Annotated in this window: 43 protein-coding genes, 1 tRNA gene and 1 pseudogene; 13 read left to right on the top strand and 32 right to left on the bottom strand. The window is 62.9% G+C overall.

Going from position 1 to position 45,395, the window contains the following annotated elements; translation table 11 throughout:
• From AADJ04_RS07355 to AADJ04_RS07365, 3 genes are all read left to right on the top strand, one after another.
• Positions 1–352 (top strand): CbiX/SirB N-terminal domain-containing protein (locus AADJ04_RS07355; protein ID WP_341239216.1); only part of this gene is annotated, 352 nt, incomplete at its 5' end.
• Between the two features lie 103 nt (positions 353–455).
• Positions 456–1,397, top strand: coding sequence for a CysB family HTH-type transcriptional regulator (locus AADJ04_RS07360; RefSeq protein ID WP_067512837.1), 942 nt, complete (start codon positions 456–458; stop codon positions 1,395–1,397).
• A gap of 11 nt (positions 1,398–1,408) precedes the next feature.
• A complete protein-coding gene (locus AADJ04_RS07365; RefSeq protein ID WP_142084149.1) occupies positions 1,409–2,581 on the top strand; it encodes a pyridoxal phosphate-dependent aminotransferase in 1,173 nt (390 codons plus the stop codon).
• Between the two features lie 138 nt (positions 2,582–2,719).
• On the opposite strand, the gene rng is transcribed toward AADJ04_RS07365, so the two are convergent.
• The 7 genes from rng to AADJ04_RS07400 all read right to left on the bottom strand — a co-directional run bounded on the left by rng (position 2,720) and on the right by AADJ04_RS07400 (position 9,640).
• Positions 2,720–4,210 (bottom strand): ribonuclease G, encoded by a 1,491-nt coding sequence (gene rng / locus AADJ04_RS07370; RefSeq protein WP_341239237.1) that lies wholly within the window; start codon positions 4,208–4,210, stop codon positions 2,720–2,722.
• Positions 4,211–4,238: 28 nt separating this feature from the next.
• A complete protein-coding gene (locus AADJ04_RS07375; RefSeq protein WP_341239217.1) occupies positions 4,239–4,865 on the bottom strand; it encodes a Maf family protein in 627 nt (208 codons plus the stop codon).
• A gap of 100 nt (positions 4,866–4,965) precedes the next feature.
• Positions 4,966–5,433 (bottom strand): 23S rRNA (pseudouridine(1915)-N(3))-methyltransferase RlmH, encoded by a 468-nt coding sequence (rlmH, locus tag AADJ04_RS07380; protein WP_007858784.1) that lies wholly within the window; start codon positions 5,431–5,433, stop codon positions 4,966–4,968.
• A 70-nt stretch (positions 5,434–5,503) separates the two neighbouring features.
• Positions 5,504–6,349 carry a ribosome silencing factor gene (gene rsfS, locus AADJ04_RS07385; RefSeq protein WP_341239218.1) on the bottom strand — a complete coding sequence of 282 codons (846 nt, stop codon included), beginning with the start codon at positions 6,347–6,349 and terminating at the stop codon, positions 5,504–5,506.
• A gap of 239 nt (positions 6,350–6,588) precedes the next feature.
• The gene (hemF, locus tag AADJ04_RS07390) at positions 6,589–7,536 is read right to left on the bottom strand and encodes an oxygen-dependent coproporphyrinogen oxidase (RefSeq protein ID WP_341239219.1); all 948 of its coding nucleotides are present in this window, start codon (positions 7,534–7,536) and stop codon (positions 6,589–6,591) included.
• On the bottom strand, positions 7,536–8,816 hold the full coding sequence (purD, locus tag AADJ04_RS07395) for a phosphoribosylamine--glycine ligase (RefSeq protein WP_341239220.1): 1,281 nt from the start codon (positions 8,814–8,816) through the stop codon (positions 7,536–7,538). Before purD ends, hemF begins: the two co-directional genes overlap by 1 nt.
• 104 nt (positions 8,817–8,920) lie before the next feature.
• On the bottom strand, positions 8,921–9,640 hold the full coding sequence (locus AADJ04_RS07400; RefSeq protein ID WP_066690248.1) for a YebC/PmpR family DNA-binding transcriptional regulator: 720 nt from the start codon (positions 9,638–9,640) through the stop codon (positions 8,921–8,923).
• Between the two features lie 78 nt (positions 9,641–9,718).
• Here AADJ04_RS07400 and AADJ04_RS07405 point away from each other — a divergent pair, with 78 nt between their 5' ends.
• The 5 genes from AADJ04_RS07405 (at position 9,719) to upp (ending at position 15,076) form a co-directional block, all read left to right on the top strand.
• Positions 9,719–11,251, top strand: a complete 1,533-nt coding sequence (locus AADJ04_RS07405) for a helicase HerA-like domain-containing protein (RefSeq protein WP_341239221.1) — start codon at positions 9,719–9,721, stop codon at positions 11,249–11,251.
• Between the two features lie 179 nt (positions 11,252–11,430).
• Complete coding sequence (locus AADJ04_RS07410; RefSeq protein WP_341239222.1) at positions 11,431–12,240, top strand: hypothetical protein; 810 nt, start codon at positions 11,431–11,433, stop codon at positions 12,238–12,240.
• A 169-nt stretch (positions 12,241–12,409) separates the two neighbouring features.
• Positions 12,410–13,264, top strand: coding sequence for an enoyl-CoA hydratase-related protein (locus AADJ04_RS07415; protein ID WP_341239223.1), 855 nt, complete (start codon positions 12,410–12,412; stop codon positions 13,262–13,264).
• Positions 13,265–13,383: 119 nt separating this feature from the next.
• Positions 13,384–14,358, top strand: a complete 975-nt coding sequence (locus AADJ04_RS07420) for a threo-3-hydroxy-L-aspartate ammonia-lyase (protein WP_341239224.1) — start codon at positions 13,384–13,386, stop codon at positions 14,356–14,358.
• Between the two features lie 88 nt (positions 14,359–14,446).
• Positions 14,447–15,076 carry a uracil phosphoribosyltransferase gene (gene upp / locus AADJ04_RS07425; RefSeq protein ID WP_066694515.1) on the top strand — a complete coding sequence of 210 codons (630 nt, stop codon included), beginning with the start codon at positions 14,447–14,449 and terminating at the stop codon, positions 15,074–15,076.
• A gap of 158 nt (positions 15,077–15,234) precedes the next feature.
• Here upp and AADJ04_RS07430 read toward each other — a convergent pair whose 3' ends face one another.
• A complete protein-coding gene (locus AADJ04_RS07430; protein ID WP_341239225.1) occupies positions 15,235–16,953 on the bottom strand; it encodes a cytochrome D1 domain-containing protein in 1,719 nt (572 codons plus the stop codon).
• Between the two features lie 342 nt (positions 16,954–17,295).
• Between AADJ04_RS07430 and AADJ04_RS07435 the strand changes: the two genes are divergently transcribed.
• The gene (locus AADJ04_RS07435) at positions 17,296–18,564 is read left to right on the top strand and encodes an amidohydrolase family protein (RefSeq protein ID WP_341239226.1); all 1,269 of its coding nucleotides are present in this window, start codon (positions 17,296–17,298) and stop codon (positions 18,562–18,564) included.
• An 80-nt stretch (positions 18,565–18,644) separates the two neighbouring features.
• Here the strand turns inward: AADJ04_RS07435 and AADJ04_RS07440 are convergent, their stop codons facing one another.
• From AADJ04_RS07440 to AADJ04_RS07485, 10 genes are all read right to left on the bottom strand, one after another.
• Entirely contained in the window at positions 18,645–19,826 is a 1,182-nt protein-coding gene (locus AADJ04_RS07440; protein ID WP_198845674.1) for an ABC transporter permease, read from the bottom strand.
• Between the two features lies 1 nt (position 19,827).
• Positions 19,828–22,590, bottom strand: a complete 2,763-nt coding sequence (gene rbbA / locus AADJ04_RS07445) for a ribosome-associated ATPase/putative transporter RbbA (RefSeq protein ID WP_341239227.1) — start codon at positions 22,588–22,590, stop codon at positions 19,828–19,830.
• Positions 22,587–23,684, bottom strand: coding sequence for an HlyD family efflux transporter periplasmic adaptor subunit (locus tag AADJ04_RS07450; RefSeq protein ID WP_066694503.1), 1,098 nt, complete (start codon positions 23,682–23,684; stop codon positions 22,587–22,589). Before AADJ04_RS07450 ends, rbbA begins: the two co-directional genes overlap by 4 nt.
• Before the next feature lie 316 nt (positions 23,685–24,000).
• Positions 24,001–24,351, bottom strand: a complete 351-nt coding sequence (locus AADJ04_RS07455; RefSeq protein WP_341239228.1) for a GGDEF domain-containing protein — start codon at positions 24,349–24,351, stop codon at positions 24,001–24,003.
• Positions 24,260–25,042, bottom strand: coding sequence for a diguanylate cyclase (locus AADJ04_RS07460; RefSeq protein WP_244938947.1), 783 nt, complete (start codon positions 25,040–25,042; stop codon positions 24,260–24,262). The genes AADJ04_RS07455 and AADJ04_RS07460 overlap by 92 nt, the downstream gene beginning before the upstream one ends.
• A 386-nt stretch (positions 25,043–25,428) precedes the next feature.
• Entirely contained in the window at positions 25,429–26,709 is a 1,281-nt protein-coding gene (locus tag AADJ04_RS07465) for a hypothetical protein (protein ID WP_198845677.1), read from the bottom strand.
• A gap of 20 nt (positions 26,710–26,729) precedes the next feature.
• Complete coding sequence (locus AADJ04_RS07470) at positions 26,730–27,482, bottom strand: hypothetical protein (RefSeq protein WP_066786092.1); 753 nt, start codon at positions 27,480–27,482, stop codon at positions 26,730–26,732.
• A gap of 29 nt (positions 27,483–27,511) precedes the next feature.
• On the bottom strand, positions 27,512–28,087 hold the full coding sequence (locus tag AADJ04_RS07475; RefSeq protein ID WP_066786090.1) for a hypothetical protein: 576 nt from the start codon (positions 28,085–28,087) through the stop codon (positions 27,512–27,514).
• Positions 28,084–28,365, bottom strand: coding sequence for a DnaJ domain-containing protein (locus AADJ04_RS07480; RefSeq protein WP_044394862.1), 282 nt, complete (start codon positions 28,363–28,365; stop codon positions 28,084–28,086). Before AADJ04_RS07480 ends, AADJ04_RS07475 begins: the two co-directional genes overlap by 4 nt.
• A gap of 168 nt (positions 28,366–28,533) precedes the next feature.
• On the bottom strand, positions 28,534–29,247 hold the full coding sequence (locus AADJ04_RS07485; protein ID WP_044394863.1) for a YebC/PmpR family DNA-binding transcriptional regulator: 714 nt from the start codon (positions 29,245–29,247) through the stop codon (positions 28,534–28,536).
• A 279-nt stretch (positions 29,248–29,526) separates the two neighbouring features.
• Between AADJ04_RS07485 and AADJ04_RS07490 the strand changes: the two genes are divergently transcribed.
• Positions 29,527–29,733: a hypothetical protein gene (locus tag AADJ04_RS07490; protein WP_341239229.1), complete on the top strand. Its 207-nt coding sequence runs from the start codon at positions 29,527–29,529 to the stop codon at positions 29,731–29,733.
• 141 nt (positions 29,734–29,874) lie between these two features.
• Here AADJ04_RS07490 and AADJ04_RS07495 read toward each other — a convergent pair.
• The 5 genes and pseudogenes from AADJ04_RS07495 to tolB form a co-directional block, all read right to left on the bottom strand.
• A tRNA-Lys gene (locus tag AADJ04_RS07495) sits at positions 29,875–29,950 on the bottom strand.
• 48 nt (positions 29,951–29,998) lie between these two features.
• Positions 29,999–30,808 (bottom strand): tRNA threonylcarbamoyladenosine dehydratase, encoded by an 810-nt coding sequence (locus AADJ04_RS07500; protein WP_341239238.1) that lies wholly within the window; start codon positions 30,806–30,808, stop codon positions 29,999–30,001.
• Positions 30,809–30,819: 11 nt separating this feature from the next.
• Positions 30,820–31,602, bottom strand: a pseudogene (gene ybgF, locus AADJ04_RS07505) (tol-pal system protein YbgF).
• Positions 31,602–32,141 (bottom strand): peptidoglycan-associated lipoprotein Pal, encoded by a 540-nt coding sequence (gene pal, locus AADJ04_RS07510; protein WP_207374644.1) that lies wholly within the window; start codon positions 32,139–32,141, stop codon positions 31,602–31,604. The pseudogene ybgF and the gene pal overlap by 1 nt, the downstream one beginning before the upstream one ends.
• Before the next feature lie 45 nt (positions 32,142–32,186).
• Positions 32,187–33,506, bottom strand: a complete 1,320-nt coding sequence (gene tolB, locus AADJ04_RS07515; RefSeq protein WP_341239230.1) for a Tol-Pal system beta propeller repeat protein TolB — start codon at positions 33,504–33,506, stop codon at positions 32,187–32,189.
• A gap of 292 nt (positions 33,507–33,798) precedes the next feature.
• Between tolB and msbA the strand changes: the two genes are divergently transcribed.
• Complete coding sequence (gene msbA / locus AADJ04_RS07520) at positions 33,799–35,586, top strand: lipid A export permease/ATP-binding protein MsbA (RefSeq protein WP_341239231.1); 1,788 nt, start codon at positions 33,799–33,801, stop codon at positions 35,584–35,586.
• A gap of 33 nt (positions 35,587–35,619) precedes the next feature.
• Here msbA and AADJ04_RS07525 read toward each other — a convergent pair whose 3' ends face one another.
• The 6 genes from AADJ04_RS07525 to mltG form a co-directional block, all read right to left on the bottom strand.
• Positions 35,620–36,291, bottom strand: a complete 672-nt coding sequence (locus AADJ04_RS07525) for an ankyrin repeat domain-containing protein (protein WP_066697015.1) — start codon at positions 36,289–36,291, stop codon at positions 35,620–35,622.
• Positions 36,288–37,094, bottom strand: coding sequence for a TatD family hydrolase (locus AADJ04_RS07530; RefSeq protein ID WP_066783053.1), 807 nt, complete (start codon positions 37,092–37,094; stop codon positions 36,288–36,290). The genes AADJ04_RS07525 and AADJ04_RS07530 overlap by 4 nt, the downstream gene beginning before the upstream one ends.
• A 62-nt stretch (positions 37,095–37,156) precedes the next feature.
• Positions 37,157–37,516: a PilZ domain-containing protein gene (locus tag AADJ04_RS07535; protein ID WP_044394620.1), complete on the bottom strand. Its 360-nt coding sequence runs from the start codon at positions 37,514–37,516 to the stop codon at positions 37,157–37,159.
• A gap of 2 nt (positions 37,517–37,518) precedes the next feature.
• Positions 37,519–38,550 (bottom strand): DNA polymerase III subunit delta', encoded by a 1,032-nt coding sequence (locus tag AADJ04_RS07540; RefSeq protein ID WP_341239232.1) that lies wholly within the window; start codon positions 38,548–38,550, stop codon positions 37,519–37,521.
• Positions 38,547–39,224, bottom strand: coding sequence for a dTMP kinase (gene tmk / locus AADJ04_RS07545; RefSeq protein ID WP_207374648.1), 678 nt, complete (start codon positions 39,222–39,224; stop codon positions 38,547–38,549). The genes AADJ04_RS07540 and tmk overlap by 4 nt, the downstream gene beginning before the upstream one ends.
• Before the next feature lie 68 nt (positions 39,225–39,292).
• Positions 39,293–40,282: an endolytic transglycosylase MltG gene (gene mltG / locus AADJ04_RS07550; RefSeq protein ID WP_341239233.1), complete on the bottom strand. Its 990-nt coding sequence runs from the start codon at positions 40,280–40,282 to the stop codon at positions 39,293–39,295.
• A gap of 45 nt (positions 40,283–40,327) precedes the next feature.
• Here mltG and AADJ04_RS07555 point away from each other — a divergent pair, with 45 nt between their 5' ends.
• Entirely contained in the window at positions 40,328–41,242 is a 915-nt protein-coding gene (locus AADJ04_RS07555) for a folate-binding protein (RefSeq protein ID WP_341239234.1), read from the top strand.
• 46 nt (positions 41,243–41,288) lie between these two features.
• Here the strand turns inward: AADJ04_RS07555 and AADJ04_RS07560 are convergent, their stop codons facing one another.
• From AADJ04_RS07560 to AADJ04_RS07570, 3 genes are all read right to left on the bottom strand, one after another.
• Positions 41,289–42,146 carry a YbgC/FadM family acyl-CoA thioesterase gene (locus tag AADJ04_RS07560; RefSeq protein WP_341239235.1) on the bottom strand — a complete coding sequence of 286 codons (858 nt, stop codon included), beginning with the start codon at positions 42,144–42,146 and terminating at the stop codon, positions 41,289–41,291.
• Between the two features lie 6 nt (positions 42,147–42,152).
• Positions 42,153–43,079 (bottom strand): alpha/beta hydrolase, encoded by a 927-nt coding sequence (locus tag AADJ04_RS07565; protein ID WP_341239239.1) that lies wholly within the window; start codon positions 43,077–43,079, stop codon positions 42,153–42,155.
• A gap of 86 nt (positions 43,080–43,165) precedes the next feature.
• Complete coding sequence (locus tag AADJ04_RS07570) at positions 43,166–44,035, bottom strand: fumarylacetoacetate hydrolase (protein ID WP_288482695.1); 870 nt, start codon at positions 44,033–44,035, stop codon at positions 43,166–43,168.
• 85 nt (positions 44,036–44,120) lie between these two features.
• Here AADJ04_RS07570 and AADJ04_RS07575 point away from each other — a divergent pair, with 85 nt between their 5' ends.
• The gene (locus AADJ04_RS07575) at positions 44,121–45,257 is read left to right on the top strand and encodes an iron-containing alcohol dehydrogenase (RefSeq protein WP_341239236.1); all 1,137 of its coding nucleotides are present in this window, start codon (positions 44,121–44,123) and stop codon (positions 45,255–45,257) included.
• The last annotated feature ends 138 nt before the right edge of the window (positions 45,258–45,395 follow it).

Raw genomic sequence — 45,395 nt, forward strand, 5'->3', positions numbered from 1 at the left:
TTTTTCGCACGGCTCTCGCGACCCTCTCTGGCGCGCCCCCATTGAAGCAGTGGCTGCGCGCATCAAGGCAGACCACCCCCAGCGCCCGGTGGTTTGCGCCTATCTGGAACTGAGCGAACCTCCATTGGCGCAAGCGGTGGCAGGCCTGGTGGCGGCAGGCGCAACCCATGTCACCGTGGTGCCCATGTTCCTGGGCACCGGCAAGCACGCCCGAGAAGACCTGCCTGTGTTGGTGCAGCAACTGCGGGACAACCACCCTCAGGTGGCCATTCATGTGCAACCCGCTATTGGCGAAGATCCACGCATGACGGCCTTGATGGCCGACATTGCCTGCGAACGCCCCGCTGCCTGAAACGCAATACGGCAAGCGCCACAGGTTGCGCTCTTGGGCGAATCCGCGCCAGTTCTTTAGATGAATGAAGCATAATGATGCAAATCTTTAGCCTTCATCAGATATGAACCTGCATCAATTCCGCTTCGTGCAAGAAGCCGCCCGCCGCAATCTCAATCTGACCGAAGCTGCCAAGGCCCTGCACACCTCCCAGCCGGGCGTGTCCAAAGCCATCATCGAACTGGAAGAAGAGCTGGGCGTGGACATCTTTGCCCGCCACGGCAAGCGCCTCAAGCGCATCACCGAGCCCGGCCAGCATGTGCTGCAGAGCATCGAAATCATCATGCGCGAGGTGGGCAACCTCAAGCGCATCGGTGAGCAGTTCAGCGCCCAGGACAGCGGTACCCTGAGCATTGCCACCACCCACACCCAGGCCCGCTACGTGCTGCCCGTGCCCGTGGCCCGCCTGCGCGAGTCCTACCCCAAGGTCAATATCAGCCTGCACCAGGCCACACCGCACGAAGTAGCCCGCATGATCATTGACGAGGTGGCCGAGATCGGCATGGCCACCGAATCCCTGGCCGACTACCCCGAGCTCGTCACCCTGCCCTGCTATGAATGGCAGCACGTGCTGGTGGTCCCCAACGGCCACCCGCTGGCACAGAAAGAACGCATCGGCCTGGACGACCTGGCGCACGAGGCCCTCATCACCTACCACCCCTCCTTCACCGGGCGCGGCAAGATCGACCATGCCTTTGCCGCGCGCAAGCTCACGCCCCGCATCGTGCTTGAAGCGATTGACTCCGACGTGATCAAGACCTACGTGCGCCTGGGCCTGGGCATTGGCATCGTGGCCGAGATGGCCATGCGCGACGACCCGCTGGGCGACCTGGTGGTGCGCCCCGTGGGCCATCTGTTTGGGCAAAGCGTGGCCCGCGTGGCCTTCAAGCGCGGCGCGTACCTGCGCAATTTCGTCTATAAATTTGCCGAACTGCTCAGCGACCGCCTGAGCCGTGAACTGATCGCCCGGGCCATGACCGGCCATGTGAACGACTACGAATTCTGACCCGCCCCACCATGACCAACGCCACTTCTGCCGCACGCACGCCCGCCTTTCCCAGCAAGCTGCCCAACGTGGGCACCACCATCTTCACGGTGATGTCCGCCCTGGCCACCGAGCACAACGCCGTCAACCTGGGGCAAGGCTTTCCAGACTTTGAATGCGCCCCTGAACTGGTGGACGCCGTCACCCAGGCCATGAAGGCCGGTCACAACCAATACCCGCCCATGCCCGGCGTGCCCGCACTGCGCGAAGCCGTGGCACGCAAGATCGAGGCGTTGCACGGCCGCGCCTACCACCCCGGCACAGAAATCACCATCACCGCCGGGGCCACACAGGCCATCATCACCGCCATCCTTGCCATCGTGCACGCGGGTGACGAGGTAATCGTGCTCGACCCCTGCTACGACAGCTACGTGCCCAACATCGAGCTGGCAGGCGGCAAGGCCGTGCGCGTGCCCCTCACGCCCGGCACCTTCCGCCCCGACTTTGCCAAGATCAGCGCTGCCATCACGCCGCGCACCCGGGCCATCATCATCAACAGCCCGCACAACCCCAGCGCCACCATCTGGACGGCCGACGAGATGCGCCAGCTCGAAGCCCTGCTCGCGCCCACCGACATCCTACTGATCAGCGACGAGGTGTACGAACACATGGTGTTTGACGGTGCCGAACACCAAAGCGCCGCGCGTTTTGCCGGCCTGGCGGCACGCGCGTTCATCGTGTCCAGCTTTGGCAAGACCTTCCACGTCACAGGCTGGAAAGTGGGCACCGTGGCAGCGCCTGCAGCACTGACGGCCGAATTCCGCAAGGTGCACCAGTTCAACGTGTTCACCGTCAACACTCCCATGCAGCATGGCCTGGCCGCCTACCTGCAAGACCCTACGCCCTATCTGCAACTGCCCGCTTTCTACCAGGCCAAGCGCGACCTGTTCCGCCAGGGCCTGGAAGGCTCGCGCCTGAAGCTGCTGCCCAGCACCGGCAGCTACTTCCAGTGCGTGGACATTTCGGCCGTGAGCGACCTGAACGAATCAGATTTTTGCCAGTGGCTCACGCGTGAAGTGGGCGTGGCGGCCATTCCGCTGTCGGCCTTTTATGGCGACGGCTTTGACCAGCGCGTGGTGCGTTTTTGCTTTGCGAAGAAGGATGAAACCCTGCGCGCAGCGCTGGAGCGCCTGCGCAAGCTTTGAAGGCACTGCCAGGGCAATTTGATGCCTTTTAGTGCTCTGACGCTTATCCGACAAGCGCCACCAGCTACGTTTTTCATAGCAAATAGCCAGCAAGCAGGGTGAAGCCTGGGTCACGGGCCACCCGCCCGGGCCCGTTGGCTACAGCAGAACAATGTCGTACTGCTCTTGCCCCATGGCGCTTTCCGCCTGCAGGGAAATGGGTTTGCCGATGAAGTCCGACAGGCCCGCCAAGTGCTGGCTTTCTTCGTCCAGAAACAGCTCCACCACCCGCGGTGAGGCCACGACGCGGAACTCGCGCGGGTTGAACTGGCGGGCCTCGCGCAAGATTTCGCGCAGGATGTCGTAGCACACGCTGCGCGCCGTCTTCACGCTGCCCTTGCCCTGGCAGGCTTCGCAGGGTTCGCACAGCATGTGGGCCAGGGATTCGCGGGTGCGCTTGCGCGTCATCTCTACCAGGCCCAGTTGCGAGAAGGTGCCGGACGACATGGTCTTGACCCGGTCGCGCGCAAGCTGCTTCTTGAACTCGGACAGCACGGCCTGCTGGTGGTCGTCCCGCACCATGTCGATAAAGTCCACGATGATGATGCCGCCCAGATTGCGCAGGCGCAGCTGGCGGGCAATGGCCTGGGCGGCTTCCAGGTTGGTCTTGAAGATCGTGTCGTCAAAATTGCGCGCACCCACGTAGCCGCCGGTGTTCACGTCGATGGTGGTGAGCGCCTCGGTCTGGTCCACGATGAGGTAGCCGCCCGATTTCAGCTCCACCCGCCGCCCCAGCGCCTTGGCCACTTCTTCGTCAATCGAATACAGGTCAAAGATCGGGCGCTCGCCTTTGTAGTGCTGCAGCTTGCCCGCAGCCGCCGGCATGAACTCCTGCCCAAAGGCACGCAGCCGGTGAAACTGCTCCATCGAATCGAGCCGGATGGTCTGCGTATGGTCGCTCACCAGGTCGCGCAACACGCGCTGCAGCAAGTCCAGGTCCTGGTGCAGCAATGACCCTGCTGGCAGCTTGACGGACGCTTCCTTGATTCGGGCCCAGGTCTTGCGCAGGTAGGCAATGTCTTCAGCCAGCTCGGCATCGGTCGAGTCTTCTCCGTTGGTGCGCAAAATGAAGCCACCACCACCGCCTGTGGACTTGTCGCCCACCAGCGCCTGTAGCCGTGCCCGCAGCGCATCACGCTCGGCCGGGGGAATCTTCTGCGACACGCCCACATGATCGTCCTGGGGCAAAAACACCAGCAGGCGGCCTGCGATGCTGATCTGCGTGGACAGGCGCGCGCCCTTGGTGCCAATGGGGTCCTTGATGACCTGCACCATGAGCGACTGGCCTTCAAACACCTGTTTTTCAATGGGCAACTGCGGCTCGGTCTTGCGGGCGAAGGCGGGTGGCTCGCCATCAGGCTGGCGGTGCCACACATCGGCCACATGCAAAAACGCCGCACGCTCCAGCCCGATGTCGATGAACGCCGACTGCATGCCCGGCAGCACGCGCGAAACCTTGCCCAGGTACACGTTGCCCACCAGCCCACGCTCCAGCGTGCGCTCGATGTGCAGCTCTTGCACCGCCCCGTGTTCCACGACGGCCACGCGGGTTTCTTGGGGCGACCAGTTGATCAGAATGTCTTGTTGGATAGCGGCCATGGCAGATATGCGTTGAATCTCACACAGAGAAGCCGATGGCACGCAGCAACTGGGCTGTCTCGTACATCGGCAGGCCCATGATGCCCGAATAGCTGCCATGCAGCACCGGAATAAACGCGGCCGCGCGCCCCTGAATGCCGTACGCCCCCGCCTTGCCCATGGGCTCGCCAGTGGCCACATAGGCGGCGATCTGATCAGCCGTGAGCGGCGCAAATGTGACTTCTGACACCGAAAGCGCCTGCAGCCGCTGTGCACCTGCGCCATCACCCACCTGCACAGCCACCGCCGTCAGCACCCGGTGGGTTTGGCCCGCTAGCTCGGCCAGCATGCGCTGGGCGTGCGGGGCGTCGTCGGGCTTACCATAAATGGTGCTTCCGAGAGCGACCGTAGTGTCTGAGCACAGGATGGGCGCCATAGGCAGCCCGCGCCGAGCACACCGGGCCACAGCGGCGTCGAGCTTCAGGCCAGTGACACGCGCTACGTAGTCGTCCGGGCTTTCGCCGGGCAGCACAGCTTCGATGCCTTCGGCGTCTTCGGCCACATCCCCATCCACATTGGGCAGCAGCAGTTCGTTGCGCACGCCCAGCTGCTCCAGCAACTGGCGGCGGCGCGGGCTTTGGGAGGCAAGGTAGATGAAATCAGGCATGAAGGGATTTTGAAGAAAATCGGCTCCAGCGCTTATCCATCAAGCGCTAGCAGCTATCAATAGTAGAGCAAATGACGGGCCACCGCAGTGCATGGGCGAGTCACTCGCGGTGATAGGGGTGCCCTGCGTTCACCGACCAGGCTCGGTACAGCTGTTCAATCAGCAGCACGCGCACCATGGCATGGGGCAGTGTCAGGTCTGACAGGCGAATGCGCTCGTGCGCCGCCTGGCGAAAGGCCGGGTCCAGGCCATCAGGCCCGCCGATGACCAGGGCCACATCATCACCGCCCAGTTGCCAGCCTTTGAGCCGCTCTGCCAGGGCCTTGGTGGTGAGGTTGGTACCGCGCTCGTCCAGCGCGACCACGCGGGTGCCGCGGGGAATGGCGGCCTCGATGCGCTCACGCTCGGCGGCGTACAGCGTCTCCAGCGTCTTGGAGCCACGCGGCTCGGTCTTCACAGCCTTGAGCTCGACCTTGAGTTCTGGTGGAAAACGCTTGGCGTAGTCGTCGTAGGCAGTTTGCGCCCAATCGGGCACCCGCTGCCCCACGGCAACAATCAGCAGCTTCATGGGTCAACCTGAATGTGTGAGATGCCAACGCACTGCGCACCCACGCGGTGGGTACGCAGCGGCAGTGCCATCAGCCCTTGCGGGCCGGTGCCTTCTTGGCAGCGGGCTTGGCCGCAGCCTTGGGGGCTACTTTGGCAGCAGGCTTGGCAGCTGCGCGTGCAGGGGCCTTGACGGCAGGAGACTTCTTGGCTGCAGGCTTCTTGGCGCCGGCCGGCTTGACGACCACGGTCTTCACGGGCGTCTTGGCAGCTGCGGGCTTCTTGGCGGCGGCCGTGCCAGCGGTTTTGCTGGCAGGTTTGGCAGCGGTGGTTTTCGCAGCCGGTTTGGCCGCCGCAGTTTTTGCGGGTGCTGCTTTGGCAGCAGTCTTTGCCACAGCCTTCACCGTGGCCTTGCCAGAGCGGGCGGGTGCTGAAGGGGCAGCGGCCGCCTTTTTGGCCGGAGCCTTCTTGGCTGCAGTCTTCGCATCCGACTTGGCGGCCTTCTGGGCAGACTTTTTGTCAGCCAGATCGGCGGCAGCCGTCGAAGACGGCTTGGCGGCACCCAGCTTCAAGCGCACTGGCGTGTCACCCCACAGCTCTTCCAGGCGGTAGTACTGGCGAATGGCGGGCTGCATGATGTGCGCCACGGCCGAGCCGCAGTCCACAATGATCCACTCGCCGTTGTCTTCGCCTTCGATGCGCGGCTTGGGAAAGCCTGCTTCCTTGACGGCATCGCGCACGCTGGAAGCCAGCGCTTTGGTCTGGCGGTTGGAGGTGCCCGATGCCACGATCACCCGTTCAAACAGCGGCGACAGATGCTCGGTGTTGAAGACCTGGATGTCTTGCGCCTTCACGTCTTCCAGGCCATCAACGATGGCTCGCTGGAGTTTGGCAACGTCTTTTTTGGCCGCGGTTTCCGATTTGGTGGATGTGGTCATCAGGCAGTGAAATAGATAGGAATGGAATCAATATAGCGCGCAACGCGGCGCACAGCCAGAGGGGCTACGCCTTGGGTGTTGCGCACGGGCGCAGAGGCGTTTTACGGTGTTTTTGGCCTCTTGCGCTCATGAATCAAGCGCTGCCAGCTATTGAAATTATAGCTTTTGGGCCTTTGGGGGTGGCAAGGGCTGGCTGGCAACTGCCCCCAGCCCTTGTGTTTAGTGGTGTCGCGCGGCGTTCACAGCCACTCGCGCCGCACCAGAAACTGCTGCATCAGTGCGTCCTCGGGCGAGCCTGGCTCGGTAGAGCGCTGATACGACCAGGCCACCAGCGGCGGCATGGACAGCAGGATCGATTCGGTGCGCCCACCCGACTGCAGGCCGAAGTGCGTGCCCCGGTCCCACACCAGATTGAACTCGACATAGCGGCCCCGGCGGTAGAGCTGGAAGTCGCGTTCGCGTTCGCCGTAGGGCGTGGCCTGGCGGCGCTCAACGATGGGCAGGTATGCGCTCAAAAAGGCATCGCCCACCGATTGCATCATGGTCAGGCTTTGCTCAAAGCCCAGTTCTGAAAAATCGTCGAAGAACACACCACCCACGCCGCGCTGCTCGTTGCGGTGTTTCAGGAAGAAATATTCGTCGCACCATTGTTTGAAGCGCGGGTACTTGTCTTCGCCAAAGGGCGCCAGCGCATCGCGGCAAGTGCGGTGGAAATGCACTGCGTCTTCCTCAAAGCCGTAATACGGCGTGAGGTCCATGCCGCCCCCAAACCAGCAGGTAGGTACCTGACCAGGGTGCCCGGCGGCAATCATGCGCACGTTCATGTGCACCGTGGGCACATACGGGTTGCGCGGGTGGAACACCAGCGACACGCCCATGGCCTCAAACGGCGCGCCCGCCAATTCGGGCCGGTGCTGCGTGGCCGAAGGCGGCAGCTGTGGGCCACGCACATGGCTGAAGCCACAGCCCGCGCGCTCAAACACTCGGCCACCTTCCATGATTTTGGTGATGCCATCGCCCTGCAGCGGCTCGCCGGGCGGTTTGCTCCAGGCATCGGCCAGGAAGCGGGCACCGCCCTCGCCTTCCACAGCCTCCAGCGCGTCGGTGATACGGGCCTGCAGGCCTACCAGGTAGCCGCGCACGCGGGCCACGGTGTCTGCCGTGTTCAGAACTTGTGCTTCAGCCATCAGTTTTTGATGGCCCGGAAGCCAATGTCACGGCGGTACTGCGCACCTTCGAAGTGAATGCCGCGCGCCACGTCGTAAGCACGCTGCTGCGCTTGCTTGACGCTGTCGGCCAGCACGGTCACGCACAGCACACGGCCCCCCGTCACGCTGACCACGCCGTCTTTCAACTGCGTGCCGGCGTGGAACACCACCGCATCGTCCGCCTCGGCGGGCAAGCCGGTGATGGGGTCGCCCTTGCGGGGGCTTTCGGGGTAGCCGTCGGCGGCCATCACCACGCCCAGCGCGGTGCGGCGGTCCCACTGCACCTCGATCTGGTCGAGCTTGCCATCCACCGCCGCGCTCAGCACATCCACCAGGTCGCTCTTGAGGCGCATGAGGATGGGCTGCGTTTCGGGGTCGCCCATGCGGCAGTTGAATTCGAGCGTCTTGGGATGGCCCTTGGCGTCGATCATCAGGCCGGCGTACAGGAAGCCGGTGTAGGGAATACCGTCTTTTTCCATGCCGCGAATGGTGGGCAGGATGATCTCGCGCATGGCGCGAGCGTGCACATCGGCAGTGACCACGGGCGCGGGCGAATACGCGCCCATGCCGCCGGTGTTGGGGCCTTCGTCGCCATCCTTCAGGCGCTTGTGGTCCTGGCTGGTGGCCAGTGCGAGTACGTTCTTGCCGTCGCACAGCACGATGAAGCTGGCTTCTTCGCCTTCCAGGAACTGCTCGATCACCACGCGCGCACCACCTTCGTTGTGCGTCACGCCGTATTTGTTATCCACCAGCATGAAGTCCACGGCATCGTGGGCTTCCTGCAGCGTCATCGCCACGACCACACCCTTGCCAGCAGCCAGGCCATCGGCCTTGATGACGATGGGCGCGCCCAGGCGGTCAATGAAGGCGTGGGCTGCAGCGGGGTCGGTAAAGGTGTCGTAGTCGGCCGTGGGAATGCCGTGGCGGCGCATGAAGGCCTTGCTGAACGCCTTGGAGCTTTCCAGCTGCGCAGCAGCTTTGGTGGGGCCAAAGATACGCAGGCCGTTGGCGCGAAACTCGTCCACCACCCCTGCAGCCAGCGGGGCTTCAGGGCCGACCACCGTGAGGGAGATCTTCTCCGCCTGGGCCCAGACGCGCAGTTCACGCACGTCAGAAATGGCCACATTTTCGAGCTTGGGGTTGAGCGCCGTGCCGCCATTGCCTGGGGCCACGTACACCTTCGTCACCTTGGGCGACTGGCTCAGCTTCCAGGCCATTGCGTGTTCACGGCCGCCGCCACCAATCACGAGTACTTTCATAGGAACCTTTGGTGAGTCCTGCAGGCGCCTTGTGGATACGCCACCCAGGAACTCAGAGAAATATCAGTCGAAAAACCTGCTCGCGCAAGAAAAAAGGAGCCGGATCAGAGCGCCGCGTTGTGATAGACCTCCTGGGCGTCGTCCAGGTCTTCCAGCACATCCAGCAGCTTTTGCATCTTGGCGGCATCGTCGCCCGTCAGCTCAATCGTGTTCTCGGGCCGCATGGTCACGCCAGCCACTTCGGGCGTCAGGCCAGCAGCTTCCAGGGCGTTCTTCACGGCTTCAAATTCAGCCGGGCTGGTCAGTACCTCCACGGCACCGTCTTCATCGGTGATGACATCGTCTGCGCCCGCTTCCAGCGCCACTTCCATGACTTTGTCTTCGCTCGTGCCGGGGGCAAAAATCAGCTGGCCACAGTGCTTGAACTGGAACACCACCGAGCCTTCAGTACCCATGCTGCCGCCGTGCTTGCTGAACGCGTGGCGCACCTCGGCCACGGTGCGCACACGGTTGTCGGTCATGGTGTCGATGATGATGGCGGCGCCACCAATGCCGTAGCCTTCGTAGCGGATTTCTTCGTAGGTCAGGCCTTCGGCGTTGCCAGTGGCCTTGTCGATGTTGTATTTGATGCGGTCGGCGGGCATGTTGGCCGCCTTGGCCTTGTCCACCGCCAGGCGCAGGCGGGGGTTGGCAGACAGATCGCCGCCACCGGCGCGGGCTGCCACAGTGATTTCACGAATGATGCGGGTCCAGATCTTGCCGCGTTTTTCATCCTGGCGCCCTTTGCGGTGCTGGATATTCGCCCATTTACTGTGTCCTGCCACGAGAGATCCTTTGGTATTGATTTAATCTAGCCTGCTGATTTTACTTTTTGCCAGACCGTATCCCCGAGGAATCCCCAAATGGCCGAACCCATGCTGATCGCCAAACACGCCGCCACCGAATGCCACCTGTTGCCCGGCCTGGCCAACCGACACGGTCTCATCACCGGCGCCACGGGTACAGGCAAAACCGTGACCCTGCAGACCCTGGCAGAAAACTTCTCGCGCATCGGGGTGCCTGTGTTCATGGCCGACATCAAAGGCGACCTGACGGGCGCCAGCCAGCCCGGCAAGATCGGTGACAAGCTGGCAGGCGTGCTCAAAGAGCGCGGGCTCGACTTGCCCACGCCCCAAGCCTGCCCCACCACGCTGTGGGACGTGTTTGGCGAGCAAGGCCACCCCGTGCGCGCCACCATCTCGGACATGGGCCCGCTGCTGCTGGGGCGCATGCTCAATCTCAACGAGACCCAGCTGGGCGTGCTGAACCTGGTGTTCAAGATTGCCGACGACAACGGCCTGCTGCTGCTGGACCTGAAAGACCTGCGGGCCATGCTGCAGTACGTGGGCGACAACGCCAAGGATTTCACCACCGAGTACGGCAACATCAGCTCGGCCAGCGTGGGGGCGATCCAGCGCGGCCTGCTGCAAATCGAGCAGCAAGGCGGCGACAAGTTCTTTGGCGAGCCCATGCTCAACATCCAGGACTTCATGCAGACGGTGGACGGCCAAGGCGTCATCAACATTCTGGCGGCCGACAAGCTCATGAATTCGCCACGCCTGTACGCCACCTTTTTGCTGTGGATGCTGTCCGAGCTGTTCGAAACGCTGCCCGAAATTGGCGACCCTGAAAAACCCAAGCTGGTCTTCTTCTTCGACGAGGCCCACCTGCTGTTCAACGAGGCGCCCAAGGTGCTCATCGAGCGCATTGAACTGGTGGTGCGCCTGGTGCGCTCCAAGGGCTTGGGCGTGTATTTCGTCACGCAGAACCCGCTCGACATCCCCGACAGCGTGCTGGCCCAGCTGGGCAACCGCGTGCAGCACGCGCTGCGGGCCTTCACGCCGCGCGACCAGAAGGCCGTGAAGGCCACGGCCACCACCATGCGGCAAAAGCCGGGTCTGGACATCGAAACCGCCATCACCGAGCTGGCCGTGGGCGAAGCGCTGGTGAGCTTTCTGGACGCCAAGGGCCGCCCCAGCGTGACCGAGCGCGTGTTTGTGCTGCCCCCCGCCAGCCAGCTCGGGCCCATCACGCCCCAGCAGCGCCAGGCGCTCATCGCGCAATCGCTGGTGGCCGGGATCTACGAAAAAGTGGTGGACCGGGAATCGGCCTACGAAAAACTCAAAGGCCGCACCGCGGATGCAGCAGCGCAAGCCCCTGCCGCCACCGGTGCGGGCAAGACCGCAGCTGGAGACGATGCCAACGACGGCGGCGGACTGCTGGGCGGCCTGAACGACGTGCTGTTTGGCTCCACAGGCCCCCGCGGTGGCCGCCGTGATGGCCTGGCGCAAACGATGGCCAAGTCGGCCGTGCGCACCATGGGCACCACCCTGGGCAAAGAGATTTTGCGTGGCGTGCTGGGCAGCATCTTTGGGGGCAGCGGCAAGCGGCGCTGATTTCAAAAAAGCTGGCAACCAACCAAACCCGGGCGGTTGCCAGCGCAGGCACCGCCCGGTGTGCTTCTGTCGCCACAGTACGCTGCCAACAGATGCATGACTTCCATATGACATTCACCATTTCGTCATAAAACGGGCGTTGAATCGATCCCAACAAAAACAACAACAAAGGAGGATCGATGACAAAAACCGAAATCGCGCTGCTGCGCTGGGGCCAGCTGCCCATGTTTGCCGCCATCGTGGGCTGGATACTGGGCTTTGTCGGGGTGGCAGCGGGCCTGTGGCGCCCGCACTGGTACTGGGTCCTCTATTTCATCGCATCTGTGGCCATGACAGCGCTGTGCATCCAGCAAACCCGCGCGGCGCGTGAGCGCTACATCCGCGAAGCCCCCTTGCCCCGCTTCCTGCAACGCAAACTGCGCGAGGCCTACCCGCAGCTGAGCGCCAAGGATGGCGAGCTGGTCGAACGGGGCCTGCGGCAGTTCTTCCTTGCCTGCCTGCGCAGCCGCCAGTTCGTCGCCATGCCCTCACAGGCGGTGGATGTGCTGTGGCACGAGTTCATCCTGCACACGCAGGCCTACCAACGGTGGTGCACCCACGCGCTGGGCCGCTTTTTGCACCACACCCCGGCCGAAGCCCTGGGGCGCAAAGGCATGCACAACGACGGCCTGCGGCGCGCCTGGTTCTGGGCGTGCAAGGAGGAATCCATCGACCCCAAGGCCCCCAGCCGCCTGCCGCTGCTGTTTGCACTGGATGCCAAGTTCGCCATCCCCAACGGGTTCCACTACGTGCCCGACTGCCGATTGACGGGTGCGCAAAGCAGCGCGGCGGCCAACGCGAGCAGCGGCGGCTCCCCCTACTGCGGCACCGATTTTTCGGATGGCAGCTACAGCGGCAGCTCAGGCGACTTTGGCGGAGCCGACTGCTCGGACGGCAGTGGCGGTGATGGAGGCGGCGACGGCGGAGGCTGTGGCGGGGGCGGCGATTGAGCCGCACAAGGCAAGCCACGGCGGGCCACCTTGGCTGCACAGCGCCGAGATGCCAATGCTATTAAATCAATAGCTACCAGCGCTTTCCAATCAAGCGCTAGCGGCTGATTTCATTCAAAGTCGCCCAGGCGACGAACGCCGAAGCGCGGCCGCCCTAGAGTGTCAGGCCATGAACACCGACATCAACGCCCTCACCTGTTTCACCCTCAGCACCACCGCGCAGGTGGCCCATCTGGTTTTGAACAAGCCAGAAGCGCTGAATACCATGCACCCTACCTTCTGGCGTGAGCTGGACACGGTGCTGGCTCACCTGCATCAGACAGGTACGGCACGGGCGCTCGTCATCAGCAGCACAGGCAAGCATTTCAGCGCGGGCATGGCGCTCGAAACCTTTGGCGGCGCCATCACCATAGACGACCAAAGCCCCGAGGGCCGCGCCGCCATTTTTGACCTGCTGACCGACATGCAGGCCACCTTCACGCGGCTGGAAAACCTGCGCATTCCGGTCATCATGGCCATCCATGGCGGCTGCATCGGCGGCGCGGTGGACATGGTCACGGCGGGCTGCATCCGCTACGCCACGCAGGATGCGTTCTTCTGCATCCAGGAGATCAACATCGGCATGGTGGCCGACGTGGGCACGCTGCAGCGCCTGCCCAAGCTCATCCCGCTGGGCGTGGTCAAGGAGCTGGCCTACACCGGCCGCCGCCTGAGCGCCGCCAAGGCCCTGGACTATGGCCTGGTCAACGAGGTGTTCGACACGCAGGAGGCCATGCTGGCTGCCGCGCTGCAGTGCGCCAAAGAGATCGCGTCCAAACCCCCGGTGGCCATCTGGGGCACCAAGCAGGCCGTGAACTACGCGCGCGACCACAGCGTGGAAGACAGCCTGCGCCAGATGGGCTGGCTGCAGGGCGCCATCTGGAGCAACCAGCATGTGCGCGAATCTGTCACTGCCATGAAGCAAAAGCGCGCAGGTGACTTCCCCGCACTCACGCCGCTGCAACGCTTTGCAGATCTGGGCTGACGCAAAACAGCAGGCCACACAGAGACACTACGAGCGAAGCGGCCCCTGGGCCGCTTTTGCGTTGAGGCATGGCAGTGCCTATGATGCAAGGCATTTCCTGATTGATTGCGGAGCCTTTCATGAACCCAGCCGCCCTGCCTGCGCCCACCTTTGATGACCTGCGTGCGGCGGCGCAGCGGCTGCACGGCATTGCCCACCGCACGCCCGTGCTGCGTTCCACCAGCGCCGACGAGAGCACCGGGGCGCAAGTGTTTTTCAAGTGTGAGAACCTGCAGCGCACGGGGGCGTTCAAGTTCCGCGGCGCCTACAACACGCTGGCCCAGTTCACTCCTGAGCAGCGCGAACGTGGCGTGCTGGCCTTTTCTGCGGGCAACCACGCACAGGCCATTGCGCTTTCGGCCCGCCTGCTTGACATGCCCGCCGTGATCGTGATGCCGGAAGACGCCCCCGCGACCAAGATGGCTGCCACGCGCGAATATGGCGCGCAGGTGGTGACCTACAACCGCTACACCGAAGACCGCGAAGCCATCAGCCGCCGCCTGGCGCAAGAACGCGGCATGACGCTGGTGCCGCCGTTTGACCACCCGCACGTGATCGCGGGCCAGGGCACGGCCGCCATGGAACTGCTGGAAGAAGTACCGGGGCTGGACTACCTGTTCGTCTGCGTGGGCGGTGGCGGCCTGCTGGCGGGCAGCACGTTGGCCGCGCAGGTCATGGCGCCGGGGTGTCGGCTGGTGGGTGTGGAGCCTGAAGCAGGCAATGACGGCCAGCAGTCGTTCAAGGCCGGGCACATCGTGCAGATACCCACACCCCACACCATTGCCGACGGCGCGCAAACACAGGCGCTGGGCCAGCTCACCTTTCCCATCATTGCCGAAGGCGTGGAAGACATGGTGACTGCCACCGACGAACAACTGGTGCAGGCCCTGCGGTTTTTTGCAGAGCGCATGAAGATCGTGGTGGAGCCCACGGGTGCGCTGGCATTTGCCGGCGTACGCAATGGCAGTGTGGATGTGCGTGGCAAGCGGGTGGGCGTGCTCATCAGCGGTGGCAATGTGGACTTGCCGCGCTATGCACGCTTTCTTGCAGAGTGAAGACCCGCCTTTTGCACTGCGACTTTTACCGGTTGGTGGAAAATACCGATTGTTTTCCAAGTCATCTATTCGCTAATTCAGGTTTTTCATGAGCAACGTCACCGTCATCACCCACCCCCTCGTCCAGCACAAGCTCACGCTGATGCGCGAGAAGGACGCCAGCACCAACAGCTTCCGCCGCCTGCTGGGCGAGCTGTCCACGCTGATGGCTTACGAGGTGACGCGCGACATGCCGCTGCAGGACGTGCAGATCGAGACGCCGCTGGAGACCATGACCGGCAAGATGATCGACGGCAAGAAGCTGGTGCTGGTGTCCATCCTGCGCGCGGGCAATGGTTTTCTGGACGGCATGCTCAACGTGGTGCCCGGCGCCCGTGTGGGCCACATCGGCCTGTACCGCGACCCCAACACGCTGCAGCCGGTCGAGTACTACTTCAAGATGCCTTCCGAGATGGAAGAGCGCGACATCATCGTGGTGGATCCCATGCTGGCCACCGGCAATTCGGCTGCCGCCTGCGTAGACCGACTCAAGCAGCTCAAGCCCCGCTCCATCAAGTTCGTATGCCTGCTGGCTGCGCCTGAAGGCGTGGCCACGCTGCAAAAAGCGCACCCCGATGTGCCGATTTTCACTGCCGCCATCGACCGCGAACTCAACGACCACGGCTACATCCTGCCGGGCCTGGGTGACGCAGGCGACCGCATCTTCGGCACCAAGTAAGGCGAAAGCCCTGCGCCTGCGCCGCAGGCGTTGCGCGGGCAAATAAAAAACGCCGCAGGGTACAAAACCCTGCGGCGTTTTTTTGTGCCCCGGTTTTCAAGCCAGGGCGCTGATGCCTTTGCCCACTGTGCGGGCAAGCCGCACAGTGCCTTGGGCCATCAATACACGTCGTGCTGCGTGTTGTAGACGTTGAAGTGGCCCGTGGGGGTAATCAGGCGTGGATCCTTGATGACCTTCTTGAGCTTGAGGGTCTTGTCGTCCACCACCACGATCGCGCTTTCCTTGTTCTTGGCGGACCAGACAGAGAACCAGACCTCGTCACCAGCCTTGTTGTACTCAGGCTGCACCACGCGCTTGGCACCGTCGTCCTTCAGGTCAGCCCACTCAGCGATAGGAAGCGTCTTGTAGCCCTTGTCCAGGTTGTTGATGTCGTACACCACCACCGACTGCGAGATCTTTGGATCGGGGTTCAGAGGCGCATCAGACCACAGGTTCTTGGACTTGGGGTGGCTCTTGACGAACAGAGCACCGCCGCCAGGCCCCTTGAGCTTGGCCACTTCCTTGAAAGCGTACTGCTTGAACTTCTTGGGGTCGGTGCCGATCAGGGAGATCGTATCGTCGCCCAGGTGGCCGGTAGACCATACGGGACCGAACTGCGGATGGGTGAAGTTGGCGCCACGGCCGGGGTGGGGGATCTTGCCCACATCGGTCAGGCCAGCCAGCTTGCCGTCCTTGGTATCGATCGCAGCAATCTTGTTGCTGTTGTTGGCAGCCACCATGAAGTAGCGCTTGGAAGCATCCAGACCACCGTCATGCAGGAACGGAGCAGAACCGATTTCGGTGATCTTGAGGGCGTCCAGATTGGAGTAGTCCACCATCAAGGTCTTGCCGGTTTCCTTCACGTTCACGATGAATTCGGGCTTGTAGTGGGAACCCAGAATGGATGCCACGCGGGGCTCAGGATGGTATTCCGGCGTGCCCACGACCCTGCCGCGGGTGGAGACGATCTTCTTGGGCTCCAGCGTGTCGCCGTCCATGATGGTGAACTGGGGCGGCCAGTAAGCACCAGCGATCACCAGCTTGTCCTTGTAGCCCTTGGCCTTGGAGGTTTCCACCGAGCGGGCTTCCAGGCCGATGCGCACTTCTGCCACGCTGTCGGGTTTTGCCATCCACAGGTCGACCATGTTGATCTTGGCGTCGCGGCCAATCACGAACAGGTAGCGGCCCGAAGCCGACATGCGAGAGATGTGCACCGCATAGCCGGTCTTGATGATGCTGATGATTTCCTTGGTGTCGCCATCGATCAAAGCAATCTCACCCGTGTCACGCAGCGTGGTGGAGAAGATGTTCTCGATGTTGAAGTTGTTCATCTTCTTGGTCGGACGGTCCTTGGGCGCAACCGTTACCTTCCAGGTCTTCTTGGTGTCGTCCAGACTCCACTCGGGTGGCGTAGGCGCGTCGTGCTGGATGTAACGGGCCATCAGGTCCACCGTGGCTTCATCCATTTCACCAGAGGTCTGCCAGTTGGGCATGCCAGCGGGCGAACCGTAGGCAATGAACACCTTCAGGTAGTCGGTGCCCTTGGCCATGGTGATGTCAGGGGTCAGGGGCTTGCCGGTGGCGCCCTTGCGCAGCACACCGTGGCAGCCAGCGCAACGCTCGAAGTAGATCTGGCGAGCGCGATCGAACTCGGCCTGCGTCATCTTCGGCGCTTTGGGGTTCGTGCTTTGGTACATCGGTACATCGGCCAGAGGTGAAGAACCTGCCTGGTATTTCACCTCAGGGTCCGTAGCACCATCTTTGTGTTGTGCAGTGGCGGCCAGAGCCAGAGTGGACAGTGCCAGGGCCGCAAGGCGCGCCAGCTTTCGGGTTGTCATGGGGACTCCTTGTATGTCGCGGCCCAAGATGGCTCAATCTCCATCCCTCCAATAGGCCCGCCGTGGGCTGCGACGACTGGGGTTCGGCAGGCTCAGAGGCATTCTTTGTCAGCCAAACCGGCAGCGCTTTGATACCTATCAATGATTCATGTTAGATACCCATTTGGTTCAGGTGGCCCGATTCCGCGTGTCGTTTTCATCACCATGACATCAAGAGCTACACACGCCTTCGCAACCACAATGCAAGTGCATATCTCCCGCGCCCAGCACTGAAGCGCAGCACCTCTGCAGATCGCAAAAACAACGTATCCTGAGCAAAACCCGTCCTGCCCCTCTCATCCCATGCTTGACCTGCTCATCACCCATGCCACTCTGCCCGACGGGCGCCAGAACATGTCGATTGCCGTGCAAAACGGCCGCATCACCGAAGTGACCGAAGGCCTGCAAGCCCCAGCGCACGAAACGGTGGACGCAGGCGGCCTGCTGGTGAGCCCGCCGTTTGTGGACGCGCATTTCCACATGGATTCGACCCTGAGCTACGGCCAGCCGCGTGTGAATGAAAGCGGCACGCTGCTCGAGGGCATTGCGCTGTGGGGTGAGCTCAAACCCCAGCTCACGCACGACGACATCGTGCAGCGCGCATTGCAGTACTGCGACTGGGCCGTGGCGCGCGGGCTGCTGGCCATCCGCAGCCATGTGGACACCAGCGACCCCAGCCTGCTGCCGGTGCAGGCCCTGCTGGATGTGAAGCAGCGCGTGGCACCTTACCTGGACTTGCAGCTGGTGGCCTTTCCGCAAGACGGCGTGCTGCGCCGCCAGGGCGGGCTGGACAACCTGAAGCGGGCACTGGACATGGGCGTGGATGTGGTGGGCGGTATTCCGCACTTCGAACGCACCATGGCACAAGGCGCCGAGAGCGTAAAAATCCTCTGCGAACTGGCCGCGAAGCTGGCCAAGCGCGTGGACATACACTGCGACGAAAGCGACGACCCGCATTCACGCCATGCCGAAACCCTGGCCTTTGAAACCCAGCGCCTGGGCCTGCACGGCCGCGTCACGGGCTCGCACCTCACCTCCATGCACAGCATGGACAACTACTACGTGAGCAAACTCATCCCGTTGATGTGTGAGGCCGACCTGGGCGTGGTGGCCAACCCGCTCATCAACATCACCCTGCAAGGCCGCCACGACACCTACCCCAAGCGCCGCGGCATGACCCGCGTGCCCGAGCTGATGGCCGCAGGCCTGACGGTGGCTTATGGCCACGACTGCGTGCTCGACCCCTGGTACAGCGGCGGCAGCGGCGACATGCTGGAGGCCGCGCACATGGGCCTGCATGTGGGCCAGATGACCAGCCAGGCGGGCATGCGCCAGTGCTTTGATGCGGTGACCGTGAACCCTGCCCGCCTGCTGGGCTTGGAGGGCTACGGCCTGGCCCCCGGCTGCCACGCGGACTTTGTGCTGCTGCATGCGCGCAACCCGGCAGAAGCCATTCGCCTGCGGGCCGCGCGCTTGGGCGTATGGCGGCGCGGCAAGCGCGTAGCGAGCCAGCCCGCGCCCACGGCAGCTTTGAACCTGCCTGGGCGGCCCGGTAACGTGGACTTTATGTAAAAATCGGCTCCAGCGCTTATCCTGCAAGCGCAAGCAGCTACCAAATCAATAGCAACCTCAATAGCAATGGGCGCGCAAGATCAAGCCATCTGCGAGATAGTCTTGCGAAAGCGCGCCAGCGCCAGGGCAAACAGCACGGCGCCGATGGCCAACAGCCACACCAGCGACGACCACACCACCGACAACCCCGCGCCCCGGTACAGGATGGCCTGAGACAGCTCGGTGAAATGCGTGGTGGGGGCCAGAGACATCACGTACTGCACCCACAGCGGCATGCTCTCGCGCGGGGTCACGCCGCCTGAGAGCATTTCCAGCGGCATCATGGTCAGCACCATCAACAGGCCAAACTGCGGCATGCTGCGCGCCAGGGTGGCCATGTAGATGCCCATGGACGTGGTGGCAAACAGGTGCAGCACCGTGCCCAGCAAAAACAGCGGTATCGAGCCTTCAATCGGCACCCCAATCGCCCAGCGGATCACCACGGTGAGCGACACCCAGGTGGCCACCAGCACCACCAGCGCCATGGCCCACACTTTGGCCAGCATGATCTCGGCCGGGGTGACGGGCATGACGAGCAAGTGCTCCACGGTGCCGTGCTCGCGCTCGCGGATCAACGCCGCACCGGTGAGGATGATGGAGAGCATGGTGACGATGTTGATCAGCTCCATCACCGAGCCAAACCACGCAGGCGTCAAAGCCGGGTTGAACCGGGCGCGCACGGCCAGATCAATGGCAGGCGCAGGCACAGACCGGTAGCGCTGCACAAACTCGGCCACCTCCAGCTGAACGATCTGCTGCACCGCACCGTTGGATGTGAAGGCCTGCATCATGCGCGTGGCGTCCATGTTGAGCTGCACGCGCGGCACCTTGCCTGCCAGCACATCGCGCTGGAAGTTGGGCGGTATGTGCAGCACCAGCGTGTAGCGGCCGGCGTCCAGGCCAGGGTCCACATCCTGCGGGGCAATCAGGTCGGGCCCCACAAACTGCGGCGCAAAAAAGGCGGTGGCAATGCGCTGCGAGAGGGTGGACACATCCTCGTCCACGATGGCGATGGGCACGTGGTTCAGCGTCTCTGGCTGGGCCTTGCCTGCACTGTAGACCGCCAGCGTGGTGGTGTAGACGATGAGGACCAGCATCATCGGGTCGCGCCACAGGCTCCACAGCTCTTTGATGCCCAGACGGAAGATGGTGGCGCAGCGCGCCCACAGCGTGGCCGTGCGGCTGCGGGCGTGTGAAGGTGCAGACGAAGGGCTTACGGGCATGTCAGCTCTCCTGTTTGCGTAGCAGCGCGATCGCGGTGCCGATGATGACCGGGGCCGAGATGCCCAGCGCCCAGAACTCGGGCTGCAGATCGTGCAGCGACAGCGCCTTGCTGAACACGCCCCTGCTGATGGTGAACATGTGGCTGGCGGGGTAGACCTCTCCAATCCACCGGGCCACGCCCACCAGCGACGACACAGGGTTGATGAGCCCGGCAAACTGCACCGCCGGGATCAGTGTGCCCACCATGGCAAAGAACATGGCCGCAATCTGGCTGCGCGTGACGGTAGACGCCAGCAGCCCCATGCCCGTGGAGCACAGACTGAACAACAGCGCCGCCCCCGTCAGCGTGGCAAAGCTGCCCGTGATGGGCGTGCCAAACACTGTGACGGCCGCCAGCGCCATGAGCCCAAAGTTGAGCATGGCCAGCGCCACATAGGGCAGTTGCTTGCCCAGCATGAATTCGGTGCGCGTGGTGGGCGTGACGTACAGGTTGATGATGGAGCCCATTTCCTTCTCACGCACCACCGCCAAGGCAGTGAGCATGGCGGGCAGCATGAGCAGCAGCAGCGGGATGACCGCAGGCACCATGGCGGGCAGGCTGCGCACATCGGGGTTGTAGCGGTAGCGGGTTTCTACCTCCAGCAAGGCCGTGGGGGCCACGCCGGTGCGGCTGCGCACCGCATCGACCAGCCACTGTTGGTGCATGCCCTGCACGTAGCCCAGCACGGTCTGTGCGCGCTGGGGCATGGCGCCGTCCACCCAGGCGGCAATCTGCACGGCTTTGCCCCGCTCTACATCCCGGCCAAAGCCAGGCGGGATCTCGATGGCCAGCGACAGCTCGCCCGAGCGCATGCGCCGGTCCAGCTCGGCGTATTCGACCAGCGGTGGGCGCTCTACAAAATAGCGCGAACCCGACAGGTTGAGCGCATAGGCGCGGCTGGTGGCCGTCTGGTCGCGGTCCAGCACGGCAAAGCGCAGGCTCTCCACATCCATGCTGATGCCGTAGCCCATCACAAACATCAGCAGCAGCGAGCCCAGCAGGGCCAGGGCGCTGCGCACCGGGTCACGCCGCAGCTCCAGAGCCTCGCGCCACTGCGTGCTGTGGATGCGCACCAGGCTGTGGCGCAAGCGGGTGGCCCAGCCAGCACGGGCGGGCGTAGCGTGCAACACGGGCGTTGCTGCCGCGGCTGCTGGCGTTGGCACATCAGCCCCCTGCTCTGCCGGGCTTGGGCTGCCTGCTGCCTCTTGCAGGTAGCCAATGAAGGCTTCTTCCAGCGTGGCCGCACCGCGCTGGGTCACGATGTCTGCCGGTGCTGCACTGGTCAGCACCCGGCCTGCGTGCATGAGCGAGATGCGGTCGCAGCGCTCGGCCTCGTTCATGAAGTGGGTGGAGATGAAGATGGTGACCTTGTCGCGCCGGGCCAGCTCCACCATCAGCCGCCAGAAGTTGTCGCGCGCAATCGGGTCCACGCCCGAGGTGGGCTCGTCCAGGATCAGCAGCTCGGGCTGGTGCACCATGGCCACGGCCAGCGACAGGCGCTGGCGCATGCCCAGCGGCAACTGCATGGGCAGCGTGCTGCGTGCGGCCTTCAGGTCAAAGCGATCCAGCATGGTCTGCACGCGCTGGGGCACCTCGGCCTCGGGCACATGAAACAGCCGGGCGTGCAGCACCAGGTTTTGCTCTACCGACAACTCGCTGTACAGCGAGAACGCCTGCGACATATAGCCCACGCGGCGGCGCGTGGCCATGTCTTTCGGGTCCACCGGCTGGCCAAACAGCCAAGCCTTGCCGTCGGTTGCGGGCAGCAAGCCGGTGAGCATCTTCATGGTGGTGGACTTGCCGCACCCGTTGCTACCAAGGAATCCAAAAATCTCGCCGCGCTGGATGCGAAAACTCACATGGTCCACCGCCACAAAGTCGCCAAACTGCATGGTCAGGCCCTGCGCTTCGATGGCGATCTCTGCCGCTGCGTCAGCCTGCAGGGGCGTGATGACCACCGGCTGGTGACCGCGCCGTTTGGCCTCGGGCAGCAGGGCGACAAAAGCGGCTTCCAGGCTGGCGTGGCCGGTGCGCTGCATCAGCTCGGCAGGCGTGCCCGTGGCGAGGATGCGGCCTTCGTCCATGGCCACCAGCCAGTCAAAGCGCTGGGCTTCTTCCATGTAGGCCGTGGCGACCAGCACGCTCATGCCGGGGCGGCTGGCGCGGATGCGGGCGATCAAGTCCCAGAACTGGGCGCGGGCCAGCGGGTCCACGCCCGTGGTGGGCTCGTCCAGGATGAGCAGATCCGGGTCGTGGATGAGCGCGCAGCACAGGGCCAGCTTTTGCTTCATGCCGCCCGAGAGCTTGCCCGCAGGCCGCGCCAAAAATGGGTACAGCCCGGTGCTGCGGGTCAGGTCGTCAATGCGGCGGCGGCGCTCGGCTGCGTCGTGGCCGAACAGGCGGCCAAAAAACTGCAGGTTTTCTTCCACCGACAGCGTGGGGTACAGGTTCTTGCCCAGGCCCTGCGGCATATAGGCAATGCGCGGGCACACCTCGTCGCGGTGGCGGCCATCGGCCATGTCACCGCCCAGCACCAGCACCTGCCCTTGCTGCACGGCGCGGGCCCCGGCCACCAGCGCCATCAGGCTCGATTTGCCCACCCCGTCTGGCCCGATCAGGCCGACCATGCGGGCCGCAGGCACTTGCAGATCGATGTCTTCCAGCGCCACCGTGGCGCCGTAGCGCTGGCTGACGCCACGCAGGGTGACGACGGGAGCAGTCACTGCGCGGCCTTGGGAGCTGCGGTTTGCAGGCTGTCCTTCACCGCGAGCTGCTGGGGCCAAGTGGCGTTCGGATCAATGCGCAGCCACGCCACGCCGGGCAGGCCGGTCTTGACCTGTTCGCGGTGGCGCACAAGCAACTCCTTGGGGATTTGCGCACGCACGCGGAACATGAGCTTTTGCCGTTCGCTGGCGGTCTCCACCGTCTTGGGGGTGAACTGCGCCGTGCTGGCAACGAACGAGACGCTGGCAGGGATCACGAAATTTGGTGCGGCGTCGAGCACGATGCGCACTTCGCTGCCCAGCGCAACGCGTCCTGCCACAGTTTCTGGCAAAAAGAAGGTCATGTACACATCGGTCAAATCGGCCAGCTGCAGCACGCGGGCGCCTGCGCCCACCACCTCGCCGGGCTGCACCACGCGGAACTGCACGCGACCATCGCGCGGGGCCTTGAGTTCACTGTCGGCCAACTCCACGTCGATGCGGGCCAGCGTGGCCTGCAGCGCGCGCACATTGGCCTCGGCACTGGTCACCTGGGTGCGGGCGGCACTGATGCCCGCCTGCGCGGCCTTGGCCTGCGACTGGGCTGCTGTCAGGGCGGCTTGCAGGCTGCGCACCTTGGCACGGTCGTCATCGAGCAATTGGGTGGAAAAGAAACCGTCGCGCGCAAGTTGTTCAGAGCGCGGCAGACGCCGCTTGGCGGTGTCGAGGTCACTGTCGCGCTGCGCCACCACCGCCAGGGCCGACTGGTAATCGCTCTCGCGCTGGGCCACCTGCACCTGGGCACTGCTCACAGCCAGCTGGGCCTGCTGCAGGCGGGCCATGGCCTCGTCGCGCTGGGCCTGCAGGCTGTCGATCTGCATGCGGGCCACGGGCTGGCCAGCTGTCACAAAGTCGCCCTCGCCCACGAGGATGTCGAGCACCCTGCCCGCTTGCTTGGTGGCGACGGCCACCTCCGTGGCTTCAATGCGGCCGTTGCCGCTGACAAATCCCTCGCCGGGCCCCTGGGTCTTCCAGGGCGCCCAATACACCAGCCCTGCAGCCAGTACCGCCAGCAGCACCACTGCGGCAGCAAAGGTCTTGAGCTTCTTGTTCATGCTTCCTCCTTGTGGCCTTCACCGCACGCCGCTGGGCCAGTGCGCAAGAACACGCATCGGGTGAAGCCTTGAAGCAGTCAATGCTACGCCATCCGGATGACAAGCCAGGGAGCCGGGCGCGCATCAATTGACCTGCATCAATGCTCATGGCGCCTGGAGTGAAGAGACAGCTTGGCGGCACCAGGCAGTGGCTATACACATCAAAATGGGCTCTAGCGCTCTATAGAAAAGCGTCAATAGCTACATTTTTAATAGCAAAAAGAGAAAGGCGACTCCACCGCCCCTCCCACTGCGAGGCGCCTCGTTCGCAAGCGCCCTAGATTGGCACTGGAGACGCCACCACTTCGACACGATTGCGCCCGTTTTGCTTGGCCAGGTACATGGCCGCATCCGCACGCTTGAGCACTGTCTCGGCGGAATCACCGCGCGTGCACAGGGCTACCCCAATGCTCACCGTGACGGGAATGGCGTGGTGGTCCGCACGCAAAGGCTGGGTTTCCACCAAGGCACGCAGGCGCTCGGCTACCGCTTCGGCGCCCGGCCCATCGGCGTTGGGTAGAAAAATGGCGAATTCCTCACCGCCCAGCCGGCCCATCACGTCTTCCTTGCGCAGGCACTGCTGGGCCAGGGCCACAAACTGGCGCAGCACATCGTCCCCCCCCGCCATGACCCCAGGTGTCGTTGATTTTCTTGAAGTGGTCGAGGTCCAGCGCCAGCACGGGCAGCCCCTGGCGCGTGCGCTGGGCGTTGCTGATGGCCTTGTCCAGCAGCGTGAGGTAGGCGCGGCGATTGAACACGTTGGTCAGCGAGTCCATTTCCGCCAGATGGCGCAGTTCTGTGGTGACGTGTTCGTTGGTCAGCAGCAAGGTCCCGAAGGCGATCATCACCAAGGCCACGGTCGATTCCAGCGCCACATACTGCGAAATCCGCTGCGCCATGTCGGACCCGGCCTCCGCCGCGCTGATCAGACCAAACAGCGCCGGCCGGAGCAGCAGAAATGCGCCATGAAAACCCACCATGGCCGCAAAAATATAACGGGCGGGTACCTTGTTGAAGCCACCCCGCGCCAAGGTGACCGCTGTGAGCAGGAAGTACACCCCACCCACCAAACCCGAAAGCACAAAGCGCGCTACCGGATGGGGATGCCCCACGGTGAAATAAACCGCCAACGCCACCACCGCAACAATCGCTGCCGTTGCATATCCATGGTGTGGCAGCCGCAGCCCCAGGTAGGCGCGGCCGCCCAGAAAGCAGCAATACGCCGCCACTGCAATGCCTGCCTGGGCCACCACCACAGAGAGCACCAAGGGCATGTGCTCGCGCACCAGCAGGCTGGCACCAAAAACGGAGGCGCTCAAAAATGAAAGCACCCAAAAACCCAGCCCAGGAATATGCTTGTTGAACCGCCAAACCAAATGCAGCACAGCGGTGACCAGCGCCGCGAGGATGGCGGCAAGGGCAATAAGGGTGGGACTGTGCACTGCAGGAGGGCGTGAGGCGCCGGTTTGGGAGCGAGCGAAGTAGCAAAAACCGCTGGCGTGTAGCCGGGAGTCGAGCAAGCACCACCAAAAAACCGCTGACAGGTTTTTCAGAACATGCCGCCGAAATGACTTTTAAATGTTAACCTGCCCGGCTACATACCAAAGCACGGCACAGAGATTTTTATACCCTGCGCAGTGGCGCGAACCAGACACCGAAGCGTCAGGTCTGCGACCACAACGCGGCACAGCACACGACCACGCCGTCAGCCAGCGACGTGGCACTCCCGACGCAACAGCGCCAATGCGTCGTGCAGTTGGTAGTCCATATCGCTGGTCAAGGTCCTGGTCGCCTCTTGAACAAAACCGTTCCACAGCGCCAGGTAATCGTCTTGGTACACGCCAGGCGCGTGGGCCTGAATGAACTCAGCCGCCAATGGGGGCTGCCACCCATGCTTGCGAATGCGGCGCACCAGGCTGGCTGCAGCTTTTTCGGTGAGCAGCGTCTTCTTCGGAACCCCAGCAGCCACGCACAAGAACAGCGTGAGCAGCGAATGCTCATCGTCGTTGCCTTGTGTGGTCTTGGTCCATAGCTTGCTGGCGGGCTGCGGTGGCTCTGCAGCTTCGTCCAGTGCATCCAGGCTGCGGTGGTAGCTATCGACCTCGGCCAAGGGGTCGTCCAGCAGAAAGTACCGCGCGCGAAAGGCCCCCATGGGGCGCAGCAGGTTGCGCAGCGGCACAGCCGCATCCAGGAGCTTGGGCAAGTCGGCCAGCACTGCCGGACACTGTGCCTGAACCACCGGGCGCATGTCTGCAGGCAGGCCTGGGGGCAAACGCAGCGCGGTGGGTGCTGGCTGCTTTTTCTTGCGCAGTGCTGTCACCAGTTTTTCGAAACCTACCGTGTGCGGCCATTCGCCAGCAGCCATCGCGCTGGGGGCCAGGGCCTGCATCAGGAGGCCGGTGCGGATGACGGCTTCTGCATCCGCCCCGGCAGACTCCAGCTCGTCCGTGTCCAGGTCAAACTGTTCAGCCAGCCACTGGGCCGCCGTGATGGCCTGGGCCATCTGGCTGCGCCGCGCCAGTTCGGCCTGGTATTCCGCATGGCTGCGAAGCGTCCAGACGGCCAGCAACGCAGTCTGCGCATCGTCGTAACCCGCCATGCCGAAATTGCTACTCTCGGGCATGGCGATCAGCTTTTTGAGCATGTCGGACCCGCCTTTGGAACGCGACAGCAACGAGTTGTCGCGCAGCGACACAGCGGCCTTGTCGAGGTCGCCACCCGTGGTCTCCAGCAGGTAGAGGCTGATCATGTTGACCATGCGGTCCCGCGCTTTTTCGAGTTCAGGGCGCAGAAACTCGCTTCCAAAGTACCGGGCGATCTGCACGATGCCCTTGGGCGCATCGGCATTGATGGCGGCAAGCCGCTCTGCGTCGATGATGCCGCGACGCACGCCATGGGCCAGCACCTTGTCGAAGAACGGGCGTGCGTCGTGCAGTTGCAGTGCGTTGCCCGCTGGCACAGCGCTGGAATCGGTGGTTTCAGGCATGGCTTGGTTCGCAGGCCCGTTCAAATGGCAGATTCTTCATCAGACACGCGGGCCGCGGGTGTGGCCTTGCCGCGGTCGGTCTCGCTGGTCTCAAACTTGCCGTCGTCTTCTTCCGCAGGCTCTTCGGCGTCGTCCAACCCCAGATCAAAGGCCCGCGCCTTGGCCCGCAGCACCAGCAAGGTCTCAATGAACAGGTCGCGGCATTCATAGCGCAGCAACCAGGCCATTTGCATCCAGTCGCCATCAGCCACTTCGTCGAGCTCCACGCGGGGCTGCACATAGCCCGACGCCAGGAGCTCGTCATCGCTCAGCGTGGGGCCATAGTCCTCGGTGGCATCAAACGTGCCGGTGCGGGCAAAGGCTTCCAGTCGGCTCCACTTCTCTGCGAAGTAATTGGCCAGGGCCTCGGCCCCGCCCTCCAGGTTGCCAATCGCGTTCAAAAACTCCACCGGGTCTGCATCGTCGCGGAACACCACGGCGTTGACCATGTTGCGCAGGTGTGTGTGGGTCAGGTCCTTGTATTGCTTTTCAAGCACCATGGCCCGCGCGAATTGCTCGGGGGTGACCAGCAGGTTCACTACGGAGGCCTTGGAGTCGTCGTATTCGCGCATGACGGCCAAGATGTCTTTGGGCTCCAGCTGATCCAGCACGACCATCAGGGCGTTATCGCCTTCGGTGTCTGCCAACTCGGCCAGGGCAGACTCGGCGCCCACGATGTCGCCTGCAGCAATGAGACTGGTAGTTTTGGTGATGAGGGCCAGGTGATTGCTCATGGATGTCGGTGCATTGGTTGGGGAATGGATCAGTCTTTGCGCTCAAAGCCCACGTCGGCCAGCCAGTTTGCGCTGGCTTCTTCGCGGCTGCGGCTGTCGTGTGGTTCCACGACATCGTCTGCACTCAGTGCGTCGTAGTCATCGTCGTGCTCGCGGTCGTCTACATCGTCCTCATCACCTTCAGCATCTGCCTCGCCACCCACAGCCGAACCAGCAAACCTGGCCTGCTGTAAATACTCCAAACCGGCAGCGATCACCATGAAACGGTCGCCACCTGGCTCTGCAAGCACCGTCTTGGCCAGCGCTGCTGCCCAGGGCTCCAGGGAGATGCAAGTGCTCAGGCTTTCCCACGGTGGCAGATGGTCTTGCCCCACAGCCAGCGCCTGTTCCAGCGGAGCAGCGCGGGTGAAGCGAAAACCTTGGTGGAAGACCACAGCCACCATCTCCGGGGCCAGCTCCATCATCTTGACCAAGAAGCCGATCTCCGAACGCTTTTGGGCCAGCCGCTTGCGCAGCACATCCTTGCCTTCGGAGTCTTGGGTCAGGTCATCAATCTCGGCCTGATAAGCCGAGCGCAAGTCATGGAAAAAAGGAGAGATTTTCACGGGGCAAGAATGTTGTGGGTGTAGGTTTGCCAGATTTCCTGGGCGGTCTGCAGAGGGTCGTCCAGCAGGTTGCGTCGGCGGTTATCGTCATAGGCTTGGCGAGCGGCCTCGTCCGAGAGCACCTCATAAGCCTTTTGCACGGCAGCGAAGCGCTGAGCGGCATCCGGGGCGTCGTTCTTGTCCGGGTGATAGAAAGAGGCCTTTTGCCGAAAGGCTTTTTTGATATCTGCCAACGAAGCATGGGCCGCCAGCCCCAAAGCAGAGTAGTGATCGGTCATGGTTCTGTCTGTGTGAATACCCAGGGCGGTTGCTTGAGGCCCTGGGGCAAATCGTGCGCACTGCACTCATCAGGCGCTCTTGCCCCGGGCGAAAAATGGGGGCCGCACACTTGAAATCAAGTGCGCGGCGCAGCCTCTTGAAAACCCGGAAGCTTGAAAAAGCTGGAATCAGCCCGCCAGGCTGACAAAGACGTTTTGCACGTCGTCATTGGCATCAATGGCAGCCAGAAAGCTCTCCACCTCTTCCAGCTGCTCTGCCGTGAGATTCGCTGGATTGACAGGGTTCTTGGGCTTGTAGCCCAGCTTGGCAGACAACACGGTGAAGCCTTGGGCTGGCAGTGCACGGCTGACCAGATCCAGATCCGTGGGATCCGTCCAGAACATGGTGACGCCCTCTTCGTCACCGGCTTCAAAGTCCTGGGCTCCCGCTTCAATCGCTGCAAGCTCGGGGTCGGCGTCAGGACGAGCGGGCTCAGCTTCAATCATGCCCACATGGTTGAAATCCCACGCCACGGAACCCGAGGTGCCCAACTGCCCTTTGCGAAACAGCACCCGCATTTCAGGCGCGGTGCGATTCACGTTGTCGGTCAGGCACTCCACCATCACAGCCACTTGATGCGGAGCGAACCCTTCGTAAATCACGCGCTCGTAGTTCACCGCATCAGCGCCTGTACCCGAACCCTTCTTGATGGCGCGCTCCAGCGTGTCTTTGGGCATGGAAGCCTTGCGGGCCTGCTCGACCACCAAGCGCAAGCGAGAATTGGTAGCAGGGTCTGCCCCACCACGCGCAGCTACAGTGATTTCCTTGACCAGCTTGCCAAACAGCTTGCCTTTGGCATCAGCCACCAGTGCCTTGCCCTTTGCTTTCCACTGCGCGCCCATGGTGCTTCTCTTTCTTTGTGTTGTAGTGCGCTCAGGCGCCCTGTTTTGTCATTGATATGTGTTGTGCAGGTGTCTTGCACCCTGAGGGAAGACAGACACCGGCGACCGCATATTTTCGTTGATTTGACGAGCCGCCCCGCGAGGGCTACTTTGCTGCTCCGAAGCAGGCTCTATGTAAGCAATATCCAGGGGGAGGAAATACCCTGTGATTGATTGTCATGAAGCACGAGTTCACGCAACATCGCTGCGCCAATCTCGGCACCCAAGAGTAATCACAACATGAAAAAAATTCTCATTCTTGCCCTCGCTCTCGCACTGTCTCCAGCCCTCATGGCCAAGGGGCTTCACCACAGCCCGAAAGTACACGCTGTACAAAAAAGCTCACAAGTGAAGCCATCCCACACCGCCAGCCGCAGCAAGGCGAAACCAACAAGTCACAAGCGAACTGCAAAGCCCCAGTCCAAACGCGCCAGTGTCAAAAAATAACGAGACTGCTGGAGCATGAGTCTCGGGTGGCCGCCTGTTGCAACCATGGGCGGCTACCCTGCTAGATAATTCACGAGAGCAAAAAAACAAAACCCACTGCTTTTACAAGCAGCGGGTTCGAAGGCGATTGGCCAAATTGGGTGGTAGGACGTACAAGATTCGAACTTGTGACCAACGGATTAAAAGTCCGCTGCTCTACCAACTGAGCTAACGTCCCAACCTGTCTCTTTACATTTCTGTAGAGTCTCAAATTATAGCCTGAATTTCAGGACCAAGAAGAAACCCCGGCAATTTTGTCGAGCACCCAGCCGGCCGCACATTGGCCAAAAGTCGCCGTCACCGCAACCACCGATCCATAGCCATGGCAGTTGAGCGATCCGTCACCCCCACTTTCCACCGCGCATGAAGCATCGGGCGGCGCCACGGACTCACGGCTAAAAACGCAGGAGACACCGATTTTTTTACCGTCTCGTGCAGCACGGTGGTGTTTTCTGAGGCGGTAACGAAGCTGCGCCAACAGAGGGTCATGCGTCGTGGCAGACAGGTCATCGATGTCCACCTTGTGGGCCTGGCGCTTGCCGCCTGCGGCACCTACCGAAATCAACAACTGCTTGTTGGCAAGGGCCCAAGCAGCCATGGCAGTCTTCGCTCGCACTTGATCGCAGGCGTCTACCACTGCAGACACTTTCACGCCGCCGAGCAGCTCCGGCCAGTTCTCAGGCTCGACAAAGTCTTCGATGCAATGAACCACGCAACCTGGATTGATCAGCGCGACCCGGTCACGCATGGCAAGCACCTTGGCCTGACCCACCGTGGTAGAGACCGCATGGATTTGGCGGTTGATGTTGGACTCAGCCACATGGTCCAAGTCCACCAAGGTCAGTTGGCCGACACCACTGCGGGCCAAGGCCTCGGCCGTCCAGGAACCGACCCCGCCCACACCCACGACAACGACATGAGCATCACGGATGCGCTGAGCCCCGCCCACTCCGTACAGCCGCTCCAGACCGCCGAATCGGCGCTGAGTCACCTCGTCCGGCAGCTGCGTGGCTTCAGCGGTATTTAACGCAGACAAAGAATTGGATGTCACTTCAAGCGCGCAAGTCGTTCTTTGGCAGCGGCAGCGGCTTCAGATTGTGGGTAAACGCGCACCAAATCTTCCAGCGTTTTTCGGGCTGCACGGTTGTCTTTGAGTTCCAACTGGCAATTGGCGATCGAGAGAGCCGCCTCGGGTGCGCGTGCGTGCGAAGGCGCATCCGAAAGCAACTGCTTGAAATTGCCAATCGCTTCTTTGTACTCGCGCTGCGCATACTGTGCATTACCCAACCAAAAACGGGCAGATGGGCCATAACCGCTTCGGGGGTATTGACGCACGAAGGATGCGAAAGCCGTGTTGGCCTCGGCAAACTTGCCAGAACGGAAGACCGCCAGGGCGGCTTCGAAATCACGCTTTTCAGCAGGGTCAGCCTGGAACTCCTGTCCGTCCAGCGTCACCTTGACCGGCTCGAACTTGCTCAGCCTTTCATCCACCCCTTGGGCGATGTCTTTTTGACGGCGCTGCAGGTCCGCGACGTCCCTGATGAGCTGCTCATTTTGGCCGCGCAATTTCGCCTGCTCCACCCGCAGCACCTCAATCTGGTTTTGCAAATCCAGCAGGATGCGGCGAAGTTGCTCGGTGTCTTGGCGGTGCTCGTCCGCTGCCTTTTGCTGGGCAGCCTGCATGGAATCCACACGCTGGCGAAGCTCAAGGATGGCACGACGTGCTTAAAAAAAAAAAAAAATGGCGGCGTTGCTGGCCGAAGCAAAAAGCCCCGCCAGCACAAGGGCCAGCAGGGATTTCACGGGTTTGGCGATCACACCGGTGTGCATTAGCGGTACGACAGTTCAGCACGGCGATTTTTCGCGTGCACTTCTTCCGTGCCACCTTGGGCAGCAGGCTTTTCCTTGCCAAAGCTCACAGCCTCCACCTGTGCATCCGACACCCCCAGCAATGCCAGGGCGCGACGAACGGCTTCAGCGCGCTTTTGGCCCAGAGCCAGGTTGTATTCGCGGCCACCGCGCTCGTCGGTGTGGCCTTCCACCATTAGCTTGCGGTTACCGCCAGCTTTGATGAAACGGGCATGTGCCTCAATCAAAGATTGGAATTCTGGCTTGATGACGTAGCTGTCATAGTCAAAGTACACGATACGGCTCACACCCACCGGGCCGGCAGCATCGCGAGCCGACTGTCCCAGATCTACCCCAGCCACGCCGCTTTGGCTGGTGCTACCGGAGTTGGCACCGTTACCAGTGGTAGAAGTAGAGCCTGTTTTGTCTTCAACGGGCACATCGTCGAGCTTGACGCCAGAGCTGCAGCCTGCGGCAAGAAGTGCGACGAGGGAAAGGGCGAGGGTTGCGTGTTTGATCATCAAAAAATCTCCAGAAATTACGGATTGCTAAAAAGAGTCAAAAGTTCATTGTTTTTGGAACGAGCCCCAGTCAGGCTCTCGAATGTCCCCTGCTTGTCCTGCCAAGCGTGCCTTGATTTTTCCGTCCAGCGTTGTTGTCATCAGAGCCTCACGCCCCTGCTGCTGAGTCGCGTACACCAGCAGTCGGCTGTTGGGTGCAAAGCTTGGACTCTCATCCGCTGTCGTGTCTGTAATGGCATTGACTGCGCCGGAAGCGAGATCCATGACGTGCAGCTTGAAGGCCCCACCCACCCGAGAGATGAAGGCAAGCCACTTGCCATCAGGGCTGATGCTGGGGGAGATGTTGTAGTTTCCAGAGAAGGTCACTCGCTCAGCACTACCGCCGCCAACGGGAACACGATAAATCTGGGGCGCGCCACCACGATCGCTCACGAAGTAAATCGTGCGACCATCGCTCGAAAACACCGGCTCCGTGTCGATACCAGAACTCTGCATAAGACGACGCGGCTCTCCTCCATTGGCGTCAATGGTGTAGAGCTGCGAGCCGCCGTCACGGCTGAGGGTGACCGCCAAAGTGCGGCCATCTGGAGCCCAGGCAGGAGCACTGTTGGAGCCGCGGAAATTCGCAATCAAACGGCGACGCCCCGTGGCCACGTCGTGCACATACACCACGGGCTTGCGTGATTCGAAAGACACGTAAGCGATCTGCCCACCGCTCGGAGACCACGCAGGCGAGATGATGGGCTCGGGGCTGGACAGCGCGGACTGGGCGTTCTCACCATCCGCATCCGCCACCCAGAGGCTGTAGCGAGAACCGGTCTTGGTCACGTAAGTGATGCGCGTGGAAAACACACCTCGCTCGCCCGTGAGCTTTTCGTAAATGAAGTCGGCGATACGGTGCGCCACCAGACGCAAATCGCCTTGGGTCACGACAAAGCTCTGCCCACCCAAATCCTGACCCCGAACCACGTCCCAGAGCCTGAAGCGCACGTCATACCGCCCATCGGCCATCCGGGTGATACTGCCGGTAGCCAGAGAATCGGCGCTTTTTTGCCGCCACATTGCCACGTCGGGGCGCGACGATTCGTCCATTGCAGCGCCCGAAGCATCGATGGAGCGAAACTGACCACTGCGCTCCAAGTCCGCCTGAACAATTGCAGCAATCTTCTGGGGAGCCTGGGCATCGCCACGAAACGGAGCGATGGCAATCGGCAATTGCGTCAAGCCCACGCCGGTGACTTCGACACGAAACTGCGCCATGGCCGGCGCTACCGAGGTCGCGGCCAAGGCAGCCAGCACATTTCGGCGGTGATGGAGCGGCTTGGCCGCAGCGAGAATTTGGTGTGAGTGGTGTTCGATGGTCATTGGCGTTCAGAAATAGCCGAACTATCGCAGTCTGGCGGAAGACAACCTTCAATGTTACACACTGGAAAGCCCCCCCTGTGACAAACTGTTCGGCATCCCTCACAGGGAAAGGCATTTTTTGCGACTTTCAGGCACCCATGGATTCCACGCGTCTTCCGGCGTGAACGGGGCCAGAGAACCTGCCAACAACGCGTAGTCCAAGCGTGCATGCAACTTTGGCGCACGCAGTTGTTGCTCTGCCCCGCCCACTTCAACCCGAAGTGCAATGCCGCAACCGTAGAATCCGCGTCACATGCAAGCAAATGAATCGCAAGGCGAGCAGCGCGCCACCTCCAGCCTTCCCTTGATGACCAGACTGGCACGGCTGGCGGTCTACTTCGGGCACCAGCGGCTTGCATGGGGCTTGGCGATTGCCGCGACCTTGGTCGGCGCTGTGACCGAGCCCATGATTCCTGCCCTCTTGCAGCCGTTGCTGGACAAGGGATTCACCCAAGGCACCCTGCAGCTGTGGACGGTTCCTCTGGCCATCATGGGGGTCTTTCTCATCAGAGGCCTGGCTCAATTCATAGGCCAATACGCGCTGGCCAAGATTGCCAACGAGGGCATGCTGCTATTGCGCAAGGCTTTGTTTGAGCGTGTGCTGGCAGCAGAAATGGGCCTGTTTGGCCGCCAATCGGCCAGTGCGCTTTCGAACACGGTGGTGTACGAGGTGCAGAACGGATCCAACCTGCTGGTGCAAGCGCTTCTGGGCCTCTCTCGGGATGGCTTCACATTGATTGCCCTGCTGGGATACCTGCTGTACCTGAACTGGCAACTGACGCTGATCGTGGCCGTGGTAGTGCCGGGCGTGGCCTGGATCATGAAAACCTTGTCACACCGTCTGTACAAGCTCACCAAATTCAGCCAGCAAGCCACCGATGAACTCGCCTACGTGGTGGAAGAAAACGTACTGGCCCACCGCATGGTGCGCCTGCACGGTGCCCAGCAAAGCCAGGCAAGCCGTTTCGGCGCGCTGAGCCAGAGCCTGCGACGCCTGGCGATCAAATCCACCATCGCCTCAGCTGCCATGACGCCGCTGACCCAATTGTTGGCAGCCGCAGCCTTGTCGGCGGTGATCTGCATCGCCCTGTGGCAAAGCCGTGGGGTGGTGGACTCCAAAGACGTCACGGTCGGCGGGTTTGTCTCGTTCATCACCGCGATGTTGATGCTGATTGCCCCCATCCGCCGGCTGGCGGATGTGGCCAACCCCATCACGCGTGGCGTTGCTGCGCTGGAACGAGGTTTATCGCTACTGGGTGACACCGGGGCAGAGTCAGAAGGCACGCACACTGCCGACCGGGTGCGGGGAGAGATTGTGCTGAACCAGGTCAGCGTCTCTTTCGGCGCAGAACAGGCGCCAGCGCTCAACAACGTCAGCCTGCGTGTGGCACCGGGCGAGATCGTGGCGCTGGTGGGCCCCTCGGGCGCGGGCAAGACAACGTTGGTCAACCTGCTGCCACGTTTCGTCAACAGCAGTCAGGGCCAGATCACGCTCGACGGGCATGAGCTGAGCACCTGGAACCTGGCCTCCCTGCGCAGCCAATTTGCCATGGTGAGCCAGGACGTGGTGATGTTCAACGACACCATCGCGGCCAATGTGGCGCTGGGCAGCGCCATGGATGAAAAGCGGGTGCACGAATGTCTGGCGGCAGCCAATCTGGCAGAGCACATTGCGGCGCTACCGCAGGGCATTCATACCGTGGCAGGCCACAATGCAGCACAACTGTCTGGGGGGCAACGGCAACGTTTGGCCATTGCCCGTGCGCTGTATAAAAACGCTCCCATCCTGATACTGGACGAAGCGACATCAGCGCTCGACACCGAATCCGAGCGCCTGGTTCAAGACGCCTTGCAGCGGCTGATGCAAGGAAGAACCACGCTGGTAATTGCCCACCGCCTCTCGACCATTGAGCATGCCGATCGCGTGGTCGTCATGGAGCGCGGGGCCATCGTGGAGCAAGGCACCCACGCGCAACTGATGGCTTCGGGCGGCCTCTACGCCCGCTTGCAGAGCCGTACGGCCACGCCCGCAGAGCTTTGATGGCGCGCCGCTACGCGCACCAGTAGCCGTCAATCACCAGGAGCCGGCGTTGGGCTGGCGCTTGCGAATCGCTGCCGAAAGCTGCGCAGCCAATTCGCTGCGGCTGACCCGCTGCGCAAAATTCACAGCAGTCAAACCCAGCTGGTTTTTCAGAGTGGGGTCCGCCCCTTCATCCAGCAATAACTTCACCATCTCTGCGGAGCCATACTGCGCGGCCATCATCAAAGGCGTGGTGCCATTGGGAGAAGCAGCGTCGATATAGGCATGGTTCTCCAGCAACAGCGCCGCTATACGCAAATGCTGCTCAGTGCCACCAGAAGCAGCGTAGTGCAGCGGCGCCCAGCCGGTCTTGTTGACATCTGCATCGCGAGCGATCAGCTTGCGTACCGCCTCCACATTGCCCTTGATGGCCGCCATCATCAGCGGGCTTTCGTCCTGCGCGTTGCGCGCTTCCACCTGCGTGTTGCGCGCGGCCAGCAAAGCGTCGAATGCTTTGTCGGACTCTTGTTTCAAGGCAATGACCAAACCCACCTGCCCTTTGGCATCGCGTGTGTTGGGATCGAAGCCCCGGCGCAGCAAGGCAGTGATGGTGGCAGGGTCGTCGCGCAAAATGGCCGTGAAAAAATCTTCGTACGAGCCTGCCCAAGCCAGAGGGCTGGCTACTGCGGCCCCCGCGGCCAACAGCACGTTGCGACGATGGATCATGGCGTCACCCCTTTGAACAGTGTTTCAAAGTTGCGGCTGGTGGCGTGTCCCACCTCTTCCACCGCAATGCCTTTGCACTGCGCCACCTGCTGGGCGACATAAGGCACAAAGGAAGGATTGTTGGTTTTCCCTCGGTACGGCACCGGCGCCAGATAGGGGCTGTCGGTCTCGATCAAGATTCGGTCCAGCGGAGTGAATGCCACCACGTCACGCAAGTCCTGCGCGTTCTTGAAGGTGATGATGCCGGAGAACGAGAGGTAGTACCCCAGGTCCAGCGCAGCCCGGGCCACCTGCATGGATTCCGTGAAGCAATGGAAGACACCGCCCGCGATGTTGCCTGCACCATCTTCCCCTTCTTCCCGAAGGATGGCCAATGTGTCGTCCGACGCACTGCGGGTGTGGATGATCAACGGTTTGGCGCAGGCGCGCGCCGCGCGGATATGGGTGCGGAAACGGTCGCGCTGCCACTCCAGATCAGCCACGCTGCGCCCGCCCTTGCGGTCTTCCATGCCGTAATAGTCCAGCCCGGTTTCGCCAATCGCCACCACACGGGGCAACGCGGCTTTGGCCAGCAAGTCCTCCACAGAGGGCTCCTGCACGCCCTCGTTGTCGGGGTGCACGCCCACCGTGCTCCAGAAGTTGTCGTAGGCCAATGCCAGAGCGTGCACGTCACCAAACTCTTCCATGGTGGTGCAGATACACAGGGCCCGGTCCACGCGGGCATCGGCCATCGCCTGGCGAATGGCTGGCATTTGGCTCACTAGTTCGGGAAATGAGAGATGACAGTGCGAGTCAATAAACATGCGGCATCAAAATAAAAAAGCCGACCAGCCAGCGCGGGTCGGCACAGGGCGCAACGGCGCCATCAAATGGTCTGGGTAGGACGCTCCGAGCCCAGGGCAGTTCCCAAGATTTCTTCGATCTTGAGCTTGAGCAGACGGGATTTTTCGTCTTTCGGAAACTGGATGCCGACCCCCTGGGTGCGATTACCGGCCGCACGCGCTGGGGTCACCCACGCCACGCGACCCGCCACCGGGTAGCGTTGGGTATCTTCTGGCAAGGTCAGCAGCACGTAGACGTCGTCGCCCAGCTTGTAGTCGCGCTGGGTGGGGACAAAAATGCCGCCTTCTACAAAAAAGGGAATGTACGCAGCATACAAAGCGCCCTTTTCCTTGATGGCCAGCTGCATGACGCTGGGACGGGGGGCATTGGACGGAGTGCTCATGGTCAGGAATGCGTTGGTTGTCTGGAGTGTAGGGTGTTTCGCGCCTGGGCGACAAGCGCTTCCAGCATCAGTCCGGCATTGAAGGGGTGGTCTGCCGTGCGTGCCTCCTTGGCCAGCGCCTTGGACCAGCGGGTGAGCGCGGCCAAGGGTGGCGGCTTGGGTAGATCAGCCGCAGCGAAGTAGCGCGGCGCGGCTCCTACCGCCACGGCCAGCAAGTCATGGCAGAGCTTTTGCAAGGCCTCAATGGCCTGCGCGGGCGTCCAGTCGCCCAGCGCAGTGACATCCCCACGCGCCACCGCCTGCGGCAGCGATGCCCAGGCCTGGGGGCTGCGCCCTGAACGGGCCACCGCCAGCGCATCATCAGGCCGACCGCCCGCTGCACGCAAAAACGCGGTGGCCGCATCGGCGGCAACGCCTTGCGATTGCAGCCACTGCAGCATGTCGGTCTGCGCAGGCCACGTCATGGTATGGCCCAGGCAACGGCTGCGAATGGTGGGCAGCAACTGGTGTGCGGCCTCGCTGGCCAGCACAAAACGCACGTCGCCCGGCGGCTCTTCCAGCGTCTTGAGCAGCGCATTGGCCGTGACGTGGTTCATCTGCTCTGCGGGGTAAACCAGCACCGCCTTGCCGCGCCCGCGGGCAGAGGTGCGCTGTGAAAACTCCACCGCATCGCGCATGGCTTCCACGCGAATTTCGCGGCTGGGTTTGCGCTTCTTGTCGTCGATTTCGGCCTGGGCTTTTTCCGACAAGGGCCAGCCCAGCTCCATCATCTGCACTTCGGGCATCAGCACACACAGATCCGCATGGGTGCGCACCTCAATGGCGTGGCAACTGACGCACTGGCCGCACGCTCCGTGCGGGGTGGGTGCATCGCACAGCCAGGCGCGCACCAGCTCCAGGCCCAGGGCATACTGCCCCATGCCTGAGGGGCCTTGCAGCAACCACGCGTGGCCACGTTGCGCGAGCAAGGTGGTGCGCTGCGCCGCAATCCACGGCGCCAGTGCGGGGGAATTGTTGGAAGGCAGATTGCTCACGCGACGGCTCCTGGCGTGGGCACCATGATGGACAACCACCCCTTGCGCACAAACACGCTGGTGAGCTGCTGCCAAACACGGTGGCGGTCCTGTGCGGCATCGATGCGGGCGAAGCGCTGGGGCGCGGCAGCCGCCCGGTCGGCATAGCCCTGGGCTACGCGCCGGAAGAACTCCACGGGCTGGGACTCGAACCGGTCGGGCACTCGCGCACCGGCCAGCCGCTCGGCCGCCACTTCAGGGGTCAAATCAAACCACACGGTCAAATCGGGTTCACGCATCAAATCAGGCTCTGGCGCAACACCAGTCTGCGCCATGCGCTCCAAAATCGATAGCAAATTCGTATCAAACCCGCGCCCAGCGCCTTGGTAGGCAAAAGTGGCATCGGTGAAGCGGTCGCACAGCACCACATCGCCACGCGCCAGGGCCGGTTCAATCACCTGGCACAAATGGTCGCGCCGGGCCGCGAAGATCAACAGGGCTTCGGTCAGCGCATCCATGGGGTCATTCAACACCAGCTCGCGCAGCTTTTCGGCCAGCGGGGTGCCGCCGGGCTCCCGACTGAGCGTGACGTTGCGGCCCTGGGCCCGAAAGGCTTGTGCCAAGCCGTCGATGTGCGAGGACTTGCCTGCACCGTCGATGCCTTCAAACGAGATGAATAAGCCAGAACGTGACATGGAACCCTTCAGTGTTGAGGCCGTGCCCCATCAAGTCGATCAACCGCCATCTACCGCCTGCACACCAGTTACTGCGATTGCCCCCGCTGGTAGCGATTCACCGCCCGATTGTGTTCGTCCAGACTGGTGCTGAAATGGCTGGAGCCATCGCCCTTGGCCACAAAGTAGAGCGCACGGGTGGACGCTGGCTGCACCGCGGCCAGCAGGGCCGCCTTGCCCGGCATGGCGATGGGCGTGGGCGGCAAGCCGGGACGGGTGTAGGTGTTCCAGGGCGTGTCGGTCTGCAGGTCACGGCGGCGCAGGTTGCCGTCAAACTTCTCGCCCAGGCCGTAGATGACGGTGGGGTCGGTCTGCAGCAGCATGCCCACCCGCAGGCGGTTGGCAAACACCCCGGCAATTTGCGCCCGGTCGCTGGCCCGGCCGGTTTCTTTTTCAACAATGCTGGCCAGAATCAGCGCTTCGTCGGGTGACTTCAGCGGCACATCTGATGCCCGTGCCGCCCACGCGGCCTCCAACCGGCGGTCCATGGCGTGCAATGCACGGCGCAGCAGCGCCAGGTCGCTCGAACCCTTGGCATACGAATAGGTGTCAGGAAAAAACCGCCCTTCCGGGTGCACACCCGGGCGGCCCAGCTGGGCCATGATTTGCTCAGCCGTCAGCTGCGCCGTGTCTTGTTTGATCTGATCTTCCTTGGCCAGCGCCTGGCGCACTTGCCGGAAGGTCCAGCCCTCCACCAGGGTCAAGGTCCGCAAGGCCTCCTCGCCGCGCACCAGCATGCGCAGCAAACTGCGTGGTGTGGTGCCTGCCGGAATCTCGTAGTTGCCCGCCTTGATCTGGCGGTCTTGGCCAGACAGGCGAAACCAGGCGTAGAGCAGCTGCGCGTTGGTCTGCGCACCCGCAGCCACCACATCACGGGCCACGCCGCGCGGGGTGGTGCCGGGCTCAATCGCCAGCTCCAGCGGCTCGGCACCTGTGGTCAGGGGCTCGTGCAACCACCATGCGGCAGCGGCGCCGCTGGCGATCAATAAAACAAACACCCATGCCAGTAAACGTCGCACAACCCTGCTGCCTGTGTGAAAAGGAGGGGGCATCATAATTCAGCCATGACGCAGCTTTTGAACGGTATTGCCCCCCTGTCCCACCTCGGCGTGATTCGCGTGGAAGGCGAAGACGCCGCGAAATTCCTTCACGGCCAGTTGACGCAGGACTTTGCGCTGCTGGACATGCAGCACGCCCGGCTGGCGGCTTTTTTGTCGGCCAAGGGCCGAATGCAAGCCAGCTTCATCGGCTTCAAGCGCAGCGCCACCGAAGTGCTGCTGGTTTGCAGCCTGGACTTGCTGGCCGCCACGCTCAAGCGCCTGTCGATGTTTGTGCTGCGCGCCAAAGCCAAGCTCAGCGATGCGACGGCGGACTTCGCACTCTACGGGCTGGCGGGTGACACTATCAAAACCATAGCTGGCGGCGCTTTACCTGCTTGGTCCAAGGCCGATTTTGATCAAAACACGATCATCCACCTCTACCCGGCCGCAGGCCAGCCGCGCGCGCTGTGGATCGCCCCCCAGGGCAGCCCCGCACCCCAGGGCCCGCAGCTCGACCCATCGATCTGGCTGTGGAGCGAGGTGCAAAGCGGTGTTGCCACGCTCACGGCACCGCTGGTGGATGCGTTTGTGCCGCAAATGCTCAACTACGAATCGGTGGGCGGTGTGAACTTCAAGAAGGGCTGCTACCCCGGCCAGGAAGTGGTGGCGCGCAGCCAGTTCCGGGGCACACTCAAGCGCCGTACCTATCTAGCGCACGCCAGCAGCGACATGGCCGTGGGCAGCGAAGTCTTTGCCGCCGACGACCTGGAGCAGCCTTGTGGCACGGTGGTGCAGACTGCGCCGTCGCCGCAAGGGGGCGTGGATGCGCTGGTCTCGCTGCAGATCGCGGCCACCGAACAACCGTTGCAGGTGGGCGCAGCCGGTGGCGTGGCCTTGCAGTTGCAAGCCCTGCCGTACCCGCTGCTGGAAGATATTTAAGAGTCTGCCTGCACAACCCCTGCAAGGGCGCCAGCAGGCTTGGCGCTCAAAGCGCCTGGGTCATCAGCACATGGGCCAGCCCGGCTTCCTCATAGGGCGCACCCGCCACCGTGAACCCCGCCCGCTCATAGAACCCTTGTGCGCTGCACCCCGCGCGCAGTTGCACCTGCGTGTCACCCCGGGCGCGCGCGGCCTCTAGCAAGGCAGCCAGCAGCACACGGCCCCACTGGGCACCGCGCACGGACCGGTCTACCGCCATGCGCCCAATGCGGCCCACGCCCGGGGCCTGTTGCAGCAGCCGGCCCGTAGCCACAGGCTGCCCCAGGCGGTTGTAGAGCACCGCGTGGCGCGCGCTGGCATCCAGCGCGTCTGCTTCCACATCGGCGGGTATGCCCTGTTCGCGCACAAACACCGCCGTGCGCAGGCGGGCGGCATCGCGGCCCAGCGTATTCCAGTCACCTGTGCGCACTTCGACCATCTCGGCACCGGCCTCGTACCCCTCCAGCATCGCCCGCAGCGCCGCAGGCACCGGGGTGGATGTCTGAGTGGCTGGGTCGGCAAACACATAGACCAGTTCGCCAGTGACCAGCAAGCGGTCGCCACAGAAAATGGCCGCTTCAAACAGGCAGGATGAGTTGCCAATGCGCGCGCAGCGCATGCCCACGTCCAGCGTGTCGTCCAGCTTGGCCGAGGCGTGGTATTCCACCGTGGCCTTCTTCACATACATCTCGCCGCCCAGGATGTGCATGCTGGCCTCGTAGGGCAGCGCCAGCGCGCGCCAGTACTCCGACATGGCGGTGTCGATGTACATGAGGTAGTGGGCGTTGAACACGATTTTCTGCATGTCCACTTCGGCCCAGCGCACGCGCAGGCGGTGCATACAACGGAAGTTCTGGCGTTGCATTCGGTATCACTCCATTCCAAAGGCTTGGCGCAGCGCGCGGGCTGCGTCGGCGTGGGCTTTCAATGCCTCGGGCACGGCACGGCCCATCTTGATGAATTCATGCGTCACGCCACGGTAGATTTCCAGATCGACCGCCACGCCGCTGGCGCGCAATTTGTCGGCGTAGTCCACGCCTTCGTCCACCAGCGGGTCACACTCGGCCAGGCCGATCCACGCAGGGGCCACGCCTTCGACATCGGGCGCGTGCAGGGGGGCAAACCGCCAGTCCTCCCGCTCGGCCCGGCTTTGCACATAGTGCCCAAAGAACCAGCTGATGGCGGGCTCTTCCAGCACCAGGCCGCGCGAGTAGGTGGCGTGGGAGGGAGTGTCCTGGTGCGCCGCGCAGCCTGGATAAAACAGCAGCTGCAAAGCCAGCGGCAGGCCCGCATCGCGCGCCAGGATGGCGTTGACTGCCGCCAGGGTACCCCCAGCGCTGTCGCCCCCCACCGCCAGTCGGGCGGGGTCTGCGCCCAGCGTGGCAGCGTGCTGGGCCAGCCAGGCCAGCGCGTCCCACGCGTCGTTGCTGGCCGTGGGAAACCGGTGCTCCGGCGCCAGCCGGTATTCCAGCGACACCACCATCGCCCCCGAAAGGCGCGCCAGCTCGCGGCACAGCACATCGTGCGTGGCAATGCTGCCAATGGTGAAGCCGCCGCCGTGCAGGTACAGCAGCAGCGGCAGCGCGGCGCCCCCCGCCTCGACAGGTGCGTAGAGCCGCGCGGGCATGCGGTAGCCGTCGCGCGCGGGGATGTGAAAGTCTTTCACCCTGGGCAGGGGCGCCTTGGGCACTTCCAGCACACCGGCACCGGCCTCGTAGGCCTTGCGCGCATCTTCGGGGGTGCGCGTGTGCAGCGGCGGGTGCCCAGCGCGGGCCATGCCTTGCAGCACGCCGCGCATTTGCGGCGTCAGGCGGGTGTGGTGGATGTGCAAGTCGGTCAAAACACAAAGCTCCGTGGGTTGCGGTCGAAAAATTGGGGCAACGCCTACTTGAAGCTCACCCGCACAGGCTCGGCCCCTGGCAGGCCTTCAAATGTGGCCGTGACCGACAGGCCGGCCTTGGGTGGCAGCAGGGGCGAGAAAGAGCCCAGGCTGATCAGGTCGCCCGGCTGCATTGCCAGCCCTTCTTGCGCCAGGGCCTGGGCCAGCCACACCACGGCGTTGAGTGGGTGCTCCAGAATGTCGCTGCCCTTGCCGCCACCCAGCCGGGTGCCAGCGCCATCGGTCAGGCTGACCTGCATGTCGGCCAGAGCCTGCAGGAACGCGTAGCGCTCTGCACGGTAGGCTGGCACGGCCAGCGGCGCACCGGCAACGCCCAGACGAGCGCCCACATTGATGGCGCTGACGCCAGCGCCGTTGAGCTTGGGCGGCGCCTGCACCAGCAGGTCGGGCAGCTCAATGAACGGAATGACCTGGTCAATCGACTCCAACACCTGCAGGGGCGTCTTGGCCTGGTTGATCTGGGCGCTTTTCACGCGCACCAGCATGTCGGCCTCGAACAGTGGGCGGGCACCAAAGCCTGCCTCTACCGCCGCGCCGTTGGCCAGCACCATGCCTTCGTACAGCTTGCCCCAAACGGGCTTGTCGGTGTTGAAGCGCTTTTGCACTGCGGGGTTGGTCAGCCCGGCCTTGTAGCCCACCACCTTGCCAAAGCGCTGCGCGAGCAGGCTGTTGACCTTGGCGCGGGTGCAGGCGCCGTCAGCGTCTGACAAGCCCTCGATATTGGCGGCGGGCTTTTTGGCCACGTAGTTGGCGACCAGGTCAGACACCTGCGTATCGGTCAGGCACTGGGCACTGGCGCTTGTCGCGCAAGTGACGGCCAGCAAAACAGTCATCAGGGTTTGCTTCGTAGGCATGTGCGTCTCCTCCTTATAAAGTGGGCCTTTGCGGGCTGGCGGCTATCGTAATCGCTGGCGTTCTTCTCCACATCCATCTCACACCATGGCTTTCATCAACTACGTGACCCAGATCCAGTTCGAGTTTGGCGCGGTGCAACTGCTGCGCCAGGAATGCGATCGGGTCGGCATCACCCGCCCCCTGATCGTGACCGACCCCGGCGTGAAAGCCGCCGGGGTGCTGCAAAAAGCGCTGGACGCCCTGCCCGGCCTGCCACTGGCCGTTTTCGACCAGACCCCGGCCAACCCCACCGAAGCCGCCGTGCGCGCGGCCGTGGCGGTGTACCAGGCCCAGGGCTGCGATGGCCTGATTGCCGTAGGTGGCGGTTCGGCCATCGATTGCGCCAAGGGCATTGCGATTGCAGCCACCCATGAAGGCCCCCTCACCCACTACGCCACGATTGAAGGCGGCTCCCCGCGCATCAGCGAGCGCACCGCGCCGGTCATTGCCGTGCCCACCACCAGCGGCACGGGCAGCGAGGTGGCGCGCGGCGCCATCATCATCGTGGACGACCACCGCAAGCTGGGCTTTCACTCGTGGAACCTGGTGCCCAAGGCCGCCATCTGCGACCCTGAACTCACCCTGGGTCTGCCCCCCATGCTCACGGCCGCCACGGGCATGGACGCCATTGCGCACTGTATGGAAACCTTCATGTCTGCCGCCTTCAACCCGCCGGCCGATGGCATTGCACTGGATGGCCTGGAACGCGGCTGGGCTGCCATCGAAAAAGCCACCCGCAACGGCAGCGACCGCGAAGCGCGCCTGAACATGATGAGCGCCAGCATGCAAGGGGCCATGGCTTTCCAGAAAGGGCTGGGGGCTGTGCATTCGCTCAGCCACAGCCTGGGCGGCGTGAACCCGCGCCTGCACCACGGCACGCTCAATGCCATATTCTTGCCTGCAGTGGTGCGTTTCAACGCGCAAGCAGAGTCGGTACAGAAAGAGCGCCGCCTGGAGCGCATGGCCCACGCCATGGGCTTGGCGTCCTCCACCGACATCCCCGAGGCGATTCGCGACATGAACGCGCGCCTGGGCCTGCCCACGGGCTTGGCGGCCATGGGTGTCACGCCCGATGTGTTTGACGATGTCATCAAAGGCGCCATGGCCGACCACTGCCACAAGACCAACCCGCGCGTTGCCACGCCTGAGCAATACCGGGAAATGCTGCACCAGAGCTTGTAAGAACGTGGTGCCCGGCGGCTGAACCCGCCAAGCCAGCCCTACAACCGGTGCACCACCCCCATGTCGGGCCGCTGCAGCCACTGGGGGTCTCCTCGTTTTCAGTGCAATAAGTGACGGTACGAAAAGCTAGCACTGGCG

This window comes from uncultured Acidovorax sp. (assembly GCF_964021665.1).
GTDB lineage: Bacteria > Pseudomonadota > Gammaproteobacteria > Burkholderiales > Burkholderiaceae_C > Acidovorax > Acidovorax temperans.

Coding starts and splice junctions, on each gene's coding strand:
- AADJ04_RS07360 (WP_067512837.1), top strand. CDS start 456: ATGAACCTGCATCAATTCCGCTTCGTGCAAGAAGCCGCCCGCCGCAAT.
- AADJ04_RS07365 (WP_142084149.1), top strand. CDS start 1,409: ATGACCAACGCCACTTCTGCCGCACGCACGCCCGCCTTTCCCAGCAAG.
- AADJ04_RS07375 (WP_341239217.1), bottom strand. CDS start 4,865: ATGCCTGATTTCATCTACCTTGCCTCCCAAAGCCCGCGCCGCCGCCAG.
- rlmH (WP_007858784.1), bottom strand. CDS start 5,433: ATGAAGCTGCTGATTGTTGCCGTGGGGCAGCGGGTGCCCGATTGGGCG.
- rsfS (WP_341239218.1), bottom strand. CDS start 6,349: ATGACCACATCCACCAAATCGGAAACCGCGGCCAAAAAAGACGTTGCC.
- hemF (WP_341239219.1), bottom strand. CDS start 7,536: ATGGCTGAAGCACAAGTTCTGAACACGGCAGACACCGTGGCCCGCGTG.
- purD (WP_341239220.1), bottom strand. CDS start 8,816: ATGAAAGTACTCGTGATTGGTGGCGGCGGCCGTGAACACGCAATGGCC.
- AADJ04_RS07405 (WP_341239221.1), top strand. CDS start 9,719: ATGGCCGAACCCATGCTGATCGCCAAACACGCCGCCACCGAATGCCAC.
- AADJ04_RS07410 (WP_341239222.1), top strand. CDS start 11,431: ATGACAAAAACCGAAATCGCGCTGCTGCGCTGGGGCCAGCTGCCCATG.
- AADJ04_RS07415 (WP_341239223.1), top strand. CDS start 12,410: ATGAACACCGACATCAACGCCCTCACCTGTTTCACCCTCAGCACCACC.
- AADJ04_RS07420 (WP_341239224.1), top strand. CDS start 13,384: ATGAACCCAGCCGCCCTGCCTGCGCCCACCTTTGATGACCTGCGTGCG.
- upp (WP_066694515.1), top strand. CDS start 14,447: ATGAGCAACGTCACCGTCATCACCCACCCCCTCGTCCAGCACAAGCTC.
- AADJ04_RS07430 (WP_341239225.1), bottom strand. CDS start 16,953: ATGACAACCCGAAAGCTGGCGCGCCTTGCGGCCCTGGCACTGTCCACT.
- AADJ04_RS07435 (WP_341239226.1), top strand. CDS start 17,296: ATGCTTGACCTGCTCATCACCCATGCCACTCTGCCCGACGGGCGCCAG.
- AADJ04_RS07440 (WP_198845674.1), bottom strand. CDS start 19,826: ATGCCCGTAAGCCCTTCGTCTGCACCTTCACACGCCCGCAGCCGCACG.
- AADJ04_RS07450 (WP_066694503.1), bottom strand. CDS start 23,684: ATGAACAAGAAGCTCAAGACCTTTGCTGCCGCAGTGGTGCTGCTGGCG.
- AADJ04_RS07455 (WP_341239228.1), bottom strand. CDS start 24,351: ATGGCGGGGGGGGACGATGTGCTGCGCCAGTTTGTGGCCCTGGCCCAG.
- AADJ04_RS07465 (WP_198845677.1), bottom strand. CDS start 26,709: ATGCCTGAAACCACCGATTCCAGCGCTGTGCCAGCGGGCAACGCACTG.
- AADJ04_RS07470 (WP_066786092.1), bottom strand. CDS start 27,482: ATGAGCAATCACCTGGCCCTCATCACCAAAACTACCAGTCTCATTGCT.
- AADJ04_RS07480 (WP_044394862.1), bottom strand. CDS start 28,365: ATGACCGATCACTACTCTGCTTTGGGGCTGGCGGCCCATGCTTCGTTG.
- AADJ04_RS07485 (WP_044394863.1), bottom strand. CDS start 29,247: ATGGGCGCGCAGTGGAAAGCAAAGGGCAAGGCACTGGTGGCTGATGCC.
- AADJ04_RS07490 (WP_341239229.1), top strand. CDS start 29,527: ATGAAAAAAATTCTCATTCTTGCCCTCGCTCTCGCACTGTCTCCAGCC.
- pal (WP_207374644.1), bottom strand. CDS start 32,141: ATGATCAAACACGCAACCCTCGCCCTTTCCCTCGTCGCACTTCTTGCC.
- tolB (WP_341239230.1), bottom strand. CDS start 33,506: ATGACCATCGAACACCACTCACACCAAATTCTCGCTGCGGCCAAGCCG.
- msbA (WP_341239231.1), top strand. CDS start 33,799: ATGCAAGCAAATGAATCGCAAGGCGAGCAGCGCGCCACCTCCAGCCTT.
- AADJ04_RS07525 (WP_066697015.1), bottom strand. CDS start 36,291: ATGATCCATCGTCGCAACGTGCTGTTGGCCGCGGGGGCCGCAGTAGCC.
- AADJ04_RS07530 (WP_066783053.1), bottom strand. CDS start 37,094: ATGTTTATTGACTCGCACTGTCATCTCTCATTTCCCGAACTAGTGAGC.
- AADJ04_RS07535 (WP_044394620.1), bottom strand. CDS start 37,516: ATGAGCACTCCGTCCAATGCCCCCCGTCCCAGCGTCATGCAGCTGGCC.
- tmk (WP_207374648.1), bottom strand. CDS start 39,224: ATGTCACGTTCTGGCTTATTCATCTCGTTTGAAGGCATCGACGGTGCA.
- AADJ04_RS07555 (WP_341239234.1), top strand. CDS start 40,328: ATGACGCAGCTTTTGAACGGTATTGCCCCCCTGTCCCACCTCGGCGTG.
- AADJ04_RS07560 (WP_341239235.1), bottom strand. CDS start 42,146: ATGCAACGCCAGAACTTCCGTTGTATGCACCGCCTGCGCGTGCGCTGG.
- AADJ04_RS07565 (WP_341239239.1), bottom strand. CDS start 43,079: ATGCGCGGCGTGCTGCAAGGCATGGCCCGCGCTGGGCACCCGCCGCTG.
- AADJ04_RS07570 (WP_288482695.1), bottom strand. CDS start 44,035: ATGCCTACGAAGCAAACCCTGATGACTGTTTTGCTGGCCGTCACTTGC.
- AADJ04_RS07575 (WP_341239236.1), top strand. CDS start 44,121: ATGGCTTTCATCAACTACGTGACCCAGATCCAGTTCGAGTTTGGCGCG.